Genomic DNA, 57,340 nt, shown 5'->3' on the forward strand with positions numbered 1-57,340 from the left:
ACAGAACTTCGGGTCCGCCGCCCAAGCCGGGGCGTCCCTGGCATCCTCGGCGCAGTCCGGTGCCGTGAACCCCATGGACGCGGTCGCGCTGGTACAGGGCGTATCCGGGGGTATCAGCGATACCGCCGACGCCGTGGGCTCCGGTGCGTCGATCGCCTCCACATGGATCAACAACGCCGGTCAGGGCGCCCAGCTCGCCGCCGATGCCAACCCGCAACTCAAACCCCAGGCCGAACAGGTTCAGCAGCTCACCCAAGCTGGCGGGCAAGTCGCTGATCTGACCGGCAAGGTAGCTGGCGGTGTCTCCCAGGTCTCCGGAATGGTCAACACCGCTTCAAGTCTCGGTGCATCCGGCATGCCCGACACGTCGGGAGCCGCCGACGCACTGACCGACACCTCGGGGTCATGGACCCGCACACCGATCAACGGGCCTGGCGATGTTCCGAAGCCTCCCACACCATCGCAGCCCTCTTCTGCCAATCAGTTACTGGGCAACATGGCCGGTGGACCCCAGCAGCCGACCCAACCTGCGTCGCCGGGCAATCCCAACGCGGGCAGCCTGCAAGGAACTCTCCAACCGCCACCCTCAGCAGATGCCGTACAGAAGCAACTCGATCTGGTCAACCAGGCACAGGACCGGGTTAAGCAAGCAGAGTCTGTCCTGAACAAATCTGCGGATCAGCGTTACCGGACTCCGCAGAATGCTCCCAGCCCTGACGAGGTGAAACGACAAGGCCAAGCGCTGTTCGACGCCCGCCGTGAGCTAACCGACCAAACCCTTGCACTCACGGACATGAATCAACGGCTCACCAACAACGGCCAACCGCCGATTCAGATCCCGCGAGTGCCAGACAATGTATCTCGGCAGGCATATCCGCCCGGACCATCTAAGGCCCAGGAATTTTCGGGGGCATTGTCTGAATTCAGCAAAAGCACCTACGGGATCGTCCCCGACATTCCTTCCGACATTCGCACCGCCACCAATTTCGACCAAGCATCAGGTGCCGACAAGGCGTCCCTCGCACTGGACGGCCTCAGTATCGTGCCTGGCCTGGGCGCGATAGGAAGAGGACTCAAAGGAGTCGAAGGCATCCGAGGTGGTGAAGCCGCCGTCCGCGCCGCAGACGACATACCCCTGCCCTCAAAACCGGTCGGCACATCGGTTATCACGGACGCAACCAAACAGGGCGGACAAGCCATCTTCCACGGCGTCGATAACCTTGGTCGCCCGACAGGCATCACAGCACGCATCACCCCCGACATGATCAGGACCGGCACCAAGGCTCCTGATTACGTTCGTCCACCTGGATTCTTGGGTGGTGCTGCTGGGCAGGCTCGCGGACATCTCTTGGCCAAGGTTCTTGGAGGCTCAGGAACTGAAAGCAGAAATATAGTCGCGCTTATCGGGAACCCCGTGAATGCTCCGGCTATGCGCGGATTTGAAGCCGTCGTCCAGGCCGCTGTTGAAAGTGGACGGACGGTTGACTATGTGGTGACGCCTTTGTACAAGGGAAACGAGCTTATGCCTGCTGCCGTACAGATCGTTGCTACAAGTTCGGAGGGCCTGGAGATCGCTGGCACCGTGCTGAACAAGGTACCCTAATAAACCACTAGGATCGGAAGGACGAACGGACATGTCCTCTATAAATGATTTGTCGGCTATTGTGGCACCGCCGGTCACAGCTAGCCGCAGTGACTCCACAGGGGGCTGGATGAACATACATTCCGCCATTGGGTTCACTACCCCAACGGACTATCGAGAAATCGTTGACACCTACGGCGCAGGGGGTTTTGGCAATTTTTTGTGGGTATACCAACCCCAGTCAGACAACAAATTCTTGGATCTCAAGACCCAGATATCGATGCAAGCTGGTGCGCTACGCGAATTGAAAGAGATCGGAGACGAAATCCCTCATCAGATTTCGTCACTAAAAGCGTGTGGCGTTACGGACAACGGCGATGTCATCTATTGGGTTACTGAACAATCTCAAGACCCTGATGGTTGGACAATCGCAGTTAACGCCCCTCGAGACGACGAATGGAGCGAGTATGATGGCTCGCTCCTTGATTTTCTGGTAGCCGTTTTTAGTGGGGCGTATGTGTGTCCCATTTTCCCGGACGATTTTCCCGGGCAGGGCGGAAGCTTGTTCAAACCTGTATAGGGCGAGCCCCGGTCGATAGTCGGCCGGATCGAAATGCAGGCATAGACTTATCAGCCGAACGTATATCTGCCCCATTTTTCCGGATGATTTCCCAGAGCAAGGCGGCAGCTATTTCACGCCGTCTGCCCAACTAGAGCTTGGCCATATTTCCATTCGATATGGATTCGCGCCGGGTCGAAATAGCTGCGATCCCCCCTGCGGTGGACAGTTCGCGCTTTCGCTTGTCGTGGTGTCGTTTGATCGTCGCTGCAGGTCTAACCGCTAAATGGGCGACATGAGCCGGTCGTGCCATGTCTTCGTGTCGTTGGCGACATTGCCGACATGAGACGACACCAATCGGTGACCTGTAGTTATGCTGCGAACGACTCCGCGACACTGCCATAGACACCCGGTGACAAACGGACGATCAACCCGTCCTGACACAGCCGTTGTAGCCGTTTAGGGGCTGCATCCTGACTTATGCCGAATTTCGCGACCACGTCTGTTGCGTTGGTAGTTGAACGAGACGCCACAAACGCCACAATCGCTGAGGCTTGGTCGGTCAGCTGCTTTTCGCTGGCCTTCCGCGCAGCCTCTGCGAGATCTGCTCCGTCTGGCGACCATCTTCCATCGTTGAAGCGCATCTTGTAGCGCGCCTCCTCCACGTCACGACCAGTCACGTGAAGCATGCCTTCTTCGTTCTGGCGTGGCCGCTCCAGCACGGTCACAAAGTCAGCCGCGCCAGCAATCCCCTGAGTACCGCTCACAGTGTCGAGAAAATCGACACTGTCTGCCTTTCTAGTGTGATGTACAGCGATCAGCGAACCCTGCTCGGGGGCAATATCTTTTCAACTCGCGCGCGAACTTGTAGTCACTGGAGTAGCCGCTTTCGCGACGCGCTCGATCCGGTGCAACTAGTTGAAGCGTGTCTACGATAACGAACCCGTCAGGGTGCTCACGCGCGAAGCTCTTTGCGACTTCTAGAGCGCTCGTCGGGTCCGTATCGAACGCCCAATTCTCGGAGCCCAGTCTATCGCCGAGTAGAAACCGGGCGCGGTCCTGCAGCCGCCGATGACCGTCCTCTAGGCCAGGTAGAGCACCGGGCGTTTGTCAGTCGGTACGCCGAACACAGGCTGCCCTTCAGCGATCGCAAGGCCGATATCCAGTACGAGCCATGACTTTCCGATCTTCGGTGATGCCGCGAGAACCCCAAACCCTTCGGGGATTAGGCCGGTAACCATCCAGTTCATAGGTGGAAAGACCTGGTTCATCAGCCAGGTGCCGGTCAGCGGCGACGGGGCGTCTGAGGTGTTCATCGACTCTCCGATGCGAACGCCGCTTCGATGTACTGATCAAGATCGCTCTTGCGATACATGACCCTCGCGCCGATTTTTCCGCTCTTCGGGCCGGCGCCAGTTGCTCGGTACCAGCGCAGAGTGGCCTCTGGCAGGCGGCAGTAATCCGCAGCCTCGGGCAGGGTGAGCAGGCCGGACTGATACTCCAGCTTGTATTCAGACATACAGGTGTTCCTTCAATACGTAGGTGGAATCAGGGCACGCGATGCCGCATGCCCCGCGAAAGCCTCTGGCTGGCTGTTCCGCCCCCCAGGGGCTGCCCCACGCTCGATTGCTGTAGTCGTCAATTCTCGGCGTTGGATGGCGCTCGTTGGCTCCTCACACATACTCCGGGGGTCCGACAGACCCGGGCGTGTCGCGGGCGTGTTTTTAACATTTTTTCCGACAAGTGTGATGATGAACCCCGCAATCCAGCGGGTACTAGCACACAGTCGGCGTCGAATACCGCCCCGGTCGAGTAGTACAAACCCGCCGAAGTTATCGGCCGGGTGAAACAAGATGCTGCTCTGGTGGACTTAGCGCAACTGGTACCCGTCAACGACACGGGCGTCATAGCCAGCCCGCAGTCAGCCCGCAGAAGCCTCGATAGCAGCCGTCAATCGCCATCAAACATCGATAGATATATCGTTGTGCCACAATATATTTCCATAAGCCGTCGTCAACCATCGACTATGACCGTTAATGCAAAAGCCCAGGTGGTATGGCCTTCTAATCCCTAGGTCGCAGGTTCGATTCCTGCCGGGGGCGCTTGCTGATCGTCAACACAACGTTTGAATCACCTGTCGTGTCGCGACGTGGATCTGCCGGGATACCCGCGAAGAAAGACTGAGTTCCCGCACATGGGGAACATCGATGACCGTAGTGACCACTCCCGGCCCATCCGATTCCCAGCGCGCACCTAACCGGTTCAGAATGGTGCGCATCGCGTAGTTCTCCGAGAGCACAGAGGCCGTGAATCGGCGTATACCGTCGGCATGCGCCGACACCGATAGCGCCTCCATCAACAGTGTTCCGATCCCGCGCCCCTGATAGTCGTCACCGACCGTGAAGGCCAGCTCGGCACTGTCTGGTTCGTCGAGGTGCCGGATGAATCGAGCATCGGCAACGACGAGACCCTCAAGGCCGTCGGGCTCATCGGTGAGGGCCCATGCGAAGTGGTCGCGGTAGTCCACCTCAAAGAGGTACGTGATCATCCGCTTACTGGGGACTCCCAGAAACCGGCGGTACACCGTTCGCCGTGACATCCTCGCCAGCCGCCGCCTGTCACCGGGGAGGATAGGCCGCAGATAGAACTGGGCGCCGTCGCGCAGATGCGCCGGAATAGGGGTAACGAAGGTGGCTAGCCGCTGACGCGCGGTCGACACCAATGCCTCTGACACGCCGGGGATTTCAAGCATCGCTGTGAACGCGTCACTGCTGCCAGCCCAGCCTCGAAGCGGTTCGGTCGCGACGACGGTCGCCGTCCGGGCGGTCCCGCGCAGGAGCGCTATCTCACCGACAACCATGCCGGGCACCACGTGCGCGACGACCGAATCCCCGTTCTCTCCGGTATGAAGAATCTCACCACCACCCGAGCCCAGGAGCAGAAACCAGTCGGCCGGTTCGCTCTGACGCATGAGCACCTGCCCGGGAGCCGCCTCAAGGGGCGAGAGCAGCTCGGCCAGCGGAGCAAGCGCACTGACCGGATTGCCTCCGAAGAACTCCAACTCTGCGAGATCGGCGGCATCGACACCCACGATGTGCACCGCCCTAGCTCGACTGGCTGAGTCTGTTCGCATGGTAGTCATCGCCGTCACGCCCGATCAGTTATTGACGGAACCACATGCGAGTCGGCCCGGATGGCGTTCTTACGCCATCAATGCAGCCAACCGGTCCAGCTTGCGCAACGTGACGTCGCGGGACTCCACCGGCAGCAGGCCTAACAGCACACGATGCACCCCGAGATCCGCATGGCGTTCGATATCTCCCGGCTGCGGCTCCAGGATGGTCGCTATCACCGGAACCGGTGGCTTGCCTTTGTGCGCTGCCAGCAGATTGAGTTCGCCGATCCCCTTCTGAAGCTCTTCCACCCCAAGCATTGTCGGCGACATCCAGCCGTCGGCGTGGTCGAGTATCCGCTCGTGGGTAGACGGGCCCATCCCCCAACCACACCGGCGGGTGCGGCCTTTGAGCAGGCCTCGGACAGTGCTTCCTGGATTACTGGAGAGATCCTGGTCATCGGCGGCGGCCTGAACTAAAGCCCGCCCACCCCTGTCCAGTTTGCAATTCGCCAATGCCAAGCCCGCTCCCCTGGCAATAATGCTGGTGGCCGGAAAGGAAACAACCATGGACAAGCTCCGTACCAGGATCGTCGTCGGGATCGCTGCCGCAGGCATGTCAGTGGGCGGTCCGTTCGGCGCCGGCATCGCCCACGCGAATGACCACACGTTCCTGGACAGCCTGCGCAACGCCGGGGTCTTCATCCACAAAGACGCCGAGCCGTACGTGATCCAGGCGGGGCACCAAGCATGCCGCGATCTGCGCAACGGCGTCCCGCCCGAAGAAGTGGGCTCGCAGTTCCCCGTGGGCTCCGGCGTCGCCCCCGCGCCCGCCCCCAACGTATACCTCGACATTCTGCAAAGCGAGCTATGCCCGAATGCGCTGAACCTCGCACCACCCCGACCGGCATAACCGCTCACGCGCCGGTACTGATCACGCCTTTACCCGCATCCCACGCCGCACGCCCTAGAGTCGGCGCAGCGGCCAGCATGTCGAACTTGGCCGCTCGGGCCAGCCACAGGCGGGCGTACTCGACGCACGGCCCCATCCACACGGCCTGACACAGCCTGGGCGGCAGGGGTTTGATGCGCCGCTTGTCCACATGCGGTTGCAGCCACGCACTCGCCTTGCTCCCTGTTGTCCCTGTACCGCTTCGCGGCGACGTTGCTGGAGCAGCATCAGCGCAGCTGACGTAGCCCTTTTGCCATAAATTGCCCAACTCACGCGATCCGCTCCCCAACTCTGTCCCCCGCATTGGGTAGGGTCCCTCGGCGTGACTCAGAGCGTGACCGTGAAATCTGTAAATGCCCGCCTCGCTGCGGAACTGGAGGTCGCCGAAGCCCAGGTCACGGCGGCAGTTCGGCTGCTCGACGAGGGTGCGACGGTCCCGTTCATCGCGCGATACCGCAAGGAAGTCACCGGCAGCCTGGACGACGGCCAGCTGCGCACTCTGGAAGAACGGCTGCGGTACCTGCGGGAACTCGACGAGCGCCGCGCCGCGGTGCTGTCCTCCATTGAGGAACAGGGCAAGCTCACCGACGACCTCAAGGCGGCGCTGCTCTCGGCCGACACCAAGGCGCGTGTCGAGGACATCTACCTGCCGTACAAGCCCAAGCGGCGCACCAAGGCACAGATCGCCCGCGAGGCCGGGCTGGAACCACTGGCCGACCGGCTGCTCGCGGACCCGAGTCTGGTGCCCGACGCGGTGGCTGCCGAGTTCCTGACCGAGAACGTCGCCGATGCCAACGCAGCACTCGACGGCGCGCGCCACATCCTCATCGAGCGTGCGGCCGAGGATGCCGAACTCGTCGGCGCCACCCGCACCAAGTTCTGGGCCGACGGCGCCCTGCGGACCACCCCATGGTCGGAGGACGCGGCGAAAACCGAAGCAGCACAAAAGTACCGTGACTACTTTGAGTTCTCCGAGCCCCTGGAGACCATGCCCTCGCACCGGGTGCTGGCCGTCATGCGCGGAGAGAAGGAGCAGGTGCTCGCCCTCAACTTCGACGGTGGTGACGACGCGCCGTATGAGGCCATGGTCGCGCAATCGCTCGGAGTCAACCTGACCGCGAAAACCCCGGCGACGCCGTGGCTGGCCGGTACGGTCCGGGTGGCTTGGCGGGCCAAGCTCATGTTCTCCGCGTCCGTCGATGCCCGCCTCAAGCTGCGCCAACGCGCCGAGGAAGACGCCGTCGGCGTCTTCGCACGCAACCTCAAGGATCTGCTGCTCGCGGCCCCCGCCGGTACTCGCGCCACACTGGGCCTGGACCCCGGGTTCCGGACGGGCGTCAAGGTGGCCGTCGTGGACGGCACCGGCAAGGTGGTCGACACCTGCGCCGTGTACCCCCACCAGCCGCAGAAGAAGTGGGACGAGGCCAAGGCCACTCTCGCGGCGTTCGTCGCGCGCCATGGGGTCGAGCTGATCGCCGTCGGCAACGGCACCGCTTCACGCGAAACCGATGCGCTGGCGGCCGAACTCATCGCCGACATCAAGGCCGCCGGCGCCAAGGCCCCGACAAAGGCAATGGTCAGTGAGGCGGGCGCATCGGTCTATTCGGCCTCCGCCTACGCCGCGCACGAGCTTCCCGACCTCGACGTGACGTTGCGGGGTGCGGTGTCGATCGCACGGCGCCTGCAGGATCCGTTGGCGGAGTTGGTGAAGATCGAACCCAAGTCGATCGGCGTTGGGCAGTACCAGCACGATGTCACTCCTGGCACGCTCGCGCGCAGTCTCAACGTGGTGGTCGAAGATGCCGTGAACGCCGTCGGCGTCGACCTGAACACGGCCTCGGTGCCGCTGCTCGCACGGGTATCCGGGGTGACGGAATCCCTGGCCGAGTCCATCGTCGCGCACCGCGAGAAGGTGGGCGCCTTCCGTAGCCGCAAGGGACTGCTGGAGGTTCCCCGCCTGGGCCCCAAGGCCTTTGAGCAGTGCGCCGGATTCCTGCGCATCCGTGAAGGCGACGACCCGCTGGACGCGTCCGGGGTGCATCCCGAGTCCTACCCGGTGGTACGCAAGATTCTGGACCGTTCGGGTGTCACCCTCGCCGAGCTGATCGGCAACGAGCGTTCGCTGCGCTCGCTCAAGCCCGCAGACTTCGCCGACGATCGGTTCGGAATTCCCACCGTGACAGACATTCTCGGCGAACTGGAGAAGCCGGGGCGTGACCCGCGGCCCGCGTTCACCACGGCCACCTTCGCGGCGGGCGTCGAAAAGGTGTCGGACCTGAAGGTCGGCATGGTGCTCGAGGGGGTGGTGACCAACGTGGCTGCCTTCGGCGCGTTTGTTGATATCGGCGTGCATCAGGATGGCCTCGTGCACGTCTCGGCGATGTCCGATCGGTACGTGTCCGACCCACACGAGGTGGTCAAGTCCGGCCAGGTGGTGCGGGTCAAGGTCGCCGATGTCGACATTCCGCGTCAGCGCATCGGGTTGACCCTTCGCCTCAACGACGAGCCGCAGCAAGGCAAGCGCCCCGAACGAGCCACCGCCGGCACTCCCCGACGCGACGACAAGAATCAGGGACGGCCAAACCAGAACCGCAGCAAGAACTCCGGTCGTCAGCAAGAAAGCCGGGCGACGGGCTCCATGGCGGACGCGTTGCGCAACGCGGGGTTTGGACGGTAGGAGCTCGGGGGAGCCTCATTTGGGTCGCGGACGAACAGGCCGTACGGGATCACACCGGGCTCAACGTTCGGCTTATAGAAACTTTCGATGCCCCAGATCGCGTACTCGGTACCGTCGATCACGACATGATCGCCGATCTGGATTGTGCGCGCCCCCAGCTCTGCTGAATCGATCATGACCACCGGGCCACGCCCGGTGATGGTGAACCACTTCAGCGCAGTCAGCTCGATCATCTACCGCCCTCGATGCTCTCGTGGCGGTGCAGAAGCGATCTCGCGTTTCATCGCCCCTCAGAACACCCAGCTGCCCGAAGCGGCCAGCACAAAGCCGTGCGGAGGGAAATCGGCCTCGCCAAGGCTTTTCCAGGCATGGCAGGCAAAGATGAAATCCTCTCCATTGCCGCTGCCACACGACATCAGAATGCTCCGAACATTGAGAAACACTTGCAATTGTTTCCCGGCAGAAAAGTGCGGGTATGTCTTGAGGTCCCCCAAAGAGCTAGATCCTTTGAGGAATCTTGCCTGCGGGGCGCCTGAGGTGCCGATATCAATACGGGCGATGTTCTCGCCGTTCGGCATTCCAGGCAGCTCACCCGCGCAGGCGACATCCGCGGGTGGCATTTGGAAGGTCCCCCACGCCTGCAGACGTAACCGGCAGTACACCCCGTCGGCGGGCGAGAAGATGTTCTCGACTGGCCACTGTTTCCCGTCGGTCGGATCGAAGCCCGCGGGATACTTGATCGAGGCCATGGGCAATGAGTCGATGTCCGGGAACTCGGGGGCCGCGATCGCTGGCGCTGCGGAACAAAGTGGACCGATCAGGTTGATCGTCACCACAGCCGTCGCAATGGCTAACTTGCGCATCCCCTCGAGCCCCATGCCGGGTGATGGTACCGAACACCGACCACTTTCGAGGCTTAGAACCGGGTGATCTAATGCCGTTGACGCTCTTCGGTAGCGGCGCAGAAACGATCCCGTGCCTCGTCCACCGTGAGACCGATGCGCACAAGGTCGTACGCCTTCTCCAACCGACACCTACTCATGCTGCCGTCCAACCGAAACCCATCGTTCTGAACCGACACGATAGGAACCAGCTGGTTCCTATCGAATGTGTAGATCCGCGTCAGCCAGCTGCGCGTGGGACCCGCCCCGTACTCCGCGAGGAGTCCATTCCCCACCTGCCAGAAGGAGCTGCCGAACAACGCTCCCTCGCGATGCATGATGTCGTCTGGCACCCCGGTGCGGACCGCGCGGAACTGCGTGGAGTCGCCGGTCGTGCGCCACAACGCCCACTGCGAATTCGGGTGCGCACCACCGGTGTCCAGTGAAAGGAGTAACTCGTCGCGGCCGTCACCGTCCAGATCTCGCAGGAGCATGACACCTGACTCGGCGGAACCCTCGATCTTCGAGCTGACCTTTTGCACCATGATCCCGCTTTGAGTAAAGATGCGAATCTGAGCGGAGGTGCCAGCCACCCATTTCTCGAATCGAAGCCCTACCGAGTCGGCTGAGGTGAGCTGACAATTCTTCGCATCCAATTGGCTGAAGACGTTCCGGCACTGCGTAAGAGAATCGACGCCCGTCCGGCATGCCGTCACTCCCGTGAGACACAGCAGTGCCGCAATCGCCATCAGCGTCACCCGGAACACAGTCACAGCGTAACGCGACTTGTCGGCACCCCTGGCTAACCTGACCCCGTGCTCACCACCGTCGCCATCCGGGGATACCGATCACTGCGCGATCTGGTACTCCCACTTACCCAGCTCACCGTCATCACCGGCGCTAACGGCACTGGAAAGTCCTCGCTGTACCGGGCGCTGCAGCTACTGGCCGACTGTGGTCGGGGCGAGATCATCGGTTCACTGGCGCGGCAGGGCGGATTGCAATCGGCCATGTGGGCCGGGCCGGAAAATCTCAAAGGCGCACGACGCACCGGCACCGTTGAGCCCACGGTCCGCACTCGACCCGTATCCATTGAACTGGGTTATGCGTCAACGGATTTTGGCTATCTGGTAGACCTTGGCCTGCCGATTCCCAGCGAGTCTGCCTTCGGTCGCGACCCGGAGATCAAGCGGGAGGCCGTGTTCACTGGACCATCGCTTCGTCCTAGCGCGACCCTGGTCCGACGGACCCGCCCCGTCGTTGAGGCACGTGCCGATTCGGGGCGCGGATTCGAGGGTTTCAGTCGCTCGCTGCCGTCATACCGCAGTGTGCTCTCCGAATTCCCGGGCAGATTCCCGGAATTAGGCGCAGTTCGGGACACCCTGCGTGGCTGGCGGTTCTACGACGGATTCCGCGTCGACATGCTGGCACCTGCACGTCAACCGCAGATCGGCACGCGCACCACAGTGCTATCGAATGACGGAAGTGACGTAGCCGCCGCCATCCAGACAATCATCGAGACCCGCAGCGACACTCTGGACAAGGTTGTCGCCGCTGCCTTCGATGGCGCCGCGGTGGCAGTCGCCGTGCGTGAGGGGATCTTCGATCTTCAGGTTCAGCAGTCCGGGATGCTGCGTCCGCTGCGGGCCGCGGAGTTGTCCGACGGCACCCTGCGTTTCCTGTTGTGGGCCGCCGCGCTGTTGAGTCCCGAACCACCGCCGCTGATGGTGCTCAACGAGCCGGAAACGTCGCTGCATCCCGATCTCATCGCTCCGCTGGCGACGCTCATTCGCGCGGCGGCCGCGAAAACCCAGGTGGTCGTGATCACCCACGCCAACGCGCTGGTGGATCATCTTGCCGCGCGGCCGTTGCGCGAGATCCTCGCCGGCGACGAGGACCGGTTCGACGCCGCCGGTTCGGCTGTGCGGCTCGAACTTGTCAAGGACTGGGGCGAGACGCAGATCGTCGGGCTCGATGCGCTCAAAGCCCCGTCGTGGCATTGGGGTTCTCGCTAGACACGCAGCAGATCACCACTTGATGAGGCCCTGTTGGGTCTGCCGGTGTCGTCCGTGGCCTAGTCGGTCATATCGTGAGGTTTCGGGGCGCACCCTGAGAGTTAGTTTCTCGTGGTGAGCCGAAGGGTTGCCAGACAACGGATCACACTGTTGGGTGGACCCTCGAACCCCAGGAAGGGAGCGCAGTGACCGAAGCGTCACGAGACAACGTTCTAATCGTGCATTGGCACGACCTCGGCCGCTACTTGGGCGTCTACGGGCATCCCGACGTATCCAGCCCACACCTGGACCAACTGGCGGCCGATGGCATCCTGTTCACCCGCGCGCATGCCACGGCACCGCTGTGCTCACCGTCGCGTGGTTCGCTTTTCACTGGCCGGTACCCACAGAGCAACGGCCTTATCGGCCTGGCTCATCACGGCTGGGAGTACCGCGCCGGGGTGCGCACACTCCCCCACATTCTGTCTGGATCGGGCTGGCGCACAGCACTGTTCGGAATGCAGCATGAAACGGCGTATCCGGCCACCCTGGGATTCGACGAGTACGACGTATCCAACTCGTATTGCGAATACGTGGTGGAACACGCGAGCCGCTGGTTGCGCAATTCCCCCAACACGCCGTTCCTGCTGACCGCCGGATTCTTCGAAACGCACCGCCCATTTCCTCGGGAGCGTTATGAACCGTCCGACGCCGGCACGGTGAATGTCCCGGACTATCTGCCCGATACCCCCGAGGTGCGCGACGATCTCGCCGAGTTCTACGGCTCGATCGCGGTGGCCGACGCCAAGGTCGGTGAATTACTGGACGTGCTGGCCGAGACGGGCCTCGATGAGAACACCTGGGTCGTCTTCATGACCGATCATGGCCCGGCGTTGCCACGGGCCAAGTCCACTCTGTACGACGCCGGTACCGGTATCGCATTGATCGTCCGCCCACCGCGGCGCCGCACCACCGAATCGCTCCGGTACGACGAGCTCTTTAGCGGGGTCGATCTACTGCCCACCCTGTTGGGCTTGCTCGGTGTCGACATTCCCGAGGAGGTTCAGGGAATTTCACATGCCGACAATATTCTGAAGTCGACGGGCGAACTGGAACAAATCCGCTCCGAGCTATTCACCGCGAAGACATATCACGATTCTTTTGATCCTATTCGAGCCATTCGAACAAAGGATTACAGCTACATAGAGAATTATGCGCCCAGGCCGGTGCTGGACCTGCCGTGGGATATTGCCGACAGCCCACCGGGCCGGGCCGTCGCCACACACATCACCAATCCCCGCCCGCATCGCGAGCTCTACGACCTCGTGAACGATCCGGGCGAGGCGCACAACCTGCTGGGACTCGATGCCAACGAGAAGTCCCAGGCCATCGCCGACGATCTGGCGCTGCGCCTCAACGATTGGCGAGAGAAGACTCTCGACGTCATTCCCTCCGATTTTGCGGGCACACGCATTTCCGAGCGCTACACCGAGACATTCCTACGCATCCATGGCAGGCCCGGAGCCAACCGTTCCGCCATCGCCGACGAGCGTGGTGTCGAACAACAGTTACCTTCGCCATGATTGCAATTCACGGCGAGCCCAATTAGTCGAATACAAAACAATTGCGGTTAGGCTACTGCGCATGCCCGACCATCCCGCCGCATATCTGGTGCTCGCATCGCAGCGCAGTGGCAGCACCCTACTGGTGGAATCCCTGCGAGCGACCGGCGTGGCCGGCGAACCACAGGAGTTCTTCCAATACCTGCCGACCACGAGCATGTCTCCACAGCCACGGGAATGGTTCGCCGACGTACAGGACGAGTCGATACTGCGTCTGCTCGATCCCTTGGACGCAGGCAAGCCCGACCTGGCGCCCGCGACCATCTGGCGCGATTACATCCGCACCGTGGGCCGCACCCCCAACGGAATCTGGGGCGGCAAGCTCATGTGGAATCAGACCTCGCTGCTCTTGGACCGCGCACAGGATCTTCCCGAGCGTTCCGGCGAAGGATTGCTCGCCGGCATCCGCGATGTGGTCGGCAGTAACCCGGTGCTGGTGCACGTGTACCGACCAGACGTTGTGTCCCAGGCGGTTTCGTTCTGGCGCGCGGTGCAGACCCGGGTGTGGCGCGGACGTCCGGATCCCGGGCGCGATGCCCGCGCCGAGTATCACGCCGGCGCCATCGCCCATGTCATCACCATGCTGCAGGCGCAGGAGGCGGGGTGGCGCCGCTGGTTCGCCGAAGAGAACATCGAACCCATCGACGTCTCGTACCCGTACCTCTGGCGCAACCTGACCCAGGTGGTCGCCACCGTTCTGGAGGCACTGGGACAAGACCCCCGGCTCTCGCCACCACCCGTGCTGGAACGGCAGGCAGATCAGCGGTCTGACGACTGGGTGGACCGATACCGGACCGACGCGGAAAGAGAGGGGCTGCCACTATGAGCGACACCGCGACGACACCTGATCTGTTGCAGGTCAACGAGCTTCGGCTGCTGGAGGCCGAAGCGGTGCACATCATCCGGGAGGTGGCCGCCGAGCTGCAGCGCCCGGTGCTGCTATTCTCCGCGGGCAAGGACTCGATCGTCTTGCTGAAGTTGGCCGAGAAGGCCTTCCGGCCGGCACCGCTGCCGTTCCCGGTGCTGCACGTCGACACCGGACACAATTTCCCCGAGGTGATCGAGTTCCGTGATCGCCGAACCATCGGGCACGACCACAAACTGATCGTCGCCTCCGTGCAGGAGACGATCGATGCCGGGCGGGTCGCCGATCCGGGCCCGGGCGCCTCGCGTAACCGTCAGCAGACCCGAACCCTGCTGGACGCGTTGGAGGCCGGCGGTTTCGATGCGGCATTCGGCGGCGCGCGGCGCGACGAGGAACGCGCCCGCGCCAAGGAGCGGATCCTGAGCTTCCGGGACGAGTTCGGCCAGTGGGATCCGCGGGCACAACGACCCGAACCCTGGTCGCTGTACAACGGACGCATCCGCAAGGGCGAACAGGTTCGTGTCTTTCCGTTGAGCAACTGGACCGAACTGGACATCTGGCGCTACATCCAGCTGGAAAACCTTGAGCTGCCCTCGATCTACTATGCCCATCAACGCGAGGTGTTCGAGCGTGACGGCATTCTGCTGGCCACCTCCGAGTACACCACCCCCGCCGGCGACGAAACTGCCGCCACCGAATGGGTGCGCTACCGCACCGTCGGCGACATGACCATCACCGGTGCAGTCCGCTCGCAGGCCACCGAGATCGAAGGGGTGATCGCGGAGATCTCCGCGGCCACCGTGTCCGAACGCGGCGAGACTCGGGCCGATGACCGCACATCCGTGGCTGCCATGGAAGACCGGAAACGAGAGGGCTACTTCTGATGAGCACCCAGACCGCGGTCGACACCCGCCAACTACTGCGTATCGCCACCGCCGGTTCGGTGGATGACGGCAAGAGCACGCTCATCGGACGGCTGCTCCATGACACCGACAGCCTGCCGGTCGACCATCTGGAGGCCGTCACCGACGACGAGGGGAACGCCGACCTCGCCGCGCTGTCAGATGGTCTGCGCGCCGAACGCGAGCAGGGCATCACGATCGACGTCGCCTATCGCTTTTTCTCCACGGAGAGCCGAAGCTACATCCTGGCCGACACTCCGGGTCACGAGCGCTACACCCGCAACATGTTCACCGGTGCCTCCAACGCGCATGTCGCCATTCTCCTGGTCGACGCACGTGCCGGGGTGCTGCGCCAGACCCGTCGCCACGCACGCATCGCAAAGTTGTTGGGCATCAAGCATTTCGTGGCCGCAGTCAACAAGATCGACCTGGTCGACTTCGATGCGCAGCGGTTCGCGGAGGTAGAGCGCGAGCTGCATCTACTGGCTGACCGGCTGGGCAAGGTGGACATCACAGTCATCCCGATTGCGGCCAAGCTGGGCGACAATGTGGTGCACCGCTCCGAGAACACCACGTGGTACAGCGGGCCGACCCTGCTCGAATACCTAGAGGGCATTGAGCTTTCGCCGCCGCAGCCCGATCCCGCCAAGCTCCGCCTGCCCGTGCAGTGGGTCTCTCGTCCCACGGCTGATCAGCGCCGCCGGTACACCGGCCGGCTAGCGGGCGGCACCCTCAGCGTCGGAGATCCGGTGGTGAATCTGCCGTCGGGAACTCGGTCAACCGTGACGGTGGTGGACACTCTGGACGAGAACCGTTCCACCGGCGTGGCTCCGCTTTCGGTGTCGATCGAATTGGCCGACGATATCGATGTGGGCCGCGGCGACGTGCTGGTGAGCGGCGCAGAAGATGCTGTGCTGCCGGTGCTGGCGCGTGAGCTCGACGCCACGGTCTGCTGGTTCACTAACGGTCCGTTGCGGGCGGGTGACCGGCTCGCACTCAAGCAGGGCACCCGGACCGTACGGGCCACCGTTCAGGCTCTGCATACCCGGCTGGATCCGGAGACCCTGGACGAGCTGGATGGCCCGGTTGAATTGGCGCTCAACGACATCGGCTCGGTCACCCTGCGCACCAGCTCGGTCGTGGTGGCCGATTCCTATGCCGACAGCAGAGACAGCGGCGCGTTCATCCTGATCGACGAGGCGTCCAACGACACTGTCGGCGCCGGCACCATCACCGAAGCGCGTGAGGTCAAACCGGAAACGCACTCACGCACCGATATCCGCTGGCACCCCTCGGCGCTGGACCGCGAATACCGTTGGGACAGCACTACTCAGCGCGGTGCGATCATCTGGTTCACCGGTCTGCCCGCATCCGGCAAGTCGACCATCGCGGTGGCGGTGGAACGCGCACTCGTGGAGTCCGGGCAGGTCGCGTACCTGCTCGACGGCGACAACCTGCGCCATGGACTTTCCGATGACCTCGGGTTCTCTCCTGGCGACCGCGCCGAGAATATCCGCCGGGTGTCGCACCTCGCGCGGCTCTTCGCCGATGCCGGCGTAGTCGCGCTGGCATCGCTGGTATCGCCGCTGCGCTCCGATCGAGAGACCGCGCGCAGCATCAACGCCGCAGCCAAGCTGCCGTTCATCGAGGTGTACATCGCCACCCCGCTGGCCGAATGCGAGAAACGAGACCCCAAGGGTCTGTATGCACGCGCCCGCGCAGGCGAGTTGAAGGGTTTAACGGGTGTCGAGGCGCCCTACGAGGCCCCGGAAAATCCTGAGCTCGTCCTCGACACCACCGGTGCCGATATCGACGGACTAGTGGCTCAGGTACTCGACGTTCTTCACCGCGCTCGCTGAGCGCGGTGAAGAACGAACCGGCCTAGGTGTGGCTGGCGGCGCGCTCCAGAACGGGACGCTGCTCGGGGCAGTACTCGTCGATCGAAGCAGATAGGAACTGCCACTTCTGCTCGGTGGAGGTGGTGCGATCGAGGTTCTTGGTCAGGAAATCGGTCGCCTGGTAGGCGTCCTTGTCCAGGCCCGTGTCCAGACGGTGGCACGCGATCTTGCCGAGGTAGGCAGTCTTGTCCGGTGGCGCGTAGATGCCGTATGAGTGCAGTGTCTCGTTGAAGCTGACGTCATCGGCATGTGCCGGGGAGGCCATGGCGATCGCGGCAGCACCCGCACCCATCGCGATCATCGCAGTAAGACTGAGTCCCTTCATGTCGGTGAGTCTACATCCGTTGACCTCAGGGGACATAGGTTCGCAGATGTCATCGTGATTGACACCACTGTCGCGACCTCAAGATCACGTAAAGAACCACGAAAACCCCTACGTCTGTGCCTACTCTCCCCCGGTGGTTTCTGCGCCTCCCTCCCCTCCCGTACCGCCGCGCGTCGCCGACCCTCGCCTGCGCAGTGCCCTCAAGGAGGACGCGCACAAACTGACCTCGGTCGGCGGACTCGCGGCACTGTCCCTGGACGCGCTGTCCTCGGTGGCCTACGGCCCGGAGGCCATCGTCCTGGCCCTGATCGCGGGCGGGGTCGGTGCCATCGCCTTCACCCTGCCGGTGGCCATCGCGATCACGGTGCTGCTCATCGTGTTGGTGTTCTCCTACCGCCAGGTCATCGCCGTGCACCCCGAAGGCGGGGGCTCGTACGCCGTGGCCAAGAAGGACCTCGGCCGCGGCGCGAGCCTGCTGGCCGCCGCGAGCCTGGTCGTCGACTACGTACTCACGGTCGCGGTGAGCCTGGCCGCCGGGGCGGCGAGCCTAGCGAGCGCCTTTCCCGCGCTAGCCCCGCATCTGCTGTCCATCACGCTGGTCGGCCTGGCGATTCTGACAATCCTCAATCTCATCGGCATCAGCGAGTCGGCCAAGGTGCTCATGCTGCCGACCTTCCTCTTCATCGCGTGCATCCTGGCGATCATCGTCTTCGGACTCGCACACTCCACTCCCGTGGCCGTCATCGGCAAGGACCTCGGCCCCGTCGAGCCTGTCAGCGTCCTCGGCATCATCTTGGTTCTCAAGGCATTCGCGGCCGGGTGTTCGTCATTGACGGGCGTGGAAGCCATCGCGAACGGCGTCCCGGCCTTCAAGACCCCCGCCATCAAACGGGCCCAGCACACCGAGGTCGCCCTGGGAATTCTGTTGGGCCTCATGCTGATCGGCCTCAGCATTCTCATCAAGGCACACCACGTGGTTCCCCGCGGTGACGTGACCATCCTGGCGCAACTGTCCGCGGCGGCCTTCGGCACCGGAATTCCGTTCTACGTCACGAATGTGACCGTGGCACTGATCCTCGGCTTCGCGGCCAACACCAGCTTCGGTGGACTGCCGGTGCTGATGAGTCTGCTCGCCAAGGACGACCGGATGCCGCATTTGTTCGCGTTGCGGGCAGAGAAGCCAGTCTACCGCTACGGCGTCGCCGCGCTCGCCGCATTCTCGGCGCTGATCCTCATCGCCAGTGACGCCGATACCCACCGCCTATTGCCGCTGTTCGCGATCGGGGTGTTCATCGGATTCACCATCAGCCAAGTTGGTTTAGTCAAACACTGGTTCGGCACCCGCACATCCGGCTGGCAGTGGAAGGCCGTACTCAATGGGTTCGGTGCGGCGCTCTCGGCCCTCGCCATGGTGGTGTTCTTCGCCAGTAAGTTCACCGAGGGCGCGTGGCTGCTCGTCATCGTCATCCCCCTGCTGATTCTGCTTTTCGGGCGCACCGAGAACTACTACCTCGGCGTCAAACGCGAACTAACCCTCGATGAATTGCCCACGCTGACACCCAATCCCCCGGACCAGACACCCCTGGTGATCGTGCCGATCGACGACATCAACAAACGAACGGTCCAGCTGCTGGAGGCGGCACTGCATCTGGGTGGCGAGGTGGTGCCGGTCACCATCAGCCGCACGGATCAGAAGGCGCACGCGATGACCAAGCGCTGGGATCAGTGGAACCCGGGACTTGAGCTGATCGTGTTGCCTACCGCGTATCGATCCCTGGTGACCCCGCTGGTGGAATACGTCAAGAAGCGGCAGGCCGACGGTCGCCAGGTGACCGTGCTCATCACCGAGATCAAGACCAAGCGGCGCTGGCACCAGATTCTGCACAACCAGACCGGAATTGTGCTGACAGCCAGCCTCATCGACCGCACCGACGCGATCGTCGCCAACTACCCGTACCGCATGAACTGACGGCGTTGCCGTCAGTTCACCACCGGCGCGGGCACCTTCTCGTCCGCAACGGTATCGGCGTGGTCGTCGAGCATGGTGGTTTCGTCGAACGGATCGGCACCCGAGAGCACTGTCTTGACCCGCTCGCGATCCGTCGTCTTGGTCCAGGTTCCGATGAGCAACGTGGCCACCGCATTGCCGGAGAAGTTGGTCAGCGCACGCGCCTCGGACATGAACCGATCGATGCCGACGATCATGCCCACACCGTCGACGAGATCGGGCCGATGGCTCTGCAGTCCCCCTGCCAGCGTGGCCATTCCGGCACCGGTCACTCCGGCCGCACCCTTAGAGGCGATGATCATGAACACCAGCAGTGAGATCTGTTCGCCGATCGACAGCGGCTTTCCCATCGCGTCGGCGACAAACAATGAGGCCATCGTCAGATAGATCGCCGTCCCGTCCAGGTTGAACGAATAGCCGGTCGGGACGACGATGCCCACCGTCGACTTCTCGACACCGAGGTGGGTCATCTTCGCGATCAATCGCGGCAGTGCCGATTCCGAGGACGAGGTCGAGACGATCAGCAAGTATTCGCGTGCCAGGTAGCGCACCAGCTTGAAGATCGATACCCGGGCCACCACCCACAGCAACACCCCCAGCACACCGAAGATGAAGATCGCGCACGTCGTATAGAAGCCGAGCATCAGTGCGCCCAGCTCTTTCACGGCGTTCCAGCCGGTCTGGCCGACCACATTGGCAATGGCGCCGAAAGCACCGATGGGCGCCAGCCACAACACCATGATGAGAACCTTGAAGACCAGCTTCTGGAGCATCCCGATACCGCGCACGATCGACTCACCGGTGGATCCGAGGGCCTGCACTGCGAAGCCGACCAGCAACGCGATGAACAGCGTTTGCAGCACGCTGCCGGAGGTCAATGCCGAGAACATCGTCTCCGGCACAATCGATTTGATGAAATGCCAGGTTCCACCTGCGGCGTGAGCCTGGTCGGCGTATTTGGCGCCCGCCCCCTGGTTGGCCCCGGACAGATGCAACCCGGTACCGGGCGCGAGCAGATTGCCCACGACAAGCCCGATCGCCAAGGCGACGGTGGACATCGCCAGGAAATATACGAATGCCAATCCGCCGACCCGGCCCACACTGGCGGCCTTACGCACGGATCCGATGCCGAGCACGATCGTGCAGAAGATCACCGGGCTGATCATCATCTTGATGAGGCTGACGAAAATCTCACCGAGTACGCCCACCGATTTTCCGAATCCCGGCCACAGCATGCCGACGACCACACCGAGCACTACCGCGACAATGACCGCGATATAGAGCCAATGCGTGCGGTCCTTGTGTTTCCTCCGTGGAACACTCTCGGTAGCCGTTGATTTGGTCGCTGTCATGGCCCCTATCGTGCCGTACCGTGACCGGGATCACAGCACGACCCCACCATCTACCCACGTCCGGCGACGATCCACCGAAAACACGGTTGACCGGCTTTCACCTGCGTTGATGGCTTGACGGGTACCCTGGCGGCCATGGACAGCAACCGCCGCGACGATGCGGCCGCCCCAGGCGGCTCCACGTCATACGGTCCGTGGTCGCAGTCCAGCCAACCGTTGGATTACCCCGAGGACCCGGCCTACGCCTCGCAGGCGTTCGAGTATCCCGCGCTCTCCAGCACCGCCCAGCCCAACCAAACGGCGGTGCTGCCGCAGCAATACGGGTCGTACGGACCTCCCCCACAGGATCCCGAGCCCCCACGCCGATCGAACACCTTCTGGCTATGGGTCGTCGGTGTGGGTGCGCTGGTCGTCATCGTCGCGTTAATCATCACCCTCGTCGTCCTTATTCAACGCGAAGATGACCGGCCCCCCACAGTTATTGCCACCCCGTCCACCCGGACGTCGACGACCACAGCACCCAGCGTGCCGAGCCTGCCGCCGATACCGAGTTTCACCATTCCGCCGATCCCGGTGAACCCTCCGACGCAAGGCAGCCAGGCCGCCACCGAGACGGTGGTCTACGAGGTCGGCGGCCGCGGCCCCGCCCTGAACGTCACCTACTTCGATGCGAGCGGATCCCTGCAGATGGAGTTCAACGTCAAGCTGCCCTGGCGCAAGGAGGTCAAGCTGAACGCCGAGCAGGTGACCAACGCCGTGGTGATTGCGGCCGACTTCTCGCACGATGTGTCCTGCACCCTGCTCGTCAACGGAACGCAGAAGAGCACCACGTCCGGGAAGATGGCGACCTGTAGCGGTATGGGCTAGCTTGAGCCGCTGACGTTTTCGCCGGTCACCGGGTCATACCGGGGAACCTTAACGAAGATCACCGCCACCAGTCCCAGCGCGATCATCAACACCGGCCCGGCGATTCCCGCACGGGTGGCGTGGAAGAGCAACGCAAACGTGGCGAACAGCCATGGGCCCGCGAAAGAGACCGCCCGCCCCGTCATGGTGTAGAGACCGAAGACGAACGCCTCCCGGCCGGCTGGCGCCATGCGCAGCACTAGCGTTCGGGCCGCTGACTGCGGCGGGCCGACGAACGCCGCGATGGCAAGCCCACAGATCCAGAACGCGGACTGACCCGACAGACACATCATCAGGACGCCGAGGGTGACGATCGCGGCAAGCGAGCCGACGATGATTCCCTTGGAACCCAAACGGGTATCGATTAACCCACCCAGTACCGCGCCAACTGCCGCCATCACGTTCCCGGCGACCCCGAACAGTGTGATGTCGGCGCCGGATAAGTGAAAGACCCCGCTGGCGATGACCGGGGTCAGTGCGAACATCGCCACCATCCCATCGCGGAAGATCGCACTCGCGATAAGGAAGTAGATGATGCGCCGGTCCATGTGCCACTGCTCGACAAGGTCGCGCCACAACTCCCGGTACACCCCCAACAATCCGGGTGAGCTGGGCAGTGGGGCCCACGGATCAGGTACCGGCCGGGATAACACCAGCGGCAGCGCGAACACGACGAACCACGCCGCCGCCAACAAGGCCGAGACGCGCACGTCGAATCCGTCGGCGGCGGGTATGTGGAAAAGCCCACGGGTCGGTCCATCCCCCGAGATGAAGCCCAGATAGCACACCAGAAGGACAACGACACCGCCGATGTACGCGGCCGCCAGGCCGAGGCCGGAGACCCGCGAGGCGTTGGCGGGCGTGGTGAGCCCGTGCATCATCGCGTTGTACGGAACCTGGGCCAGCTCGTTGAACACCGAACCCGCGCAGTACAACCCGAGACCCAGCCACAGGTAGCGGTTGTCCTCGCGCACCAGGCTCATCGTGCTCGCAACGAGCACCACCAACGTGGTGAGTGTGCCCAGCGCGACACGGCGCCGCCTCGGGGTGTCTGCCCATACCCCGATCACCGGCGCGAGCAGAAAAACAAGAACACCGCCCAGACCCATCATCCAGCCGAGGAGGCCCTGCGGGACGCCATCGGGCATCCCCGCGCCGACTCTGCCGGTCAGATACGGCGTGAAGATGAACATCACGATGACGGTGTTGAAGGCCGCAGACCCCCAGTCGAACGCCGCCCAGGCAGCTATCCGGCCGCGTGAGACAGGGGTGTTCAATTGTCGGCCGGGTCCTGGGTCTTGACGCCCCACAGGCTCCTCGACCCCAGGCATGCTCATTCCGACCAGCGTAACCTGGCGCGCGCTGGGCAACCTTTACCATTGCCCCATGCCGATACCCGCACCAAGTCCCGATGCCCGCGCCGTTGTCACCGGAGCCTCCCAAGGGATCGGAGCGGCACTCGCCGAAGAGCTTGCCGCCCGCGGCCACAACCTCATCATCACCGCCCGTCGCGGCGAGATCCTCAGCGACCTCGCGAACACCCTGACCGAGAAGACGGGTGTGATCGTGGAGGTGCGTGCGGTGGACCTCGCCGACCCCGGCGCGCGTGATGCCCTCTGCAAGGAGCTGTCCGAGCGCAACATCTCGATTCTGTGCAACAACGCCGGTACCGCGACGTTCGGGCCGATACGCGGCCTGGACCCCGAGGGCGAACGCAAGCAGGTGCAGCTCAACGCGGTTGCGGTGCATGACCTTACGCTGGCGGTGCTTCCCGGCATGCTTGAGCGTGGCGCCGGCGGCATCCTGATCTCGGGATCGGCGGCCGGAAACTCCCCGATTCCCAACAACGCCACCTACGCGGCGACCAAGGCATTCGCAAACACCTTTTCCGAGTCGCTGCGTGGTGAACTCAAGGGCACCGGGGTACATGTCACGCTGCTCGCGCCCGGACCGGTGCGCACCGTCGAGCCCGACCCCGCCGAGGCGTCGATCGTCGACAAAGTGGTTCCAGATTTCCTGTGGATCAACGGGGAGTACACCGCGCGGGTCTCACTAAATGCGTTGGAACGCAACAAGATGCGCGTCGTCCCCGGCATCACGTCGAAGGCAATGTCGGTGGCCGCCGGCTATGCGCCGCGCGCCATCGTCGCGCCGATAGTGGGCAGCTTCTACAAGAAGCTCGGCGACTAACCGTCGCCGCGCAAGTCCAGTAGCGCCACCCTGGCCGTCTCGACCTTCCCCGGATCGAGCGCGCGCTGCGGGTCGATGATGACACCCTTCGACCGCAGGAACACATCGACCGAGACCCACAATGTCTCGGCCAGGCGTTCGCCGGCGGTCTCGTCAGGTGCGGAACCCCGAGCTACTCGCCATAGCGCCGTCGTCGCCGCCGTGCCGATCAACGCGGCGGCCAGCTGATCCGCGCCGGCCGGATGTACGTTGACGCGCTCAAGAAACGACGAGATCACCGCGGCGAGTTCGGCGATCACACCGTCGTCACGCAGAGCCGGGGCCTGCTTCCCGCGCACGCTCACCATCTGATGTTCGACGAGGAAGCGGGTCGATTGCGGGAACCGTTGCACCAGCTGAAGAAAGACAGACGCGGCGCGCTGCGCGGACTGTCGCGGCGGGATGCATATGTCGACGGCCGCGGTCAACTGGTGCCGTACTCCCGCCACCATGGCCTGTGCCACCGAGTCGAAGAGATCATTGCGGTCTTCAAAATGCCGGTACAGCTTGGGTTTAGCGGAGTGCGCCACGCGCACGACATCCTCCACCGTGGCCGACGGGCCGTTTCTCTCGATCGCGACCACTGCCGCAGCGACAAATTTCCGGCGCACTCGCACCTTGTGCTGCACCCAGCGTTCACGCCGGGCATCACCGTGACCTGACATGCCATTGACGCTACTCTAAGTACCCGGTACTTTTCAGTACCATCTAAGAAGTTGGCGGACCGAACAGCGAGAGGCACGTCATGTCACAAACGCCCATCGTCGAAGACGACTCACCCATCGAGCGCACGGCAGTACGGCTCCTGCGTTCATCGGTCGAGCGCTCCTATAACCCGGAGGTGGACGTCGATTGGGACGCGCCCGACGTTCCGGGCCTGCGCTATGTGCCCGACAAATACATCTCGCTGTACGGCACAAAGATCTTCGACCGGATGACCGAGGACGAGAAGATTCGGCTCGGGCGCCTGGAGGCGTCAGCCCTGGCCAGCTGGGGCATTCTTGCCGAGAGCGCCCTGATGCACCCCATGCTCAAGCTGGCCTCAGTCAGTGATCCCCGCAGCGCCACAGCGCAATACGCGCTAACCGAGGTCGCCGACGAGTGCCGCCACTCGGTGATGTTCGGCCGCCAGATCAACACACTGAGTGATCGCAGCTATGACCCGCCGATGATTGCCCGGGCCTTGGTGGGCATCACCGCCCTCGCCCCGCTGTCCGCGACGATCTTCTCGATGATGCTCATGGTCGAGGAAATACTGGACCGGCTACAGCGTCAGACCATGAACGACGAGACACTCCAGCCCCGCACCCGGGCGATCGCCAAAATCCACGTCGTGGAGGAGGCCCGACACATCAGCTACGCGCGCGTGGCGCTGAATCGTGCCGTCGCACGCACCGGCCGCGCCCGTATGGCCGTGGAGCGCTTGATCGTTGCCGCCGGTGCGGCAGTGGTGCCACTGGTCATGGTGCAACCGGCCGTGTATCGCGACGCCGGACTTCCGCCCATGCGCACCGCGTGGACGGCACTACGCAATCCGCACTATCACGCGAATCTGCGGTTCTTCGGCGAGCGCCTGGTCCGCGTCATGGATGAGGCCAACATGATCGAAGGGCGACTGGTGGAGCACCTCTGGCGGCGCTCCCGCATGCTGCCCAAAGATTTTGTCCCACAATCGAAACGAATCGAAGCAGACTAACTGTCAGTGACGGCGCCGGCCGGTGCCGGCGGCGCGGCTACTTGCCCTTTGATCTCATATTGCGGATGAGCTCCCTGCCCAGCGCGTTGAGGAAGCTCTGAAAACTCCGGTTACTGAGCAGACGCTGCCACCAGCGCGGCTTTTCGGGCGCGGGCTTGGCACCCTTCTTCGCCGGAGCCTGGTCAGCAGGAATCTGGTCGGCCGGGGCCTGCTGCGCCGCTCTCTCTTGCAGGATCTCGTAGGCGGATCGTGAATCGACCGTCTGCCCGTACTTGGATTGCAACGGGCTCGCCGCAGCCGCGGCCTTGATCGCGTCGTCGCCTATGGCCCCCATCAGCGAGCGCGGAGCGCGCAGCCGGGTCCACGCGACCGGGGTGGGCGCACCCACCTCGGACAGCACGGTCACGATCGCCTCACCGATACCGAGCGAGGTCAGGGCCTTCTCGAGGTCGTACACACCGGTCTTGGGGTAGGTGCGCACCGTCTTGGTGAGCGCCTTCTGATCGTCGGGGGTGAACGCGCGCAACGCGTGCTGGATTCGCGCACCCAGCTGCGAGAGCACGTCGTTGGGGATATCGGTGGGCAACTGGGTGCAGAAGAAGACACCGACACCCTTGGAACGGATGAGCTTGACCGTCTGCTCCACCTGCTCCAAGAACGCCTTGGATGCGTCGGTGAACAGCAGGTGCGCCTCATCGAAAATGAAGACGAGCTTGGGCTTGTCGACATCACCGACCTCAGGCAGGACGGTGAACAGGTCGGCCAGGATCCACATCAGGAACGTGGAGAACAACGCCGGGCGCGCAGCCTGGGTGCCCAGCTCCAGCAGCGTGATGATGCCCCGGCCGTCTGCGGTGCGCATCAGGTCGGCCGGCTCGATCTCGGGTTCCCCGAAGAACGTATCGCCGCCGTCGGCCTCCAGATTCACCAAGGCGCGCAGGATGACACCGGCGGTCGCGGCGGACACCCCACCGATCGACTTCAGATCCGCCTTGCCCTCATCACTGGCCAAGTAGGTGATGACCGAACGCAGATCCTTCAGATCCAGCAGCGGCAGCCCCTGCTGATCAGCCCAGTGGAAGATCAGGCCCAGCGTTGATTCCTGGGTAGCGTTGAGCCCCAACACCTTCGACAGCAGGATGGGGCCGAAGCTGTGAATGGTGGCACGGATCGGAACTCCCATACCCGTCGTCCCGAGCGACATGAATTCCGCCGGGAACCCCGAGGGCGCCCAGTCGTCGCCGGTATCCTTGGCGCGGGCGGCGGTCTTGTCGTTCGCCTCGCCGGGCTTGGAGATGCCCGAGAGGTCGCCCTTGACATCAGCCATGACTACGGGAACTCCGGCGGCGCTGAGCTGCTCGGCGATCACCTGCAGCGTCTTCGTCTTACCCGTGCCGGTGGCACCGGCGATCAGCCCGTGACGGTTCAGGGTCGCCAACGGAATGCGGATCCGCGCGGCAGGGTCGACGGTACCGTCGACGATGACAGACCCCAGTTCAAGTGCTTGACCCGCGGTGGCATATCCAGCGGCGATCTGCTGTGCGGGGGTGGTTCCCGCGGTGGTCGGCTCGGCCATGGCAACGACCCTATCGGCTCATCGCCGAGATGACATCTGTGCACACGAAACACGAAACACCCCGTTCGTGGATGTCCTCTCGGCGTCACCGGTAGCTCCGACCGCTACTGTGGTCAGACTGTGAGTGCTCCACGCGAAGAACTGGTCTGGATCGACTGCGAGATGACGGGGCTCGACCTCGGCTCGGACAAACTGATTGAGATCGCCGCCCTTGTCACCGACGGCGATCTCAATATCCTCGGCGAGGGCATCGACCTCGTCATTCACGCCGATGACGCGGCCCTGGCCGCGATGCCTCCGGTGGTCAAGGACATGCATGCCAAGTCCGGGCTCACCAATGAGGTCCGCAAGTCGACGGTCACCCTGGAAGAGGCCGAGGCGCTGGTGCTCGACTACATCCGCCAGCACGTGTCCTCGGCCAAGGTCGCTCCCCTGGCCGGGAACTCCATTGCCACCGACCGCGGATTCATCGCACGGGATATGCCGCAGCTCGACGACTTCCTGCACTACCGGATGATCGACGTCAGCTCCATCAAGGAGCTCTGCCGCCGCTGGTACCCGCGGATCTACTTCGGCCAGCCCGACAAGGGATTGGCCCACCGGGCCCTCGCCGACATCAAGGAGTCGATCCGCGAGCTGCGCTACTACCGGCGCGCGGCGTTCGTTCCAGACCCCGGGCCCTCTACCAGTGACCTTGTCGCGATCGTGGCGAACCTGGATAACGCTCCGGATACCGATTCGGCCTAAGACGCCCTCACCGGTTAAGATCGTTCACGCCGCTTCGCGCGGCAATGGTGGCTGTAGTTCAGTTGGTAGAGCACCAGGTTGTGATCCTGGCTGTCGCGGGTTCGAGTCCCGTCAGCCACCCCACCAAGAACCATCGCCCCACCCGCTATTACGCGGGTGGGGCGATGTTGTTCACGGGGTCCATGCAATAGCGGTGCGATATGGGGGTTCGTGAACGGCGTGGCTGATCGACTTCTGGCACTGGTGGACGACCGCTCGCGTCGTCGCTGCCGCTGCCGCCGGAGTCGGAGTCGGAGTCGGAGTCGGAGGGGACCATGGCGCTGGTAACCGGCTCGACGGCAATCCGGACCCTGCGGCACAACCGCAACGCCACGCAGCGGTCAACACGGCCGATGATGACTGCGACGCTGCGGCCATCGGGAGAAAACAGCGCTGCGTTGACGGTGACCGCAGCGTGATCCCGTTCGTTCGCCACCGGTACTCGAAACCGGTCGGAGTGTGGACGCCGGGATACACAGCGCGGAACGAGTTCTACGTGCTCAGCGATGAGCGCGATGAAGCCGGACTTCACCACCAACGTGGAGGTCCGGTCGAACTGCTCGGCGACCTGATGCCTGATCTCTTCCTCGAAGTCGTCCGAGAACGATGCCATCTGGCACAGCCATAGCGGTGCCTGCCATGCAACCGCTGATGCAACGAGTCATGCAATACCGTCGTTGCATCGGGGCGGTACGTCGGTGTACCCAGATGCCCACAGGATCCCATTCATGGTGGAACTAATAGGGCTCCGAACGTCAGGTTCAACCCAACCGACCAAGGGCGGCACTGCGCAGGCTCGCGGAGGACGGGAAGGACCGGCTGTACAAAGTCGGCGTGACAGCTCCTGACCTCTGCGCATACCGCCGCGCACAGTCGGGACAGCATTAATGACCACAGGCGACGGAATATGTCGAGAGGAGTCGAACTCCCCAACTAGCGTTGGGCCGCGACCCTATATATTTCCCACACGCCTGCTTGCAACTGTCAAAGTTGTTCCTCGCGGTAGCCAAACATTTCTTTGTTGTCTCGACATCAGTTTGAGGATAGTTACATAATTGCACTTCTTGGCGGTTCTTATCAGCACAGACTTGGAGGCAACCATTCTTCGAGACGGAGTCACCTCCGCTGCATGCCATGCCTGAAAAACCTAGGAGTGCGATCGCCACGACCGCCACGAATTGCTTCATGTTCACATTCCTTTCGATTCGGCTATCTGCCATGACAGATATCGCGCTCGCAAGATTTGTATCGCAATTGCCGCAGGCCGGTCACTGATACTCATATGTGGCACGTACGCTGACAGACCAACCTTTGTTCTGATCTTTTTGTATGAATGAGCCGACTAAGACATGCGTTTCATTTGCATTCGCCGGAATGTTTCTTGATACTAGACCGCCGATAACATTATCACGCACCTCTACCTCACCCTTGACGTAGATGGGTACACTAATGGAGCTGTCGACGTAAAAGTCGGCACCGTAATCATAGCCTTCCGAATCTGTTCGACTTTGGTGATATAGCCTAATACTCTCCGCCGCACTCGCTTCAGGAGAACTGAAGCCGCCTAAGGCGAGCAGAATAAGCAAAGAGAAGTGCGTTGCCTTGAGCGCGATTTTCTTCATGCCGCCAACTCCTTGCCGCTGAGATTCCCGGTGGCATCAAGCTAAAGACTGAATGCTCACGTACACGAGTGCCGAAAGTCCCCTTAAGTAGCAGCGAACGGCCTTTCGTCACCGTGTAGGCAGCCAGAATCTTTTCGTGTTTGCATATCGATAAAGGTCGTTCAATATTGCTGGGCGCACTGACCAACTAGCGTCGATATCCGGACATTTTTTAAGAAGCATTTAGTTCTGCATCGAATCTGTGCATAGAGGGGCCGAAAGACCCTTGTACTGATCATCTGGGCAGCGAAGGCTGGTCGAAGATTGAAGTATGTGATGACGCGGAAGGCGATCCCGGGCTGCCCAAATCGGAACGACCGGCTTTTAACGCCGAGACAAACGGCGACGATCGACCGCCGTCCGCGTGACGACATCCAGCAAACCGGATATCTGGACTTTACCTATATGGAGAACGTATCATGACCGAATCATCGGACAAGCCAGGAGCCTTCCCCAGACGGCTGGAAGAACCGCCGCATTACCCGGGCGCCACTCCGCAGGAAATTTCTTTAAAGAACGGCTTGGGCGTGGCGTCGCTGATAATTGCGGCGACCGCATTGGCGTCAGCCTTATCAGTGTTCGTGTCGACGACGGTCTGGTGGGTTTCCGGCGGCGAGATCCTACGTATCGTTGCGCGCTGTTCGGTTTTCGGCGGCGTAATCCTCGGCATCGTCGCGGTGGTGATCGGGTTTGCCGCGAGCGGCCGCGTCAAACGCGGCGAAGCTAATAACGGCCGATTTGCGATTATGGGGATCGTGCTGGGGTGTGTTGCGATCTTCCTCCTCCTGGCATTCATTGCGTGGGAGACCGTAGGCACTGCGTCTTTCGATCATGTACGACTCACTAGATCCGCTTTGCCGACGACCACCGCTGCCGTGGCCATACAGGGCACATCGCCTAGATAACAATCGCGCTACGTCAAAGGTAGGGAGTCGGACATGTGGTTCTTCAGCTGGCCTAACCTAGTGCGCGTATGGGGAGTCATCACCGTCGCAGCCCTTGGCGTATCCCTCATGCCGTTGGCGGCGCAGGCAGACGTGTTTGGTCGATTGTTTTATGAAATCGTCGTGACCACACCCGGCACGAAGAGCCAGGGCTGGCACGGCGTGCTCTACGATGGAATTGGCAAGCCGATCGAGTCTGTGCCCGGACAAGCGGTGACCATGCCCGTGGGCCAATTCGTCAGCGAGATTGGTGAATTCGTCAACGTAGCCTGCAACGCGCCCTGGGACGCTTGCGGCATGATCCGCACCGACATGGCTGAATCGATGAAGACCCATCAAGCGAACGTCATCATGGATTCAAATCCTTGGCTCTATCGCGTATATGTGGAAGCCGAAGGCACCGAAAATGAGCTGTGGACGGGCATCCTGTTACATGGCGGGATAGGTATCGCGCCAGCCATCAAACCGATCGACACACCGATGGGCCAGTTCCACTCCGGCAACACGGCAGCCACGAGTTGGCCGCGCGAGGGTTGGTTTCCGGTGAGCTGGCGCGCATACGCTGCCGATGTCGCTGCCGCACCGCCCCGTGGCTGACCACAACGCTCGCGGATCAGACCTCGGAGCAGCCGCGAGCTTCCTGATCCCAAGGGCCTGACAGATACGTTTCCAGAGTCTCGCCAGCTATCCATAGGCTGGATGGCTCCAGTGGTTTAAGTGCCGTGGTGGCGTCAATGTGGATCATCGTGTCGGGTGGATCCGCCGCACGGGTATGTCGGATCAAGCTGTCACCTATTCGTACAGCAAACCAATTTCAACGACATGCCCCGCATCCACAGTGGCATATCGAGGTTTGGAGCCGTCCTCTTTCCGCTCAAGATCATCTTCTACCGCTAAGCCCCGGGCGGTGACTTTCGGCTCTGTATCGGCGGATTGGCTGTAGAGATAATTATCCCGGCGCCTCAGCCGTGAGGAGTCTATCTGCCATCGAAGATATGGATAGTAATGCCATGGTTCGCAGTAGGATTCAGTCGAAGGAACTGAACGTAGGCCTCATGACTCAGGAATTTCTGAAGTCGGAATATATCGACCACACATACGCAGGTTGGCCAATCGACCAACGTCTCGAAGGTTTCCTCCGCCATCGCAATATTGCCAAGACATCTTACGATGGCGACGTCCATAACGTGATTTTAGATTGCATCATGGCACATATTGGTAAGCAGTCTCACGGATCATTTGGTGGCGACGGATACTGAAACTGTTTGTCACACAATAGAAGTCTGGCGGGGATTGCGTTCGTATCAATACAGGACATAGCCATACGCCCGTGAACGCGAGCGATAACTAGGAAGGTCACTCATATGAAAGAAGTTGATCTGGCGCAGATGCGTCATGAAGCATTGGATCGGGTGAGACACTGCGAGAAGTTTGAGCAGCGCACCGTGTACGACAATCTGGACCCGGCGCACCGCGACTACCTCGCCTGGTGCCAGCGACTCGCCCAGGTGGAGGCTCTCGTCACAATCAGCGGGGAGCTCGCGCAGATACGTGAGCACATGGAAAAAATAGGCCTCAACCAAGACTGATAGTCGATCGCCCGGACAAGTCAGGCGCTGATATCACCGAACGGACCCCGGACCCATCGCATCTGGTACTACCCTGCAAACGACTCAACCTTTCGCTTCCACATCCACCACCGGGGAGTCATCATGTCAATCGCGCTGTCAACCGTTCTGCGCACATCTTTTGCCGATGCCGTCGCTCGAACCCGGGATGCCTTGGCGCAACAGGGCTTCGGAGTGCTTACTGAGATTGATATGAAAGCCACACTCAAGGCGAAGTTGAACGAAGACATGGAGGACTACCTCATTCTCGGCGCCTGCAGCCCACCCCTGGCCCACCGCGCGGTAAACGCGGACCGTCAGATCGGCTTACTGTTGCCGTGCAACGTCATCGTGCGGTCCGACCCGGATGACGATATGTCCGTCATCGTCGAGGCTATGAACCCGCAGATACTGGCCGAGGTTACCGGCGAACGCGCTTTACGAGATATCGCGGACGAAGTTACGAAGAAAATGCAGGCCGCCATCGATTCACTGCACATCACAGCACCACCTCACTGACCTGATTCGGTACGTGGGCATCTGCCGAACGTACGCAAAGCTCCGGTATGAAATCCGGCTCCTCACTGTCACAGCGAATTAGGGCGTCACATGAGAGCCGGTGACTTTCGGGGCTGTTGAAGGTCTGATTGACTCTTTGACCTGCCCTGCGGATCGGTTACCCCGGCTGGTGTGAGGATCGGGCCTTTTCTGAAAGGCTTTCGATCACGCCCAAGCCGTATCCGAAGGAGTTTCGAAATGATGTGGTGCGGAGTGCGCGCCAGGGTGATGCGCCGCTGACCCGGATCGCCGCTGATTTCGGCGTGAGCGAGGCGATGGTGCATAACTGGCTTCGACGTGCCGATATCGAGGACGGGGCCCGTTCCGGTGCCACAGTGGCCGAGTCCGCTGAACTGCGGGAGTTGCGCAAACGCAATCGGCCGCTGGAGCAGGAGAACGAAGTGCTGCGGCGGGCGCCCGAATCAGGGTGCCGGTCGCGGTGACCTGCCGGGTGCTGGGCTTTTCGAAACAAGCGTACTACCAGTGGCGCAACATACCTGTGTCGCAGCGTGATTGGGAGGATGCCCACATGGTGAACGCCGCCCGCGATGTGCATGCCGATGATCCTGGGTTCGGATATCGGTTCATCGCCGATGAGCTGGCCGAGCAAGGATTCACCGCAGGTTCACCAGGATTTCACCGCGCAACATCCAAATCAGTTGTGGCTCAGTGACATCACCGAACACGCCACAACGGAAGCAAAACTGTATCTCTGCGCGGTCAAAGACGTATTCTCCAACCGGATCGTGGGCTACTCTATCGACTCCCGGATGATCGCGACAGGCCGTCTCGGCCCTACGCATGGCCATCGCACGCCGCAATCCCGTTGACACAGTGGTTTATTCCGATAGAGGAAGCCAATTCCGATCCAGAAAATACGTCGGGGCATTGGCCCCTGATGGACTGATCGGGTCGATGGGCCGAGTCGGCGCCTGCGGCGACAACGCAGCCATGGAATCGTTCTTCTCCCTGCTGCAACGCAACGTCCTTGACACCCGCCGCTGGCATAGCCGCGAACAGCTGCGCATCGCGATCGTCACCTACCACCGCCGCCGCCGGCAACGCACCCTCGGTAAGCCGACACTCGGCTTTACCAAGCCCTCGCGTGGGTCGGTATCGCCGTCGGCACCCTGTTTATCGTCGCTACAGTCTTCGTGTCCGGCCCTATTCGCTGGATGGTCCACCGGTAGTTACGACGGGTGGCACCGCATTCATGCTGATCACTCGTGGCTGGATGGCTCCAATGGGGGACCCGCCCGACGATGGGGTCCCGGCGGCATGATGAAGCTCGGGCAGCCTCCCACCCCACCGATGCCGCGTCCTTAAGTCAAGGCGTTGTCGAGGCGAGCACCGCGGTTGTGTTTGTCGGCTCAAGCCACGTATCAACTCTGCAGCGCATGCAATGGGTGGTAATTGTCTGCGGCTTCCCTGCCGTATGCACCAGCACGGCCCGCGAGCCGACGGCTCATACCATCGCTACCTGGGATCGAGCGATCAAGATCGGTTTCAGGAAACGCCCTCTGTAGGCAATACGTTTCACGACACGATCTGCCGCAAACCAACAGGCACGAAAAGCATATATCGACAGTGACTGTTGTCAACTTCATGTAGCAAACTATATTTGCGAAGCGACGCGGCGGCGAGGAATCCACGTCGCGCATGCTGGCATCGATCACACATGAACGAGCCGATCAATATTGACGCCATGACCAGGCATGTCGAAGGTTGCCAATCTGGTTACGTCACGATCCAGTCTTTACCAACATTGGTATACGGGAACTGGTAACGCGTGTCATACTCTTCGCGGGCTAACGTCCACCCATTACTTCCATGCCTGCTTCAAGGGGTACCAGTGACCGTGACAACCGCTAACGAGTCCACTCGAAATTTCACTCGCACTCGTAACGGGTACGACCCGATCGAGGTCAACGAGTACATCAGTCGACTGACGATCATGCATCAGTCCGGACTGAACGACGTGGAGACTCTCAAGGCTCGCCTCGAGGAAACCACCAAGCAGGTCTCCTCCCTCAAGGACGAGGTGTCGAACCTCAACGACACCTCCCCCTCGGCGCACGCGATGACCGACCGGATGGCCAAGATGCTCCGCATCGCCGTCGACGAGGTCTCCGAGATGCAGAGCGAGGCACGCACCGAGTCGGCCGCGCTGGTCGCCGCCGCCAAGTCCGATGCCGAAGCCATGCGCACTAAGCACAAGGAAATGCTCGCCGACATGGCAGCGCGGCAGAGCGCGCTGGAGACCGAGTACACCGAGGTCATGGCGCGGGCGCGCGAGGAAGCCAATCAGATTGTCGCCCAAGCGGTCAGCGAGTCCGAGCGGCTACGCTCGGCGGAGGCAAAGCGGCGCGAAAAGGCCGAGACGGAACTGGACGAAGAGCTGACCAAGCTGCGTACCGAGACCCAGTCGACCGTCGATGAGCAGCGGCGCGGCACGCAGGCCGAGTGCGAGAAGCGCCTTACCGATGCCAGGGACGAGGCAGATCGCCGCCTGCGCCTGGCCGACGAGCAGATCGAGCGCCGCCTGGACCAGGCCCGCCGCTCGGTGGAAGAGGTTGGCCAGCAGCGCATCTCGATCCTAGAGCAGCTCATGAGCGTGCACGGCAAGCTCGAGAGCATCCCGTCGATCCTGGAGTCCGCCTACCGCGACCGCGACAACTCCAAGTCGATCATCATGGTGCCGTCCAAGCGCGTGCTCGACCAGAAGGTCATCGAAGGCTAATTATTACCCGAACTACGAGGAGGCCCCCGTCACGCTGATGCGTACGGGGGCCTCCTCGTAGTTCGGGCTACTGCTGCCGGGTGTTTCCGGCCTTCCACTGCGACCACGGGATGTTCCAGTCACCCAGGCCCTCGGTACCGGGTAGCACCGGGCCGACGGTGTTGGAAACGATCACAATGTCGCCACGTTTGGTGTTCTCGTAGAACCATTTTGCGTTCGTGGTGCTGACATTCAGGCAGCCATGGCTGGTATTAGTGCGCCCCTGCGCGCCGACCGACCACGGTGCAGCGTGCACGTAGATCCCGCTGTAGGACATCTGGGTGGCGTACTGCACCTTGGTGCGGTATCCGTCGGGCGAATTGACCGCGACGCCGTAGGTCGAGGAATCCATGATCAGATCCTTGAACCGCTCGCCGATGATGTAGGTGCCGTTGTTGGTGGGCGCCTTGTCCTTACCCATCGAGGTCGGCATGGTCTTGATGATCTCACCGTTGCGCTCGACGTTGACGACCTTGTTGTTGTCATCGACGCGGCTGATGATCGCGTCGCCGATGGCGAAACGGGACGTCACGTTGTCCTGTCCGAAGACGCCGTTGCCCAGGTCCACCCCGTAGGTGTTGACCTTCACGTCAACAGACGTTCCGGGCTCCCAGAACGCCTCTGGGCGCCAACGCACTTCGCGGTTGTTCAGCCAATAGAACGCACCCTCGACCGGCGGGTTCGTGGTGATCTTGATCGCCTTCTCAGCCGCGGCCCGATTCGGAATGCTCTCGTCGAACCTGATGGCGACCGTCTGACCGATGCCGACTACCTCACCGTCGCCCGGCATGACGTACGGCATCGTCATATTGTCCGGCGAATGGGTGCGGAATGTCGCATTGGCGCGAGCCTGCCCGCCGAGGCCACGGGCATCGGCGCTCAGGGTGTACTGGTTGTCATAGCCGAGCGGCTCGGTGGTCGACCAACTCACACCGTCGGGACCGACCTCGCCGGTGATCTCTTTGCCATCGGAGTTGACCATGGTGACGGTTCCGAGCACGCCCTCGCCCGCGGTCACAGTCACGGGCGCATCGACCGGGACGCCGACGGCGCCATCCTTCACTGACATCGCCAACTTGGGCACCAGCAGATCGGCGTAAGGCGTTGCCTTGTCAATGACTTTCGGCGGTTCCTGGGACGCGGTACTCGAGCATCCGGCCAGCACAGCCATTGCCACGAGCGGGAGAACGAGCACGGACGCCCACCGCCGACGCGCGCCAACCAACAGGCGTGGACGACCCTGGGTCATGCTTTGCTCCCTTTGAATCTCGTGCATGCGAATTCAGCCATGATTGTACGGGCTCGTGAAGGTCGACGACCACCTCAATCAACGCGACCGGGCTATCGCGGGGATGACAATTTTCGTTACGGGCTCCGGGGCTGCTAAGGTCTTCCACGCACGTTCACGCGCCGTTAGCTCAGTTGGTAGAGCAGCTGACTCTTAATCAGCGGGTCCGGGGTTCGAGCCCCTGACGGCGCACCACCAGAGACGCCTCGTTCCCACATTTGGGAGCGAGGCGTTTCATTTATCTCCAGGTCCCCGGGAATACCAGGCGCCGGCTCGTGTTGGGTTGACCGTGACGGTTCCCCAGGTAGTCCCCAATGTGACGCTCAATTCCGGTACCACGATTCCCCAGCTCGGCTACGGGGTATGGCAGGTGCCCGACGATGAGGCACGCGCGGCCGTGTCGACAGCGCTGCAGGTCGGATATCGCAGCATCGACACCGCGAAGGTGTACGAGAACGAGGAAGGCACCGGCGCCGCCGTCGCGGAGTCCGGGGTTCCTCGTGGCGAAATCTTCCTGACCACGAAGCTGTGGAACGCCGATCAAGGCTACGACAATGCCCTGCGCGCCTTTGACGCCTCTCTGGAGCGCCTGGGCACCGATTACGTGGACCTGTACCTCATCCACTGGCCGGTTCCCGAGCTCGACGAATACGTGGCGAGCTTCAAGGCCCTGCAGCGCATTCAGGCCGACGGCCGTGCCAAGGCCATCGGGGTCAGCAATTTCACCGTCGAGAATCTCCAGCGGCTGATCGACGAGACCGGAGAAGTGCCAGCTCTCAACCAGATCGAGCTGCATCCCCGGTTCACCCAGCCTGAGCTACGTGCCTTCCACGCCGAGTACGGCATTGCCACCGAGGCGTGGTCACCTCTCGGTCAGGGCACCGTCCTGGATGACCCGACGATCGGCGCCATCGCCGAGACCCATGGGGTGAGCGCCGCCCAGGTGATCCTGCGGTGGCATCTTCAGCTGGGCAACGTCGTCATCCCCAAATCGGTGACGCCGGCGCGCATCGCGGCCAACTTCGATGTGTTCGGATTCGAGCTCAGCACCGACGAGGTCGAGCGCATCACCGGGCTCGACGCCGCCGATGGTCGCATCGGCCCGGATCCCGCGACGTTCAATCTGCACTAACGCGCATCACTGCACGATGTAGTGGCTCTCCTCGGGCGATCCGAGCATGCGCTCCATGGTCTTTCGATCAAAGGGCCACAGGTCCACGGAGCCGTCTTCGGTGAGATACCAAGAGTTGCAGCCGGTGGCCCACACCGTGGGTTTCATCGCCTCGCGCGCTTGGTCGTTGAACTCATCGGTGGCCTCACGGCTCACTTCCACCGTGGTGATCTCGCCACGGGCGAAGCGATGTAGCCAGCTGATGATGTATTCGGCGGTGCGCTCGGCCGTGTGCTGAAGCCAGATCGATCCGGTCGGCGAGTTGGGGCCCAGCACGGTGAAGAAGTTCGGGAAACCGGGGATGGCGGTCATCCGGTAGGCCTTGGGCCCCTTCTCCCAGGCCTCGTTAATCGAATATCCGTCCTTACCAACCAGATTCATGGGCCGCATGTAGTTGTGCGCGTGAAATCCGGTGGCCAGCACAATCACATCGAAATCGCGCTCGACGCCGTCCACCGTCACGATTCCGGTGGGTGTGATTCTGTCGATGCGGTCGGTGACGATCTCGACATTCGGCTTCTGGACGGCACGGTGGAATGACCCCGACAAGACCTGCCGTTTACACAGTGGCTCATAGTCCGGAGTGAGCTTGCGACGCAGCTCCTTGTCGCGAATCAGGTGCAGACACGCCCGCGCGTACTGCTGCACCAAACGCCGCCCCCAGCTGGGCCGGGTCACAATATTCACCAGCGCATCGGTGCCCGTCAATGCGCTGAATCGCACGATGCGTTCGGTGGGCAGGGCCTCCAACACCTTGGCGACGAACTTTGGCTGGCGCATCGCCATCGGCGCCCACAGCACCCATTGCGGGGTCCGGATGAATGACGTCACCTGATCGACAACGGGTTGCATTGCCGAAACTACCTGCACCCCAGTAGAGCCCGTGCCAATTGCGGCGACGCGCTTTCCTTCCAGCACCACCGAATCGTCCCAGCGCGCGGTGTGCACCACCTTGCCCTGGAAGCCGTCGAGGCCAGGAATGTCGGGAATGTTCGGATGGTGCAGCACGCCGGTAGCGGCGATCAGGAAATCGCACTCCAGCGTCTCCCCCGCCGCGGTGGTAACCCGCCAGCCCGCCCCGGTGAACTCCGCCGCCGTGACCTCCTGTCCGCACCGAATATGTGACATCACGCCGAGGTCCTCGGCGACCTGGCGGTGATATGCCTGAATCTCTCCTCCGGTGGCGAAGAGCCGCGGCCAGTCCGTCCGTGGCGCGAACGGGTACTGGTAGGCCTGCGAGGGCACGTCGCAGGTCAGTCCCGGATAGCGGTTCCAGTACCAGACACCGCCGACGTCATCACCCTTCTCCAGAATGGTGAAATCCTCGAAGCCGGCCTCTTTAAGCTTGTGCCCCACCGCGATTCCGGCCATGCCGGCGCCGACGACGACCACCTTGGGCTGGCGCCGGTCGCTCACTTCTGGTGCTCCTGGCTCTGACGCTCGATGCGTTCGATGTAGGCACCACGCGCGTTCAGATCCAGCGACGTCAATGCCCGGCGGTCATCGATGAGTCGGCGGCCGACTCGCTCAACCGGTTCCGGCACAAACAGATCCACCAGTCCCCACACGAACGCGAGCCAGCCCGGCACAGAGATCTGCGCGCGACGGGTGTCGACGCTGCGCACGATCGCGGCGGCCACGTCCTCCGGGTCGACGGTCGGCATGCCCTTGCCCAGCGGCGCGCCCGAGGCCAGCTCGGTCCGGACCGCGCTCGGCAATACGGAGCTGATGCTGACGCCACTGTCGCCGTACTCCTTGCGTAGCGCCACTGACAGTCCCACCGCACCGAACTTGGACGCGTTGTAGGAGACCATGCCGGGGACGGCGAGCTTGCCGGCCATTGAGGCCACGTTGACGATGTGTCCGCGTCCGCGCGCCACCATCTCCGGCAACGCGGCGCGCGCGCCGTTGAGCGGGCCGCGCACGTTCACATCGAGAATCAGATCGGTGGTGCGCTCGTTCTCCTCGACGAATCCGCCCAGCGGCATGACGCCCGCGTTGTTGACCAGGATGTCGACGGGGCCTGACTCGGCGCGCACCCGATCAAGAAACGAAGCCCAGGACTCGGGCTTGGTGACATCGAGAGCGCCGGCCTGCGCGCGCGGGATCGTGTTCGCGGTCTCTTTGGCAACCACATCGTCGACATCACCGATCCAGACGTCGGCACCCTTGTCAGCGAAAAGGCGCGCGGTGGCGGCGCCGATTCCCCTGGCTCCGCCGGTGATGACGACCACCGCGCCGGGCAGCTCGATCTTCGGATAACGACTCACATCAACCTCCAACGGAATGGCTTGTCAGTTTCGGAATGATATGTCATTCTCGATAAGTGTCAAGGTCGGTAGGATCGCCGCTTATGACGTCCAGCCCGTCCACACTCAGTCGCGCCGAGCGCAAGAAGCTCGAGATGCGGCAGGAGATTCTGGACGCCGCCTTTGCGTGCTTCGCCGAGCAGGGCTACCACGCGACGGGCGTCGCTGATATCGCCGGGCGGATCGGGATAGGCCATGGGACCTTCTACCGGTATTTCAAGAGCAAGCGGGACATCATCGAGCATGTCATCGACGACGTCACCGGGCAGATCTTTCACGCGATCGGCGCGGAGAACGCGGCAGGGCTCGCCGACGATATCGAGCAGTACCGCCAACAGTCGGTGCGCATCGGCGCCGCCCTCGCCGACCTGTTCCGGGATAACCCCCAGTTGCCGCTGCTGCTGCTGGAGGCGGGCTCGGTCGACAATGAGCTCCGCGAGCGCGTCTTCGGAATGCTCGCCACAAGTGACCAACTGACCGAGGCCTACCTGCGCCACGGGGTCGAAAGAGGCTATCTCCGTGCCGATCTCGACACGGAGTACACAGCCCGAGCGGTGACCGGGATGATCCTGGCCACCGGCTTGCACGCCTCGCGGGGCGGCGAGGTGCAGGACAGCGAGCGATTCTCAGCCGCCGTCATCGCCCTCATGTACGGCGGAATCGGCTCCTAACCACCCAACTCGCGACACCGGCGGAGGGCACCGGCAGGCCGACCCCCTAACCTTGCTGTCATGGCCGCAGTGAGCAAGGTGTTCGCAGCCAGGCTCTCAGGCCTGGTGGTTCTCGGCCCGGACGGCGAGTCGATCGGCCGGGTGCGCGATGTCGTGATCGCGATTGGTGTTACCCGAAAACAGCCGCGGGTCATCGGTCTTGTCGTCGAAATGCTCACGCGCCGAAGGATCTTCGTACCCATGCTGCGGGTCACCGCCATCGAGCCCGGATCGGTGACACTGAATACCGGAAACGTCTCACTACGCCGATTCGAACAGCGTCCCAGTGAGGCGCTGGTGCTCGGACAGGTCCTGGACACCACCGTGCGCACCGACGACCCCGAGCTCGACCAGTTCCATGGTGTCGATCTGGTCGTGGTGGACCTGGGCCTCGAACAGACGCGCACCCGCGACTGGGTGGTCACCCGCGTGGCGGTGAGGAGCCCTCGGCGGCTCGGACGGCGCAGCGGTGTGCAGGTCACCGGATGGAATCACATCCACGGGTTGACGCCGTCGGCACTGAACCTGCCCGGACAGGGCGTCGCCCAGCTGATGCTCCAGTTCGAGGGCATGCGGCCGGTCGCGGTAGCCGATGCCATCCGTGAGCTACCGGCCAAGCGACGCGACGAGGTACTGGCCGCGTTCGACGACGAACGGCTGGCCGACATCCTCCAGGAGCTTCCTGAGGATGATCAGGCCGAGGTACTCACCAAGCTGGAAGATGAACGGGCCGCGGACGTCCTGGAGGCCATGGACCCCGACGACGCCGCCGACCTGCTGGGAGAACTGTCCCCCGCGGAGGCCGAATCCCTTCTGGCACTGATGGATCCGGAAGATTCTGAACCCGTACGACGGTTGCTCACCCACTCCCCCAACACCGCCGGCGGCATGATGACCCCGGAACCGGTGATCCTGAGCCCGAATACCACCGTCGCCGAAGCCCTTGCCCGCGTGCGCGATCCGGACCTGACACCGGCGCTGTCCTCGCTGATATTCGTGGTCAGGCCACCCACTGCGACCCCCACCGGCCGCTACCTCGGATGTGTGCACCTGCAGCGGCTGCTGCGCGAACCTCCCTATGCGATAGTCGGCGGCATTCTCGATACCGATCTGCCCTATCTGGATGCCGAGGCGCCATTGGCCGAGGTAACCCGCTACTTCGCCGCGTACAACCTGGTGTGCGGTCCCGTGATCGACAGGGAGAACCACTTGCTCGGCGCCGTGACGGTCGACGACGTGCTGGATCACCTGATGCCCGACGGCTGGCGCGCCGACGAACCCGAAAGCGTGTCGGGGGGTGACCGTTCATGAGCGACGCATCGGCACGACAGCGGCTCGATACCCCGCGCACCTCCCGCGGTCTGTCTCTCGGTCTCGACGTCGAGGCGGTCGGCAGGGTCAGCGAGAACATCGCCCGGTTCCTGGGCACGGGACGCTACCTGGCCATGCAGACGGTGTTCGTCATCGTGTGGATCATCCTGAATCTCTCCGCGGTCACCCTGCAATGGGATCCGTATCCGTTCATTCTGCTCAACCTCGCGTTCTCCACCCAGGCTGCCTACGCCGCGCCGCTGATCCTGCTGGCTCAGAACCGCCAGGAGAACCGCGACCGGGTGTCACTGGAAGAGGACCGGCGCCGGGCCGAACAAACCAAGGCCGACACCGAGTACCTGGCGCGGGAGCTGGCGGCGCTGCGGCTCGCGGTGGGTGAGGTCACCACCCGCGACTATCTGCGGCGCGAGCTTGAAGAGCTCCACGAGGCCATCGCGGCGCTACGCGAGAAGTAAACCCAGTAGGCCTATTTGGGCGTCGCGATGCCGTGGTCATAGGCGTACACAATGGCCGCGGCCCGGTCTCGTAGATCGAGTTTGACGAAGATGCGTCCGATGTGGCTCTTGACCGTCACCTCGGATATCACCAGCTGCTCGGCGATTTCGGAGTTGGTGGCGCCGGAAGCGATGAGCGCCAACACATCCAGTTCGCGCACGGTGAGCTTATCCTCGGCATGACCGGTGTTGGCAGCCGGTGCGCGCCGATAGGCGCTGAGCACCCGCGATGTCACCGCAGGATCCAGATATGCCTCGCCGCGGGCCACGGCGTGCACGGCGCGGACCAGCTCCTCTGCGGGCGAGTCCTTCAGGATGAACCCCGCAGCGCCCGCACGCAGCGCCCCGGAGAGAAGTTCATCGTCATCAAATGTGGTGAGCGCCAACGCGGGCGGCCCATCGGAGGCATGAAGCAAACGGATGGCCTCGATACCGCTCATCTGCTTCATGCGCAGGTCCATCACCACCACGTCGGGTCGCCCCCGCACCACCGCCGCCGCTACCTCGCTGCCGTCGGCACACTCCCCCACAATCGAGAACCCGTCCTTGCGACGCAGAATCCGGCGCAACCCCGTGCGCACCAACTCCTGATCGTCGACAAGCAGCACGCCCACCTCGGTATCAGTCATGACGCCATAACACCTTTCGCCGCGCGCGGCACGGTGTCCCATGGGATTCCAACGGGACGCTGGCCGAGACTGTCCAGCCGTCCTCCGCCCACCCAGCGCCGAACTCCCCGCCGAGCATCTCAATGCGCTGCCGCATGCCTGCGAGCCCGCCGCCTGAGCACACATCTGGACACAATCCTGCGGCCAGGTCGTTGCTCACGGTCAGACTCGCCTCCGACCCGTTGATATCAAGGAGCACCGCAGCCGATGACCTAGGCGAATGCTTGGCGATGTTGGCCAAAGATTCCTGAGCCACTCGGTACAACGCCAAACCCACTCCAGCGCTCACGGACTCACCTGAACCGTAGATGTGTGACTCCACTGTCATCCCCGCCGCCGTGAAATCGGCGACCAGATCAGGTATATCGGAGATACCGGGTTCTGGAGACTGCCGCATCGGTTCGGCTCCGGCGGGACCAGTGCTCAACAATCCCACCGTACCGCGGATATCCGACATCGCCTGACGTCCAAGATGTTCGGCATCGAGCAGTCCAGCAACGGCATCGTCGACATCGTGATCCTCCTGCAACGCCCGCCGCGCGCCGGTCAGATGAAGCATGGTCACCGACAGGGAATGCGCTATCACGTCATGGATTTCGCGCGCGATGCGGCGCCGTTCATCGGAGGCGGCCTGTTCCTGCATGCGCGCCCGCTGTGCGCGTTCCTGTAAGAGCAGACGTTGTTGCAGCTGCATGATGCGCCCTATCAACCACCCGCAGGCCACAAAGAACACCATGTAGAGCGAGAGGGTTCCAAGGTGATGCAGCTGTTCGGCGACCACAAGCAACGCCACACAGGAGGCGACCGCGGCGAGTCCGGCACGCACGGACGCAATGGCTCCCACTTCCCCGAGCGTGAACATCAGGAGGAAGGGCGCAGCATCTACGACATTGGGCGGCCAGGTGAGAAACAACCCGACCCCCGCCAGAGCGAACGCCACGGTCCAGAATGCGTTCAGCTTGCGACCAGCGATGATGAACGTCAATATCGGAGTCAGCGCAAGTAGGCCCGCCAAGGCCAACAGCCACGGACGCGCAAAACCTCGCTGTAGGACAGCACAACCCACGATGAGCAGCGTGCTGCTGTACATGACCAGCGGCACCGCCCACGGAAATTCGTACGGCACCAGAGCACGGCGCTGCAACGCAGTCTCTCGGAACCAATCCATAGTGCCAGCGTAGAGGCGGTTGCCCCGCCGCACATCATGCTCGGCGCGGATGTTCTCCTCCTACCACGGTAGGAGGAGAAGTCTCGCCCACAGCACGACGACGGCGCCACACATGCTCCGTAACTTCACTGAGCATGTGGGAAGCCATCGCAAGGTTCTGCAGCCGATACGCGATTCTCGTCATCGGGGTGTGGATACTCGCCGCAGCGGCGGGCAACCTGCTTGTGCCGCAGGTGGAAAGCACGGCACACAACCACGCCCGCGGCTTCCTGCCGCAGAGTGCCCCCGTGAATACCGCAGGCGCCGTCATGGGCAGGCAGTTCCAGGACGGCGACGGCGGGAACCTCAACTACCTGGTGTTGGAAAGCGACCACAAACTGGGGCCTGTCGAGCATCAGTATCACGATCGACTGCTGACAAAACTGCGCGCGGATACCGCCCATCTGGACTCGGCGATGGATCTGTGGGCCGACCCCATGACGGCCGAGGGCGCACTCAGTGCGGACGGCCAAGCCGCGTACACGATGCTGCGCGTGACCGGCGAGCTCGGCGGCGCACAGGCCAACGCTTCCCTGGACGCCGTCCGGCAGCTCGTTGCCGACGAGCCCGCGCCCGTCGGCACGCACACATGGGTCACCGGGCCCGGCGCCACCATCGCCGATGAGCTCACCTCCATCGATACGCAAATGCTCATGATCACCGGCGTCACCGTGGTGCTCATCGCCCTGCTGCTATTCGCCGTGTACCGATCGGCGATCACTGCGGCGATCCCCTTGATCACCGTGGGCATGGGTCTGGGCGTGGCGCGTTCCATCGTCGCCTTCCTGGGCGAACGCAATCTCATTGAGGTTTCCATCTTCTCGGTCGCATTGCTCGCCGCCTTAGTGCTCGGCGCAGCGACCGATTACGGCATCTTCCTCATCGGGCGTTATCACGAACAGCGCCGTTCGGGGCTGGAGCACGAGCATTCGCTCGCTGTTGCCAACCGCAGCGTGGCTCCGGTCATCGCGGCGTCCGGGCTGACCATCGCCGCCGCCCTCTCCTGCCTCATGTTCGCCCAGGTCGGAATGTTGCGCAGCGCCGGATTGCCTTGTGCCATAGGCATCTTCACCGGCATGGCGGCCTCCCTGACCCTGCTTCCCGCGCTCATCGGGCTGGCCGGTCGCCGTGGGTTGGCCCAGCCGCGGCCGCTACGCGGGCAGCCGGGACGCCGGTGGCGCCGAGTCGGCACCATGGTCGCCCGCTGGCCGGGTCCGGTGCTGGTCGGCTCTGCGCTCGTGCTCATCGTGTGCGCCCTTCCCGTCGCGGGCCTGCGCCTTGGCTTCGATGAGCTTGCCTCGCAGCCACTTTCCACGCACGCGAATCGCGGCTATCAGGCCATGGACAGGCATTTCCCGCCGAACCGGTTGCTGCCAGAGATCGTCTCGATCGAAGCCGATCATGATCTGCGCAACCCGGCCGGAGTCATCGGTATCGAGCGAGTGACCAAGAAGCTCATGGAGATTCCCGGCGTTCGGATGGTCCAATCGGCCTCCCGCCCGGCGGGTGCCATCCCCGAACAGGCCGCACTGACCGAACAAGCAGGAATTATCGCCGATCAGCTGGACGACGGCACCGCGCAAATGAGCCAGCGTTTAGGAGCCGTCGACCAGCTCTCGGCAACGCTGAGCCAGTTCTCGAAGGCGATCGCGCAGCTGCAGAAGGGTCTGGCAGGCGGCGTGAGCGGACTCGGCGAGCTCAATAGCGGCGTCGGCGACATGCATTCGGGGATGAAAGCGCTGCAGGACAATGTGTCTCAGGTATCGGAGTACATGGATCCGCTGCGCAACTACACCAACGGCAATCCCAACTGTGCCAATGACGGCATCTGTTCCCTAGTACTCAAGGCCGTTGAGCCGATGGACTCCGTGGTGGCGGCCACCGCCTCGCTGACCTCCAGCACCGCCAAGTTCGGCACCGGCGCCCAGGGAATGGAGAAATCATTCTCTGGCGCCGTGGATTCGGTGAAGAACATGCGGGCGACGGTGGCGCAGCTGAGCGCGATCACCGATCAACTAACCAGAGCGGTCGGCGAGACACGCACCATGTTCTCCGGTCTCACCGAGTACCTGCGCGCGATGCGCGAGGATTTTCGCAGCAGCGGCGAGGGCGGCTTCTACCTACCGCAGCGCGCGTGGCAGGACCCGCGCTTCCAGCGGGCTGCCGGGCTGTACTTCGCCCCCGACGGCCGCTCGACCCGCATGCTGGTGTTCGGAGACGGCAAAGTGTTCGGCGCCGACGGCGCACATCGATCTCCGCAGATCACCCTCGCGGTCAGCGAGGCCACCAAGGAGGGCACCCTAGCGGGGAGCACGGCGAATATCGCCGGGTTCGGTACCGGCACTGCCGAATTGCGCGGATACGTCAGCGACGACTTCCTGCTACTGGCGGCCGTTGCGCTCGCGCTGGTGTTCCTCATCGTGTTGGTCATGCTGCGCAGTCCGGTGGCGGCGGCGGTGGTCATCGGTACCGTCGTCGTCTCGTACGCGTCCGCACTCGGGATCACCACCCTGATCTGGCATGACCTGCTGGGGCGCGATCTGCACTGGTCGGTCCCATCGATAGCCCTCATCGCACTGGTCGCGGTGGGCGCTGACTACAACCTGTTGTTCACCATGCGCATGCGTGAGGAGATATTCCTGGATGGCGCCGGCCTGCGCACCGGGATGATCCGCGCCTTCGGCGGCACGGGCGGCGTGGTCACCACAGCCGGAATCGTCTTCGGTATCACCATGTTCGCCATGCTCTCCAGCGATGTGCTGAGCATCGAGCAGGTGGGCACCGCCATTGGCGTCGGGCTGATCATCGACACGCTCATCGTCAGAACGTTCGTCGTGCCTGCGGTGGCGGGGCTACTCGGCACGTGGTTCTGGTGGTCGCCGGTGCCGCTGCTGCACGGACTGTTGTTCCGGTGGTCAAAGGCGCGCTCGCCCCGCACCGCCGGCGTGCTCTCGTACTTGGTGACGCGGCCGTCGCGGTTGGAGAGAACGGGAGCCTAGGCGTCCGGGGCCTCGTCCCTGTCGATAAGGCGTCGCGGAAACGCCAGAATCCCGGCCACCGACAGCAGCCACGCCAAGAGGCGCACCACGCCGATTCCGATAGTGGGCACCATTGTCTGCTCGATGACCCTGGTTGACCACGCGTCGAGCACGAACGCAATCACCAGGCCGAGCGCAACCGCAATGGAGATACGGTCGAACTTCTCGCGCACCGGCCAGTAATGCAAGAACGTCGCTGCGGTACCGACGAGAAGCACGACGGCAAGCCGCACACGGTCGATGCCAAAAAACACCGCGAAGGCGAATCCGACGACGTACAGCAGCATCGCCGTGGCTTTCACCGCAGTTGCGCCCACCCGCAGACCAGCGACAATAATCATCGAAGTACCGCCCGCTCGCGGAAACCTGGCACGCGCTTAGAGTAACCAGGTGAAGGCATACTTGCCATGCTATGCAGCGAATATTGCTCAATAAAGTATAGCTACCTCATCCTGCGCGCGAGATCCTCCCGCGCCGATTGTGCCTGCTCCGGGGTCAACAGGGGGTTGGCGTACACGTCGACAAGGGTGGCCGCCATCTTCAGGTCACCCTCGGGCGAATTGACGTCGATGCCGAGCCCCCGCGAAACATGTTGCTGGAGCAGCGGCACGGCCAAGGCCATCGCGGTGATAACCGTGGCCCGGGACCTGACGTCGACATCTGCCGGGAACACGCGGTAGTGGTCGGCACTTGCCAGCCAGCCCTCGGTCATCGCGACCATCTCGTCGAACACCTGCCCCGCGGAACCGTCGACAAGCGCCCTGCTGATGTAGTCCTGATATTGGCCGATCGGAATGCGGGCCGAAACATAGTGCACGTCACCGCGTTCCACGTTTGTTTGAACCTGCTCGTTGATGTCCCGCATCGTTTTGACGAGGTACTCATCGCATGCGTCCCGCAGCTCCTGCTTGGACCCGAAGTGGTGGCGCAACAGCCCAGAGGACACTCCGGCCCGAGCGGCAATGCCCCGGATGGTCGCACCGTCGTATCCCTTCTCACCGAACTCATGCAATGCCGCGTCACGAATCCGGGCGCGGGCGGTGAGGTCGTCAGGATCCGGGGTCGTCATCGCCATAGGCTACACGACTGGACAATTGACTACACATTTGTATAGTCGAACGCATGGGCATTGACACCAGCGGCATCACCCCGGAGGAAGAGACCGCCTTTCTCACCCTGAAGGCACGGGCCGTCAACGACGGCTGGCAGCGGCCGATCATGTCGGATCCAGGCGCGACGGCCGCCGTCGACATGATCGACTACGACTTCGACGCACTGGGGGTGCCCTCCCCAGTGGCATGCCAATCTGCTTTACGCGCAAAGCTTCTCGACGATCGCGTGCGAAAGTTCATCACCAAGCACCCCAACGCGGTGGTCGTCGATCTCGGTGCTGGTCTCGACGACGGGTATCGACGCGTCCAGCCGCCGGCCACCGTCGATTGGTACAGCGTCGACCTACCCGGGATGGCCAGGCTGCGCGATGAAGTCATGCCTCCGGGCACCGGTGAGCACACCATCGGGGTGTCCATTACCGACCCGGCGTGGATTGCCGGAATACCGTCGGATCGTCCGGCGATGGTGGTCGCCGACGGGTTCTTCGCATTCCTGACCAAGGAACAGATCATCGCCACCATGCGCGCCGTCACCGATCACTTCCCCGCCGGGCAGCTGGCATTCAATGACTACGGCCGCATGGTGATAGGCGTGTGGATTTCAAAACTGTTCCCGCAGAAGATGTTCAAGAAGGTCAACCAGTTGCGCGGATTCGAGGGTTACGACGATCCACGCACCCCAGAGCGCTGGAATCCGAGGTTGCGGTTCGTCGAAGAGTTCAGTCTGGTGGACGCCCCCGAGGTCGAACTATTTCCGACCTGGCTGCGGATATCGTCGCGGCTGGCACGGTACAGCGCGTCGATGAGACGGTCCGCGCGCATCCTGCGGTTCGAGTTCTAGGCCTGCGCGCCTTCGGAATTCAGCATGAGGGCACGCCGCGCTTCGACAAGGGGAATTCACGTAGTAGATCTGCACGGCGAAGCACAGCCGGATCGGCAGGTTCATGACGACGATCGCGGGATTGGCCCGAAGAATCGGGGTAGCTGCCCACCTGACCGCCACAAGGCCAACGCGAGGCTTCCCATCGCCCACCAGATCGCGATCGATGCGTGCAGCTGTACCCACAGCGGAGAGAGGGCCAGTCGGACCGTCATGCGGGTTTGCCCTTTACCGGCTGGTCGGCAGCCGTCAGGAGCTGTAGTCGCGCCTTCACAATCCGCGGAAGGCGAAATTCCTGTACGGCTTCGCATACCCAGAACGCAGCTAGCGCGAGCCACGCCACGGAGACGTTCGGAGCACTCCCGTCCCAATTCATCGCCCGCGCGTTGAATGCGCAGGCGCCAATCAACAGGACAGACATTCCAATACCGAGGCGTCTCCCAGGCAGCGCCCGGTTCAGGTATCGCTGTGCGACCGCGATAGCCGCCGATCGCAAAATTCGATCCTCCGGCACTCGCCCGCGTGTGATCGCCCGATACACATCGCGGTATCGATCTGCCCGGATATCCGGCATGAGTTGCCGATAGGACCGAACGTGAAAGCCCCACGCCCAACCGCCGACCAGTCCGAGCACGGTGCACGTGAGAAGCACGGCAACCTGGGTATCTAAGCCATCCCACTGCACCCCGGCGACAATCAAGAACGCAGCAAGCAGCCACCCACATATCACCCAGACCAGATACCGAACGCAGACGGGTTCAAACAGCAAGCGCAGCTCCACTTGCTCAATGTAGCTAACTGCAGGTTATCGCGACATAGGGAGTCGCCATCATACCTATCAGCGCAGGCTAGATCAGTCGCGACGGAACTTACGCAGAACCTTGCGCGCCACCAGTGCCGCAACCACGGCGCCGACGCCGAGAATGGTGAATTTGATGGCCGGCTTGTTCAGCGTCGCTAGCACCGACGCCTTGGCGTCCTCGGCCAGGCGCTGCGGATTGGCGCGGTCGCTCAGGGTGTCGACTGTTGCCGCGAGCTGGTCGCGGGCCTTGTCGATATCGGCCTTGATTGCCTCGGGATCCCTGGCCACCTGCACTCCTCCACGTCCGCGCTTGACACTCAAGCAACTACCCTAGGGCAACAACTGTACGGGTCAACAGAAAGGCACCGGTCATGGCGGAAACCAAGCGGCTCGAAGTTGGCGATAAGGCCCCGGCGTTCACCCTGCTCGACGCAGACGGCGAGAAGGTGTCGCTGTCGTCCTATAAGGGTCGCAAGGTGATCATCTACTTCTATCCGGCCGCCATGACGCCCGGCTGCACCAAACAGGCCTGCGACTTCCGCGACAGCCTCGCCGAGCTCAACGGCGCGGGCCTCGACGTCATCGGCATCTCGCCCGACAAGCCCGAGAAGCTGGCGAAGTTCCGGCAGCGCGACGGCGTGAACTTCCCGCTGCTGTCCGACCCCGATAAGACGACGCTGACCGCGTATGGCGCCTTCGGCGAGAAGAAGCTGTACGGAAAGGTCGTCGAGGGCGTCATCCGATCGACCTTCGTCGTGGACGAGAAGGGCACGATTGAGGTGGCGCAGTACAACGTGAAGGCCACCGGACACGTCGCCAAGCTGCGCCGCGACATCTCTGTCTAAGCGACAACAAAGATCAAGAAGATCCTGGAGCAAGTAGCCACTGGCAGCTAGAGACGCGAGGCGTCGGTCGATCCAGACATATGCAAAGCAGGCAGCGGTGGCCCATGCCAGGATCGACGATATGACATTTCAGGTGAAACTTGCCGACGGAACATCGTCGTCGTATCCCGATTCAGCAAGCTACAGATTCAGGCCAGACGGGATTCTGCAGATATGGGATCAGCAGAAGTATCGGTACATCGCGCCAACAAAATGGGTCGAAGTAGCTCAAACCAGCGAACATCACTCGGAAGGGGCCTCACGCAGACGCGACGTGTGGAGCGGCGGCGGTGGGCAGGTCTACATCGGCTCGTCCTATAGAGAGGAAGACGACCCTGATCTGCAAAAATAGGTATGGCAAACGCTGGGACTTACGACGCTTACAGAGGTACCTGTAACTCGTCGATCAAGTTCTGAAGTTGGAAAATGACCTGGTTGTACGTGTCATCGAAACGCTGCAGATTCCACTCCGGCAGATTCATCCTGTCCATCTGGATCTGCCCGAGCATCTCGTCGTACTTACTTGCCAATTCCGCCGGAGTCGCCATGTCTGCCATTGTCCAGCAATCAACGCGGCCGCGCGCCGTAATCCGATAGATCTGCTACAGCGCGAGACCAACCAGCCGACGCACCAACGGAGTCGAAGTCGCATACAAGCTTCTACAACGTGAAGGCTGCACATACGACAACTTGGATCGCCAAACTGCGCCGTGACCTGAGCATCTAGCGACGTCCACTCATTCCCGCTACGGGATCAGCTCCCTAGCGATGACCGCGGATCCGCAATTCCCCTTGCATGTGCGACTCGATCTTCCGGCCGAGCGCACGATCATCCTCGATGGTGTGCACCGACTGCTCAAGGCAACGCTCCTCGGGCGGCAAGCAGTTGATATCCGGTCTAGTGACGGACCAGGATCTCAACGCCATAGCGGTCTCTGAATAGACCGTCGAGCGCGAGCGTGGCGCGGGAACAACGCCGAATCTCCGCGTCAGACTCGCACTCGATGCTGGTCCTGCTCCCACTCGAGGTTACGAAGGCGGCTAGGCTTCCTGCTCCAGCACGACGAACGCCGCTGCGGTGTCACCGTCATGGGTCAGGGTCACGTGCATCGTCATATCTGCCAGATACTCGGCAATCGCCCCGGAGAGCCGAATGCGCGGCCGGCCCCAGGTGTCCGTGACGACCTCGATGTCGCGATGGATGTTCTCCGGCAACACCGGCCGCTGCGAGTAGCGCGAACCCGACCACGCCTTGATGACGGCCTCCTTGGCCGCCCAGCGGGCCGCCAGGTACCGCGCCTCACCACCGGTCTTCGAGGCCGCGTCACGCCGCTCCCCCGGCGTAAACGCGGACCCGAAAGCCGTTCCGGGACTCGCTAGTTGCTCTCCGAACTCGGAGATGGTGACTAGGTCAATCCCGATACCGACAATCACCGGTGGTAGACCTCGTCCTCACTCAGGCGCGCACCCGGATCCAGCAGCATCGAAGCTTCCTGACGCTTCTCCGACTCGTCATGGTCGTGGTCGAAGCGACGTCCGTCCGGCCGCTCGTACATCGGGCGACCGCCGGCCATGGCCGAGGCCAGGCGACGTTGTCCGGACAGAACGCGCTCACGCGAACGCTTCTCGTAGTCGTCACGATCCTCGGGACGCAGCGAGGCGATGAACGCCTGCGGGTGCACGAGTGCCACCAGACCCGACACGTGACCGAAGCCGAGGCTCGTCACCAGGCCCGCCTTCAGCGGCAGCTTCTCCTTGAGCGGCAGCGACTCTCGCACCCACACGAAGTGCCGGCTGGTGGCCAGCTCGTCATCAACACAGTCCAGGCTGCGGTTCGGCGGAATGACGCCGTCGCGCAGCACCTGGCACAGGCCCAGCATCTGGAACACCGCAGCACCGCCCTTGGCGTGGCCGGTCAGGTTCTTCTGCGAGATGACGAACAGCGGCGCACCATCCGAGCGCCCCAGGGAGGACGCGAGCCGCTCATGCAGCTCGGTCTCGTTGGGATCGTTGGCGAGCGTGGACGTGTCGTGCTTGGAGATGACGGCGATGTCATCGGCTGTAACGCCCAGCTTGTTGAGCGAGCGTGCCAGATCCGAATCCTTGCCGCCACGTCCGGCCGCCAGCGCACCCAGGCCCGGGGCCGGGATCGAGGTGTGCACGCCGTCACCGAACGACTGCGCGTACGCGACCACCGCGAGCACCGGCAGACCCATCTTGAGCGCCAGGTCACCGCGCGCCAGCAGCACGCTGCCACCACCCTGGGCCTCGACGAAGCCAAGGCGACGACGGTCGTTGGCACGCGAGAATCGCTTATCCGCAATGCCCTTGGCCCGCATCATCTCCGTGTCGGCGGTCGCCGCCATGTCACCGAAGCCGATGATGGCCTCCAGCGTCAGGTCGTCGAATCCACCGGCCAATGCCAGATGCGCCTTGCCGAGGCGGATCTTGTCGACACCTTCTTCGACGGAGACCGCCGCGGTGGCGCATGCCGCCACCGGGTGGATCATCGAGCCGTACGAGCCGACATACGACTGAACCACGTGCGCGGCAACGACATTCGGCAGCACTTCCTGCAGGATATCGTTCGGCTTGTTACGGCCCAACAGGTTTCCGTGGTACATGGTCTGCATCGAGGTCATGCCGCCCATGCCGGTGCCCTGAGTGTTGGCCACCTGGCTCGGGTGCACCCAGCGCATCAGCTCGGTGGGGGTGAAGCCCGCCGACAGGAACGCATCCACCGTCGCGACCATGTTCCACAGCGCCACCCGGTCGATGGAGCTGACCATGTCCGGGGTGATGCCCCAGACGGTGGGATCGAAACCGGTCGGGATCTGTGCACCCACGGTCCGCGACAGCTTGGTCTTGCGCGGCACGCGAACCTCGGTGCCCGACTTGCGAGTCACCTGCCAGTCGCTGCCCTCGACCACCGGCTGGATCACCGTGTGCTCGGGGTCCCACTTCACGAACTCACGAGCCTCGGCCTCTGTCGACACCGTGAAGGTGAAGTCCTTGTCCAGGAACACCGACACCAGCAGCGGCGAGGCGTGATCGGGGTCGATCGCACCGTCGTCGACGAACTCGCGGACACCGATGTTGCCGACCACCTTGTCGTGGTACCGCTCCACCAACTCCGATTCCGGCACCAGCTCACCGGATTCGGTGTCGTACCAGCCGGCCTCGGGGTCGTTCTCCCACTTGACCAGTCCGGTGGTCCACGCGAGCTCCAGCACTCCGGCCGCCGACAGTTCGTCGTCGACCTCCATCTCGTAGCGGGTACGTGAGGAGCCCAGCGGGCCCAGCTCGCCACCGCCGACGATGACCACTAGGTCTGCCGGGTCGACGTCGAGGTCGGCCCATTCCGGGGGCAGCGTCGAGGTGTATCCGCGTGGCGGAGACGGCAGTGCCGCAATGAGGTTCGGGTCGTCCTCCTCATCGGAGATGGCGGCGGCTTCAGCCTTGGCCTTGGCCTCCATGTCCTCGCGGGCCTTGGCGGCCAGCTCCGCCATGTCGAGTTCGACCTCGGCCAGCCCACCGGTGAGGTCCTTCTCGACCGGTGCCTGCGCGGCCTGCACGCGCGCTTCGGGCGAGCACAGCGCCAACAGCATGGACGCCATGTCCGCGGTGGAGTACGTGGTGACTCCCGCTTCTTCGACAGCGGTGACGATGGCGTCGTTGTGACCCATCAGGCCGGTGCCACGGGTCCAGCCGATCAGCGCGTGCGCCAGGCTGACGCGCGATGCCCACGACGACTCCGCCTTCCAGCGCGTGACCAGTGCATCGAGAGCCGCCTTGGACTCGCCGTACGCACCGTCGCCACCGAACATGCCGCGGTTCGGTGAACCGGGCAGCACCACGTGCAGACGCGAGGCGATATCGCGCTCTGCGCCGATGGCCGACAGACCACCGATGAGCCGTTGCACGGCCCACAACAACACCTTCATCTCCATCTCGGCACGCGAACCGGCCTCCGACAGATCCCCGACCACCTTCGGTGCGGCGAACGGGAACAGCAGTGTCGGGGTCTGTGCGTCCTTGAGGTGGATCGACATCGGCCCAAGGCTTTCCGACTGCTCGGTGCCCACCCACTGCACCAGTGCGTCGATATCGGCGTACGAGGCCATGTTGGCCGGCACCACCCACAGCTTGGCACCGAAGCGTGCGCTCTCGCGGTACAGGTTGCGGTAGAACGCCAACCGGTCCTCGTCAAGACGCGAGGTGGTGGCGACCACCGTTGCACCACCGGACAGCAGCTCGGCGACCACCGCCGCGGCGATCGAGCCCTTGGAAGCACCCGTCACCACCGCTACCTCGTCGCCCCACGTGCCCTGCTCGGGGCTCTCAGCGCCGGCGGCGATCCGGCCGAAGAGCGAGGCATGCACATTGCGGCCCTGCGCCAACGACTTGCCCTGCCACCAATTGGCCTGCGTGGCAACGGCATGACCGGCGCCCTCGAACTGGCCTGCCAACTGTGCCCATTGGCTGTCGATCTCGTCTTCCTCGGTGATCCACAACCGCGCCAGATCCTCGCGAGCGCTGGCCCAGCGGTCGTCGAAGACCACTGCCTTCTTGCCGTCGAATGTCGGCGCCACCAAACGCGGCCAGTCCGAACCCAATTCGGCGGAAACCAACTCGACGAGCTCGGTGTCGGCAGCACCGTCCGGGGTGACGATCGGGGCCGACAGACCCAGCTGGTCGAGCACCAGACGCGCGGCCGAGGCGAGCACACCATCACGCCCAGTGATCTGGTCGGTGAACTCGCTCAGTGCGGCGGCGTCGACAGTCGCGCCGCCGGCACCACCCGCCGAGGGCAGAGACACGCCGACACCACGACGCCCCGCCACCGCAGCGACGGCCGCGTCGATCGCCGCGTCGACGGCATTACCGTCGGCCAACGTGCTGGGCGCCAAACCACCGAGATCGCCGCCACGGACGCTGATGCCCTCACGGGTGCCCAGCGACAGCTCGACGGTGACGTGCTTGACCCAGCCCGGACCGAGTTCCCAGGTCTTGGTGACCCGCTCGCCGATGGCGGCCGGACGCTTACCCGACGGCCCGAAGACCGTCTTGAGCTGATCGTTGATCGAGTCCGAAAGCACCGGACCGAAGGGCTTGTAGGTACGCGCCAACTTGGTGACCTGCGTCCGCAATCCGGACAGATCCGCCTCTGCGGCACCGTCAATGGCGCTCAGGTTGAGCTCGGAGCCCAGGTCGACCAGCAGCTGGTTGCGACGCGAGGACGCACCGTCGGTGAGGCTCTCGATGGAGTCCACCGGCTCGATCTGGTCGATGCGCATCTTCGTCGAGAGCGCGATCAGCGCGAGCGTCGCATCGGAGGCATCGAACCCGATGTCGTCCGGCCGCGGGCCGCCGCTGGGCACTGCAGGGGCGGCAGCGGGAGCCGGAGCAGCCTCGGCGGAACCGGAGGCGGCCGCAGTGCTTTCCACGGGCTCCTCGAGCTCAGGCTCGGGCTCAGGATCGCTGTCCGTCCCGAACAGCACCGCGTGGTCGCGCTCGACGTTGAGCACCTCGATCGAGCTGTGACTGTATTCGGGCAGCTTCAGGGTGTTGTTGGCCAGACCGGCGACGGTCGGCATCGACTTCACACCCACCTCGACGAACCGCTCCACGCCGAGGCCGCCGGCAGCCTCCTCGGTGAACAGCAGGTCCTGGGTCTCGATCCACCGCACCGGGCTGGCGAACTGCCAGGCAAGCAGCTCGATAAGAACCTTGCGGCACAACAACACCGGCTTCTCGTTGCGCCAGGTGTCGTAATCGGCGAGCACCTCGTCGAGCGGTTCGGCGGGAACCAGATCGCGGATCTCCTGGATGAATTCACGATCCAGGGTGAACGGCTTGGGCACCAGGTTCGGGATGTACTTGCCGATGATCAGGTTCGGATCACCGTCCATGGGCAGCACCCGCTCCAGGGACCGGCGGAACTCGGCAACGCCGACCCGCAGCACCTCGGAGT

General features: G+C 63.0%; 55 protein-coding genes, 2 tRNA genes and 3 pseudogenes (1 of these 60 cut by a window edge). 31 read left to right on the forward strand and 29 right to left on the reverse strand.

Annotated features, from left to right (window positions below; genetic code table 11):
• Positions 1-1,603, forward strand: a 1,603-nt coding sequence (locus tag B4383_RS04015) for a DNA/RNA non-specific endonuclease (RefSeq protein ID WP_176138389.1), incomplete at its 5' end; no start/stop codon positions are given.
• Positions 1,604-1,634: 31 nt separating this feature from the next.
• Positions 1,635-2,162 carry a hypothetical protein gene (locus tag B4383_RS04020; protein ID WP_078288796.1) on the forward strand — a complete coding sequence of 176 codons (528 nt, stop codon included), beginning with the start codon at positions 1,635-1,637 and terminating at the stop codon, positions 2,160-2,162.
• Positions 2,163-2,512: 350 nt separating this feature from the next.
• Here the strand turns inward: B4383_RS04020 and B4383_RS04025 are convergent, their stop codons facing one another.
• From B4383_RS04025 to B4383_RS04045, 5 genes are all read right to left on the reverse strand, one after another.
• On the reverse strand, positions 2,513-2,908 hold the full coding sequence (locus B4383_RS04025; RefSeq protein WP_078288799.1) for a helix-turn-helix domain-containing protein: 396 nt from the start codon (positions 2,906-2,908) through the stop codon (positions 2,513-2,515).
• Positions 2,909-3,223: 315 nt separating this feature from the next.
• Positions 3,224-3,457: an AAA family ATPase gene (locus tag B4383_RS04030; protein WP_078288801.1), complete on the reverse strand. Its 234-nt coding sequence runs from the start codon at positions 3,455-3,457 to the stop codon at positions 3,224-3,226.
• A complete protein-coding gene (locus B4383_RS04035; protein ID WP_078288804.1) occupies positions 3,454-3,660 on the reverse strand; it encodes a helix-turn-helix domain-containing protein in 207 nt (68 codons plus the stop codon). Before B4383_RS04035 ends, B4383_RS04030 begins: the two co-directional genes overlap by 4 nt.
• A 594-nt stretch (positions 3,661-4,254) precedes the next feature.
• On the reverse strand, positions 4,255-5,274 hold the full coding sequence (locus B4383_RS04040) for a GNAT family N-acetyltransferase (RefSeq protein WP_078288807.1): 1,020 nt from the start codon (positions 5,272-5,274) through the stop codon (positions 4,255-4,257).
• A gap of 69 nt (positions 5,275-5,343) precedes the next feature.
• Positions 5,344-5,823: a hypothetical protein gene (locus tag B4383_RS04045; RefSeq protein ID WP_176126725.1), complete on the reverse strand. Its 480-nt coding sequence runs from the start codon at positions 5,821-5,823 to the stop codon at positions 5,344-5,346.
• On the opposite strand from B4383_RS04045, the gene B4383_RS04050 reads away from it, so the two are divergent.
• Complete coding sequence (locus tag B4383_RS04050) at positions 5,822-6,166, forward strand: DUF732 domain-containing protein (protein WP_078289066.1); 345 nt, start codon at positions 5,822-5,824, stop codon at positions 6,164-6,166. The two genes, B4383_RS04045 and B4383_RS04050, sit on opposite strands and share 2 nt — an antisense overlap.
• Before the next feature lie 4 nt (positions 6,167-6,170).
• Here the strand turns inward: B4383_RS04050 and B4383_RS04055 are convergent.
• Positions 6,171-6,386, reverse strand: a pseudogene (locus tag B4383_RS04055) (TetR/AcrR family transcriptional regulator); the annotation flags it as partial.
• A gap of 141 nt (positions 6,387-6,527) precedes the next feature.
• On the opposite strand from B4383_RS04055, the gene B4383_RS04060 reads away from it, so the two are divergent.
• Positions 6,528-8,882, forward strand: coding sequence for a Tex family protein (locus B4383_RS04060; protein WP_078288813.1), 2,355 nt, complete (start codon positions 6,528-6,530; stop codon positions 8,880-8,882).
• On the opposite strand, the gene B4383_RS04065 is transcribed toward B4383_RS04060, so the two are convergent.
• The 3 genes from B4383_RS04065 to B4383_RS04075 all read right to left on the reverse strand — a co-directional run bounded on the left by B4383_RS04065 (position 8,816) and on the right by B4383_RS04075 (position 10,530).
• Positions 8,816-9,115 carry a hypothetical protein gene (locus B4383_RS04065; protein ID WP_078288816.1) on the reverse strand — a complete coding sequence of 100 codons (300 nt, stop codon included), beginning with the start codon at positions 9,113-9,115 and terminating at the stop codon, positions 8,816-8,818. The two genes, B4383_RS04060 and B4383_RS04065, sit on opposite strands and share 67 nt — an antisense overlap.
• A 57-nt stretch (positions 9,116-9,172) precedes the next feature.
• On the reverse strand, positions 9,173-9,745 hold the full coding sequence (locus B4383_RS04070) for a hypothetical protein (RefSeq protein ID WP_078289068.1): 573 nt from the start codon (positions 9,743-9,745) through the stop codon (positions 9,173-9,175).
• A gap of 68 nt (positions 9,746-9,813) precedes the next feature.
• Positions 9,814-10,530, reverse strand: a complete 717-nt coding sequence (locus B4383_RS04075) for a hypothetical protein (protein WP_078288821.1) — start codon at positions 10,528-10,530, stop codon at positions 9,814-9,816.
• Positions 10,531-10,578: 48 nt separating this feature from the next.
• Here B4383_RS04075 and B4383_RS04080 point away from each other — a divergent pair, with 48 nt between their 5' ends.
• The 5 genes from B4383_RS04080 to cysC all read left to right on the forward strand — a co-directional run bounded on the left by B4383_RS04080 (position 10,579) and on the right by cysC (position 17,005).
• A complete protein-coding gene (locus B4383_RS04080) occupies positions 10,579-11,778 on the forward strand; it encodes an AAA family ATPase (protein WP_078288827.1) in 1,200 nt (399 codons plus the stop codon).
• Between the two features lie 185 nt (positions 11,779-11,963).
• Positions 11,964-13,340 (forward strand): sulfatase, encoded by a 1,377-nt coding sequence (locus tag B4383_RS04085; protein ID WP_078288830.1) that lies wholly within the window; start codon positions 11,964-11,966, stop codon positions 13,338-13,340.
• A gap of 61 nt (positions 13,341-13,401) precedes the next feature.
• Positions 13,402-14,205 carry a Stf0 family sulfotransferase gene (locus tag B4383_RS04090; protein WP_078288834.1) on the forward strand — a complete coding sequence of 268 codons (804 nt, stop codon included), beginning with the start codon at positions 13,402-13,404 and terminating at the stop codon, positions 14,203-14,205.
• Complete coding sequence (gene cysD, locus B4383_RS04095; RefSeq protein WP_078288846.1) at positions 14,202-15,128, forward strand: sulfate adenylyltransferase subunit CysD; 927 nt, start codon at positions 14,202-14,204, stop codon at positions 15,126-15,128. The genes B4383_RS04090 and cysD overlap by 4 nt, the downstream gene beginning before the upstream one ends.
• Positions 15,128-17,005 (forward strand): adenylyl-sulfate kinase, encoded by a 1,878-nt coding sequence (gene cysC, locus B4383_RS04100; protein ID WP_078288854.1) that lies wholly within the window; start codon positions 15,128-15,130, stop codon positions 17,003-17,005. Before cysD ends, cysC begins: the two co-directional genes overlap by 1 nt.
• 22 nt (positions 17,006-17,027) lie before the next feature.
• On the opposite strand, the gene B4383_RS04105 is transcribed toward cysC, so the two are convergent.
• A complete protein-coding gene (locus tag B4383_RS04105; protein WP_078288857.1) occupies positions 17,028-17,369 on the reverse strand; it encodes a DUF732 domain-containing protein in 342 nt (113 codons plus the stop codon).
• Between the two features lie 133 nt (positions 17,370-17,502).
• On the opposite strand from B4383_RS04105, the gene B4383_RS04110 reads away from it, so the two are divergent.
• Positions 17,503-19,338 (forward strand): amino acid permease, encoded by a 1,836-nt coding sequence (locus tag B4383_RS04110; RefSeq protein ID WP_078288858.1) that lies wholly within the window; start codon positions 17,503-17,505, stop codon positions 19,336-19,338.
• An 11-nt stretch (positions 19,339-19,349) separates the two neighbouring features.
• On the opposite strand, the gene B4383_RS04115 is transcribed toward B4383_RS04110, so the two are convergent.
• On the reverse strand, positions 19,350-20,729 hold the full coding sequence (locus tag B4383_RS04115; protein WP_078288861.1) for a cation:dicarboxylase symporter family transporter: 1,380 nt from the start codon (positions 20,727-20,729) through the stop codon (positions 19,350-19,352).
• Positions 20,730-20,864: 135 nt separating this feature from the next.
• On the opposite strand from B4383_RS04115, the gene B4383_RS04120 reads away from it, so the two are divergent.
• Positions 20,865-21,596, forward strand: coding sequence for an MmpS family transport accessory protein (locus tag B4383_RS04120; protein WP_078288864.1), 732 nt, complete (start codon positions 20,865-20,867; stop codon positions 21,594-21,596).
• Here the strand turns inward: B4383_RS04120 and B4383_RS04125 are convergent.
• Entirely contained in the window at positions 21,593-22,912 is a 1,320-nt protein-coding gene (locus B4383_RS04125; RefSeq protein WP_078288866.1) for an MFS transporter, read from the reverse strand. The two genes, B4383_RS04120 and B4383_RS04125, sit on opposite strands and share 4 nt — an antisense overlap.
• Positions 22,913-23,021: 109 nt before the next feature.
• On the opposite strand from B4383_RS04125, the gene cmrA reads away from it, so the two are divergent.
• Complete coding sequence (gene cmrA / locus B4383_RS04130; protein ID WP_078289071.1) at positions 23,022-23,825, forward strand: mycolate reductase; 804 nt, start codon at positions 23,022-23,024, stop codon at positions 23,823-23,825.
• Here the strand turns inward: cmrA and B4383_RS04135 are convergent.
• The gene (locus B4383_RS04135) at positions 23,822-24,481 is read right to left on the reverse strand and encodes a TetR/AcrR family transcriptional regulator (RefSeq protein WP_286143770.1); all 660 of its coding nucleotides are present in this window, start codon (positions 24,479-24,481) and stop codon (positions 23,822-23,824) included. The genes cmrA and B4383_RS04135 overlap by 4 nt on opposite strands.
• Positions 24,482-24,609: 128 nt before the next feature.
• Here B4383_RS04135 and B4383_RS04140 point away from each other — a divergent pair, with 128 nt between their 5' ends.
• Positions 24,610-25,560: a diiron oxygenase gene (locus tag B4383_RS04140; protein ID WP_078288868.1), complete on the forward strand. Its 951-nt coding sequence runs from the start codon at positions 24,610-24,612 to the stop codon at positions 25,558-25,560.
• Between the two features lie 37 nt (positions 25,561-25,597).
• Here B4383_RS04140 and B4383_RS04145 read toward each other — a convergent pair whose 3' ends face one another.
• The gene (locus tag B4383_RS04145) at positions 25,598-27,136 is read right to left on the reverse strand and encodes a helicase HerA-like domain-containing protein (protein WP_078288870.1); all 1,539 of its coding nucleotides are present in this window, start codon (positions 27,134-27,136) and stop codon (positions 25,598-25,600) included.
• Positions 27,137-27,256: 120 nt separating this feature from the next.
• Between B4383_RS04145 and orn the strand changes: the two genes are divergently transcribed.
• Positions 27,257-27,883 (forward strand): oligoribonuclease, encoded by a 627-nt coding sequence (gene orn, locus B4383_RS04150; protein WP_078288872.1) that lies wholly within the window; start codon positions 27,257-27,259, stop codon positions 27,881-27,883.
• A 47-nt stretch (positions 27,884-27,930) separates the two neighbouring features.
• Positions 27,931-28,006 (forward strand) — tRNA-His (locus B4383_RS04155).
• A 25-nt stretch (positions 28,007-28,031) separates the two neighbouring features.
• On the opposite strand, the gene B4383_RS04160 is transcribed toward B4383_RS04155, so the two are convergent.
• Both B4383_RS04160 and B4383_RS26145 read right to left on the reverse strand, forming a co-directional pair.
• Complete coding sequence (locus tag B4383_RS04160; protein ID WP_078288878.1) at positions 28,032-28,535, reverse strand: hypothetical protein; 504 nt, start codon at positions 28,533-28,535, stop codon at positions 28,032-28,034.
• A gap of 655 nt (positions 28,536-29,190) precedes the next feature.
• Positions 29,191-29,544, reverse strand: coding sequence for a hypothetical protein (locus B4383_RS26145; protein WP_139360523.1), 354 nt, complete (start codon positions 29,542-29,544; stop codon positions 29,191-29,193).
• A gap of 458 nt (positions 29,545-30,002) precedes the next feature.
• Between B4383_RS26145 and B4383_RS04165 the strand changes: the two genes are divergently transcribed.
• Entirely contained in the window at positions 30,003-30,488 is a 486-nt protein-coding gene (locus B4383_RS04165) for a DUF4190 domain-containing protein (protein ID WP_139360524.1), read from the forward strand.
• 33 nt (positions 30,489-30,521) lie between these two features.
• Entirely contained in the window at positions 30,522-31,124 is a 603-nt protein-coding gene (locus B4383_RS04170; protein WP_139360525.1) for a hypothetical protein, read from the forward strand.
• Between the two features lie 16 nt (positions 31,125-31,140).
• Here B4383_RS04170 and B4383_RS26970 read toward each other — a convergent pair.
• A pseudogene (locus B4383_RS26970) lies at positions 31,141-31,302 on the reverse strand (hypothetical protein); the annotation flags it as partial.
• Positions 31,303-31,582: 280 nt separating this feature from the next.
• Here B4383_RS26970 and B4383_RS26885 point away from each other — a divergent pair.
• The 5 genes and pseudogenes from B4383_RS26885 to B4383_RS04205 all read left to right on the forward strand — a co-directional run bounded on the left by B4383_RS26885 (position 31,583) and on the right by B4383_RS04205 (position 35,432).
• Positions 31,583-31,786, forward strand: coding sequence for a hypothetical protein (locus B4383_RS26885; RefSeq protein WP_139363102.1), 204 nt, complete (start codon positions 31,583-31,585; stop codon positions 31,784-31,786).
• A gap of 105 nt (positions 31,787-31,891) precedes the next feature.
• Positions 31,892-32,116: a hypothetical protein gene (locus B4383_RS04180; protein ID WP_078288896.1), complete on the forward strand. Its 225-nt coding sequence runs from the start codon at positions 31,892-31,894 to the stop codon at positions 32,114-32,116.
• 123 nt (positions 32,117-32,239) lie between these two features.
• On the forward strand, positions 32,240-32,653 hold the full coding sequence (locus B4383_RS04185) for a DUF302 domain-containing protein (RefSeq protein WP_078288899.1): 414 nt from the start codon (positions 32,240-32,242) through the stop codon (positions 32,651-32,653).
• A 203-nt stretch (positions 32,654-32,856) separates the two neighbouring features.
• Positions 32,857-33,775: pseudogene (locus B4383_RS26150) on the forward strand (IS3 family transposase); the annotation flags it as partial.
• A gap of 769 nt (positions 33,776-34,544) precedes the next feature.
• A complete protein-coding gene (locus tag B4383_RS04205) occupies positions 34,545-35,432 on the forward strand; it encodes a DivIVA domain-containing protein (RefSeq protein WP_078288905.1) in 888 nt (295 codons plus the stop codon).
• Positions 35,433-35,499: 67 nt separating this feature from the next.
• Here B4383_RS04205 and B4383_RS04210 read toward each other — a convergent pair whose 3' ends face one another.
• Entirely contained in the window at positions 35,500-36,720 is a 1,221-nt protein-coding gene (locus tag B4383_RS04210; protein ID WP_078288908.1) for an Ig-like domain-containing protein, read from the reverse strand.
• A 158-nt stretch (positions 36,721-36,878) separates the two neighbouring features.
• Between B4383_RS04210 and B4383_RS04215 the strand changes: the two genes are divergently transcribed.
• Both B4383_RS04215 and B4383_RS04220 read left to right on the forward strand, forming a co-directional pair.
• Positions 36,879-36,954, forward strand: a tRNA-Lys gene (locus B4383_RS04215).
• A 121-nt stretch (positions 36,955-37,075) separates the two neighbouring features.
• The gene (locus tag B4383_RS04220) at positions 37,076-37,891 is read left to right on the forward strand and encodes an aldo/keto reductase (protein ID WP_078288911.1); all 816 of its coding nucleotides are present in this window, start codon (positions 37,076-37,078) and stop codon (positions 37,889-37,891) included.
• A gap of 6 nt (positions 37,892-37,897) precedes the next feature.
• On the opposite strand, the gene B4383_RS04225 is transcribed toward B4383_RS04220, so the two are convergent.
• Together B4383_RS04225 and B4383_RS04230 are read right to left on the reverse strand one after the other, a co-directional pair.
• Positions 37,898-39,346: an NAD(P)/FAD-dependent oxidoreductase gene (locus tag B4383_RS04225; RefSeq protein WP_078288914.1), complete on the reverse strand. Its 1,449-nt coding sequence runs from the start codon at positions 39,344-39,346 to the stop codon at positions 37,898-37,900.
• On the reverse strand, positions 39,343-40,200 hold the full coding sequence (locus B4383_RS04230) for an SDR family oxidoreductase (protein WP_078288917.1): 858 nt from the start codon (positions 40,198-40,200) through the stop codon (positions 39,343-39,345). The genes B4383_RS04225 and B4383_RS04230 overlap by 4 nt, the downstream gene beginning before the upstream one ends.
• Positions 40,201-40,283: 83 nt before the next feature.
• Between B4383_RS04230 and B4383_RS04235 the strand changes: the two genes are divergently transcribed.
• Genes B4383_RS04235 through B4383_RS04245 form a run of 3 tightly spaced genes read left to right on the forward strand, consistent with a single transcriptional unit; the run spans position 40,284 to position 42,736 of the window.
• Positions 40,284-40,910: a TetR/AcrR family transcriptional regulator gene (locus B4383_RS04235; RefSeq protein ID WP_078288920.1), complete on the forward strand. Its 627-nt coding sequence runs from the start codon at positions 40,284-40,286 to the stop codon at positions 40,908-40,910.
• Between the two features lie 60 nt (positions 40,911-40,970).
• On the forward strand, positions 40,971-42,260 hold the full coding sequence (locus B4383_RS04240) for a CBS domain-containing protein (protein ID WP_078288923.1): 1,290 nt from the start codon (positions 40,971-40,973) through the stop codon (positions 42,258-42,260).
• On the forward strand, positions 42,257-42,736 hold the full coding sequence (locus B4383_RS04245; protein WP_078288925.1) for a DUF1003 domain-containing protein: 480 nt from the start codon (positions 42,257-42,259) through the stop codon (positions 42,734-42,736). Before B4383_RS04240 ends, B4383_RS04245 begins: the two co-directional genes overlap by 4 nt.
• 11 nt (positions 42,737-42,747) lie before the next feature.
• Here B4383_RS04245 and B4383_RS04250 read toward each other — a convergent pair whose 3' ends face one another.
• Together B4383_RS04250 and B4383_RS04255 are read right to left on the reverse strand one after the other, a co-directional pair.
• Positions 42,748-43,404 carry a response regulator transcription factor gene (locus B4383_RS04250; protein ID WP_078288928.1) on the reverse strand — a complete coding sequence of 219 codons (657 nt, stop codon included), beginning with the start codon at positions 43,402-43,404 and terminating at the stop codon, positions 42,748-42,750.
• Positions 43,397-44,611 carry a histidine kinase gene (locus B4383_RS04255; protein ID WP_078288932.1) on the reverse strand — a complete coding sequence of 405 codons (1,215 nt, stop codon included), beginning with the start codon at positions 44,609-44,611 and terminating at the stop codon, positions 43,397-43,399. Before B4383_RS04255 ends, B4383_RS04250 begins: the two co-directional genes overlap by 8 nt.
• Before the next feature lie 134 nt (positions 44,612-44,745).
• On the opposite strand from B4383_RS04255, the gene B4383_RS04260 reads away from it, so the two are divergent.
• Positions 44,746-47,649 carry an RND family transporter gene (locus B4383_RS04260; protein ID WP_078288934.1) on the forward strand — a complete coding sequence of 968 codons (2,904 nt, stop codon included), beginning with the start codon at positions 44,746-44,748 and terminating at the stop codon, positions 47,647-47,649.
• Here the strand turns inward: B4383_RS04260 and B4383_RS04265 are convergent.
• Complete coding sequence (locus tag B4383_RS04265; RefSeq protein ID WP_078288937.1) at positions 47,646-48,029, reverse strand: hypothetical protein; 384 nt, start codon at positions 48,027-48,029, stop codon at positions 47,646-47,648. The two genes, B4383_RS04260 and B4383_RS04265, sit on opposite strands and share 4 nt — an antisense overlap.
• A 101-nt stretch (positions 48,030-48,130) precedes the next feature.
• On the reverse strand, positions 48,131-48,757 hold the full coding sequence (locus tag B4383_RS04270; RefSeq protein ID WP_078289074.1) for a helix-turn-helix domain-containing protein: 627 nt from the start codon (positions 48,755-48,757) through the stop codon (positions 48,131-48,133).
• Positions 48,758-48,810: 53 nt separating this feature from the next.
• Here B4383_RS04270 and B4383_RS04275 point away from each other — a divergent pair, with 53 nt between their 5' ends.
• Positions 48,811-49,641: a class I SAM-dependent methyltransferase gene (locus B4383_RS04275; RefSeq protein ID WP_078288940.1), complete on the forward strand. Its 831-nt coding sequence runs from the start codon at positions 48,811-48,813 to the stop codon at positions 49,639-49,641.
• 250 nt (positions 49,642-49,891) lie between these two features.
• On the opposite strand, the gene B4383_RS04280 is transcribed toward B4383_RS04275, so the two are convergent.
• Together B4383_RS04280 and B4383_RS04285 are read right to left on the reverse strand one after the other, a co-directional pair.
• Positions 49,892-50,461: a hypothetical protein gene (locus B4383_RS04280; protein ID WP_078288943.1), complete on the reverse strand. Its 570-nt coding sequence runs from the start codon at positions 50,459-50,461 to the stop codon at positions 49,892-49,894.
• Between the two features lie 72 nt (positions 50,462-50,533).
• On the reverse strand, positions 50,534-50,770 hold the full coding sequence (locus B4383_RS04285; protein ID WP_078289077.1) for a DUF3618 domain-containing protein: 237 nt from the start codon (positions 50,768-50,770) through the stop codon (positions 50,534-50,536).
• An 83-nt stretch (positions 50,771-50,853) separates the two neighbouring features.
• Between B4383_RS04285 and bcp the strand changes: the two genes are divergently transcribed.
• On the forward strand, positions 50,854-51,327 hold the full coding sequence (bcp, locus tag B4383_RS04290) for a thioredoxin-dependent thiol peroxidase (RefSeq protein WP_078288946.1): 474 nt from the start codon (positions 50,854-50,856) through the stop codon (positions 51,325-51,327).
• Between the two features lie 121 nt (positions 51,328-51,448).
• Positions 51,449-51,718, forward strand: a complete 270-nt coding sequence (locus B4383_RS26155) for a hypothetical protein (RefSeq protein ID WP_139360526.1) — start codon at positions 51,449-51,451, stop codon at positions 51,716-51,718.
• Between the two features lie 28 nt (positions 51,719-51,746).
• Here B4383_RS26155 and B4383_RS26570 read toward each other — a convergent pair whose 3' ends face one another.
• The 3 genes from B4383_RS26570 to B4383_RS04300 all read right to left on the reverse strand — a co-directional run.
• Positions 51,747-51,914: a hypothetical protein gene (locus tag B4383_RS26570; RefSeq protein ID WP_176126625.1), complete on the reverse strand. Its 168-nt coding sequence runs from the start codon at positions 51,912-51,914 to the stop codon at positions 51,747-51,749.
• Positions 51,915-52,407: 493 nt separating this feature from the next.
• Positions 52,408-52,800, reverse strand: coding sequence for a holo-ACP synthase (locus B4383_RS04295; RefSeq protein WP_078288949.1), 393 nt, complete (start codon positions 52,798-52,800; stop codon positions 52,408-52,410).
• Positions 52,797-57,340: the 3' end of a type I polyketide synthase gene (locus tag B4383_RS04300; protein WP_078288952.1), read on the reverse strand. It continues 4,711 nt past the right edge of the window; the window shows 4,544 of its 9,255 coding nt (coding positions 4,712-9,255); the start codon falls outside the window, past its right edge — the gene reads right to left on this strand; the stop codon is at positions 52,797-52,799. Before B4383_RS04300 ends, B4383_RS04295 begins: the two co-directional genes overlap by 4 nt.

This window comes from Mycobacterium sp. D16R24 (assembly GCF_002013385.1).
Taxonomy (GTDB): Bacteria; Actinomycetota; Actinomycetes; order Mycobacteriales; family Mycobacteriaceae; genus Mycobacterium.

Bases quoted from the DNA above. Each gene is read 5' to 3' on its own strand.
- B4383_RS26145 (WP_139360523.1), bottom strand. From the start codon at position 29,544: ATGAAGAAAATCGCGCTCAAGGCAACGCACTTCTCTTTGCTTATTCTG.
- B4383_RS26570 (WP_176126625.1), bottom strand. From the start codon at position 51,914: ATGGCGACTCCGGCGGAATTGGCAAGTAAGTACGACGAGATGCTCGGG.
- B4383_RS04270 (WP_078289074.1), bottom strand. From the start codon at position 48,757: ATGACGACCCCGGATCCTGACGACCTCACCGCCCGCGCCCGGATTCGT.
- B4383_RS04275 (WP_078288940.1), top strand. From the start codon at position 48,811: ATGGGCATTGACACCAGCGGCATCACCCCGGAGGAAGAGACCGCCTTT.
- B4383_RS04180 (WP_078288896.1), top strand. From the start codon at position 31,892: ATGAAAGAAGTTGATCTGGCGCAGATGCGTCATGAAGCATTGGATCGG.
- B4383_RS04140 (WP_078288868.1), top strand. From the start codon at position 24,610: ATGTCACAAACGCCCATCGTCGAAGACGACTCACCCATCGAGCGCACG.
- cmrA (WP_078289071.1), top strand. From the start codon at position 23,022: ATGCCGATACCCGCACCAAGTCCCGATGCCCGCGCCGTTGTCACCGGA.
- B4383_RS04260 (WP_078288934.1), top strand. From the start codon at position 44,746: ATGTGGGAAGCCATCGCAAGGTTCTGCAGCCGATACGCGATTCTCGTC.
- B4383_RS04105 (WP_078288857.1), bottom strand. From the start codon at position 17,369: ATGAAGGGACTCAGTCTTACTGCGATGATCGCGATGGGTGCGGGTGCT.
- B4383_RS04070 (WP_078289068.1), bottom strand. From the start codon at position 9,745: ATGCGCAAGTTAGCCATTGCGACGGCTGTGGTGACGATCAACCTGATC.
- B4383_RS04090 (WP_078288834.1), top strand. From the start codon at position 13,402: ATGCCCGACCATCCCGCCGCATATCTGGTGCTCGCATCGCAGCGCAGT.
- bcp (WP_078288946.1), top strand. From the start codon at position 50,854: ATGGCGGAAACCAAGCGGCTCGAAGTTGGCGATAAGGCCCCGGCGTTC.
- B4383_RS26885 (WP_139363102.1), top strand. From the start codon at position 31,583: ATGACTCAGGAATTTCTGAAGTCGGAATATATCGACCACACATACGCA.
- B4383_RS04265 (WP_078288937.1), bottom strand. From the start codon at position 48,029: ATGATTATTGTCGCTGGTCTGCGGGTGGGCGCAACTGCGGTGAAAGCC.
- B4383_RS04235 (WP_078288920.1), top strand. From the start codon at position 40,284: ATGACGTCCAGCCCGTCCACACTCAGTCGCGCCGAGCGCAAGAAGCTC.
- B4383_RS04115 (WP_078288861.1), bottom strand. From the start codon at position 20,729: ATGACAGCGACCAAATCAACGGCTACCGAGAGTGTTCCACGGAGGAAA.
- B4383_RS04030 (WP_078288801.1), bottom strand. From the start codon at position 3,457: ATGAACACCTCAGACGCCCCGTCGCCGCTGACCGGCACCTGGCTGATG.
- B4383_RS04040 (WP_078288807.1), bottom strand. From the start codon at position 5,274: ATGCGAACAGACTCAGCCAGTCGAGCTAGGGCGGTGCACATCGTGGGT.
- B4383_RS04185 (WP_078288899.1), top strand. From the start codon at position 32,240: ATGTCAATCGCGCTGTCAACCGTTCTGCGCACATCTTTTGCCGATGCC.
- B4383_RS04210 (WP_078288908.1), bottom strand. From the start codon at position 36,720: ATGACCCAGGGTCGTCCACGCCTGTTGGTTGGCGCGCGTCGGCGGTGG.
- B4383_RS04145 (WP_078288870.1), bottom strand. From the start codon at position 27,136: ATGGCCGAGCCGACCACCGCGGGAACCACCCCCGCACAGCAGATCGCC.
- B4383_RS04240 (WP_078288923.1), top strand. From the start codon at position 40,971: ATGGCCGCAGTGAGCAAGGTGTTCGCAGCCAGGCTCTCAGGCCTGGTG.
- B4383_RS04020 (WP_078288796.1), top strand. From the start codon at position 1,635: ATGTCCTCTATAAATGATTTGTCGGCTATTGTGGCACCGCCGGTCACA.
- B4383_RS04035 (WP_078288804.1), bottom strand. From the start codon at position 3,660: ATGTCTGAATACAAGCTGGAGTATCAGTCCGGCCTGCTCACCCTGCCC.
- cysD (WP_078288846.1), top strand. From the start codon at position 14,202: ATGAGCGACACCGCGACGACACCTGATCTGTTGCAGGTCAACGAGCTT.
- B4383_RS04065 (WP_078288816.1), bottom strand. From the start codon at position 9,115: ATGATCGAGCTGACTGCGCTGAAGTGGTTCACCATCACCGGGCGTGGC.
- cysC (WP_078288854.1), top strand. From the start codon at position 15,128: ATGAGCACCCAGACCGCGGTCGACACCCGCCAACTACTGCGTATCGCC.
- B4383_RS04170 (WP_139360525.1), top strand. From the start codon at position 30,522: ATGTGGTTCTTCAGCTGGCCTAACCTAGTGCGCGTATGGGGAGTCATC.
- B4383_RS04160 (WP_078288878.1), bottom strand. From the start codon at position 28,535: ATGGCATCGTTCTCGGACGACTTCGAGGAAGAGATCAGGCATCAGGTC.
- B4383_RS26155 (WP_139360526.1), top strand. From the start codon at position 51,449: ATGACATTTCAGGTGAAACTTGCCGACGGAACATCGTCGTCGTATCCC.
- B4383_RS04245 (WP_078288925.1), top strand. From the start codon at position 42,257: ATGAGCGACGCATCGGCACGACAGCGGCTCGATACCCCGCGCACCTCC.
- B4383_RS04165 (WP_139360524.1), top strand. From the start codon at position 30,003: ATGACCGAATCATCGGACAAGCCAGGAGCCTTCCCCAGACGGCTGGAA.
- B4383_RS04045 (WP_176126725.1), bottom strand. From the start codon at position 5,823: ATGGTTGTTTCCTTTCCGGCCACCAGCATTATTGCCAGGGGAGCGGGC.
- B4383_RS04120 (WP_078288864.1), top strand. From the start codon at position 20,865: ATGGACAGCAACCGCCGCGACGATGCGGCCGCCCCAGGCGGCTCCACG.
- B4383_RS04050 (WP_078289066.1), top strand. From the start codon at position 5,822: ATGGACAAGCTCCGTACCAGGATCGTCGTCGGGATCGCTGCCGCAGGC.
- B4383_RS04250 (WP_078288928.1), bottom strand. From the start codon at position 43,404: ATGACTGATACCGAGGTGGGCGTGCTGCTTGTCGACGATCAGGAGTTG.
- B4383_RS04255 (WP_078288932.1), bottom strand. From the start codon at position 44,611: ATGGATTGGTTCCGAGAGACTGCGTTGCAGCGCCGTGCTCTGGTGCCG.